This is a genomic window from Campylobacter concisus, from assembly GCF_002913225.1.
Taxonomy (GTDB): domain Bacteria; phylum Campylobacterota; class Campylobacteria; order Campylobacterales; family Campylobacteraceae; genus Campylobacter_A; species Campylobacter_A concisus_J.
The window spans coordinates 1-57,671 of the sequence record NZ_PPAW01000047.1 but is presented as its reverse complement, the minus strand read 5'-3'; the positions used below and the strand labels follow the sequence as shown (position 1 = coordinate 57,671).

The 57,671-nt window shown below is 38.9% G+C and carries 52 protein-coding genes; 17 read left to right on the top strand and 35 right to left on the bottom strand.

Annotation, left to right across the window (positions count from 1 at the left end; genetic code table 11):
• Positions 1–167 precede the first annotated feature (167 nt).
• From dapE to ileS, 15 genes are all read right to left on the bottom strand, one after another.
• The gene (dapE, locus tag CYP26_RS08100) at positions 168–1,259 is read right to left on the bottom strand and encodes a succinyl-diaminopimelate desuccinylase (protein WP_103631031.1); all 1,092 of its coding nucleotides are present in this window, start codon (positions 1,257–1,259) and stop codon (positions 168–170) included.
• Positions 1,259–3,169 carry an EAL domain-containing protein gene (locus tag CYP26_RS08095; protein ID WP_103631030.1) on the bottom strand — a complete coding sequence of 637 codons (1,911 nt, stop codon included), beginning with the start codon at positions 3,167–3,169 and terminating at the stop codon, positions 1,259–1,261. Before CYP26_RS08095 ends, dapE begins: the two co-directional genes overlap by 1 nt.
• Before the next feature lie 96 nt (positions 3,170–3,265).
• A complete protein-coding gene (locus CYP26_RS08090) occupies positions 3,266–5,470 on the bottom strand; it encodes an endonuclease MutS2 (protein WP_103631029.1) in 2,205 nt (734 codons plus the stop codon).
• Complete coding sequence (locus CYP26_RS08085) at positions 5,467–5,811, bottom strand: hypothetical protein (RefSeq protein WP_012140349.1); 345 nt, start codon at positions 5,809–5,811, stop codon at positions 5,467–5,469. The genes CYP26_RS08090 and CYP26_RS08085 overlap by 4 nt, the downstream gene beginning before the upstream one ends.
• Positions 5,805–6,122, bottom strand: a complete 318-nt coding sequence (locus CYP26_RS08080; protein ID WP_103569106.1) for a hypothetical protein — start codon at positions 6,120–6,122, stop codon at positions 5,805–5,807. Before CYP26_RS08080 ends, CYP26_RS08085 begins: the two co-directional genes overlap by 7 nt.
• Complete coding sequence (murC, locus tag CYP26_RS08075) at positions 6,122–7,429, bottom strand: UDP-N-acetylmuramate--L-alanine ligase (RefSeq protein ID WP_103569250.1); 1,308 nt, start codon at positions 7,427–7,429, stop codon at positions 6,122–6,124. Before murC ends, CYP26_RS08080 begins: the two co-directional genes overlap by 1 nt.
• 86 nt (positions 7,430–7,515) lie before the next feature.
• On the bottom strand, positions 7,516–7,869 hold the full coding sequence (locus tag CYP26_RS08070) for an MmcQ/YjbR family DNA-binding protein (RefSeq protein ID WP_103631028.1): 354 nt from the start codon (positions 7,867–7,869) through the stop codon (positions 7,516–7,518).
• Positions 7,869–8,120 carry a DNA-3-methyladenine glycosylase I gene (locus CYP26_RS10535; protein WP_258031460.1) on the bottom strand — a complete coding sequence of 84 codons (252 nt, stop codon included), beginning with the start codon at positions 8,118–8,120 and terminating at the stop codon, positions 7,869–7,871. Before CYP26_RS10535 ends, CYP26_RS08070 begins: the two co-directional genes overlap by 1 nt.
• A complete protein-coding gene (locus CYP26_RS10530; RefSeq protein WP_258031459.1) occupies positions 8,104–8,262 on the bottom strand; it encodes a hypothetical protein in 159 nt (52 codons plus the stop codon). The genes CYP26_RS10535 and CYP26_RS10530 overlap by 17 nt, the downstream gene beginning before the upstream one ends.
• Entirely contained in the window at positions 8,259–9,053 is a 795-nt protein-coding gene (locus tag CYP26_RS08060) for a carbon-nitrogen hydrolase family protein (RefSeq protein ID WP_103631057.1), read from the bottom strand. The genes CYP26_RS10530 and CYP26_RS08060 overlap by 4 nt, the downstream gene beginning before the upstream one ends.
• On the bottom strand, positions 9,046–9,237 hold the full coding sequence (gene xseB, locus CYP26_RS08055; protein WP_004317712.1) for an exodeoxyribonuclease VII small subunit: 192 nt from the start codon (positions 9,235–9,237) through the stop codon (positions 9,046–9,048). Before xseB ends, CYP26_RS08060 begins: the two co-directional genes overlap by 8 nt.
• 3 nt (positions 9,238–9,240) lie before the next feature.
• Positions 9,241–10,347 (bottom strand): homoserine O-acetyltransferase MetX, encoded by a 1,107-nt coding sequence (gene metX, locus CYP26_RS08050; RefSeq protein ID WP_103631027.1) that lies wholly within the window; start codon positions 10,345–10,347, stop codon positions 9,241–9,243.
• Positions 10,347–11,795, bottom strand: coding sequence for an IMP dehydrogenase (gene guaB, locus CYP26_RS08045; protein ID WP_009294929.1), 1,449 nt, complete (start codon positions 11,793–11,795; stop codon positions 10,347–10,349). The genes metX and guaB overlap by 1 nt, the downstream gene beginning before the upstream one ends.
• 4 nt (positions 11,796–11,799) lie before the next feature.
• Positions 11,800–13,158 (bottom strand): Asp-tRNA(Asn)/Glu-tRNA(Gln) amidotransferase subunit GatA, encoded by a 1,359-nt coding sequence (gene gatA / locus CYP26_RS08040; protein WP_103631026.1) that lies wholly within the window; start codon positions 13,156–13,158, stop codon positions 11,800–11,802.
• A 99-nt stretch (positions 13,159–13,257) separates the two neighbouring features.
• Positions 13,258–16,014 carry an isoleucine--tRNA ligase gene (ileS, locus tag CYP26_RS08035; protein ID WP_103631025.1) on the bottom strand — a complete coding sequence of 919 codons (2,757 nt, stop codon included), beginning with the start codon at positions 16,012–16,014 and terminating at the stop codon, positions 13,258–13,260.
• A 95-nt stretch (positions 16,015–16,109) separates the two neighbouring features.
• Here ileS and CYP26_RS08030 point away from each other — a divergent pair, with 95 nt between their 5' ends.
• Both CYP26_RS08030 and CYP26_RS08025 read left to right on the top strand, forming a co-directional pair.
• Positions 16,110–17,207 (top strand): CinA family protein, encoded by a 1,098-nt coding sequence (locus CYP26_RS08030; RefSeq protein ID WP_103631024.1) that lies wholly within the window; start codon positions 16,110–16,112, stop codon positions 17,205–17,207.
• Positions 17,208–17,330: 123 nt separating this feature from the next.
• Entirely contained in the window at positions 17,331–17,681 is a 351-nt protein-coding gene (locus tag CYP26_RS08025) for a hypothetical protein (RefSeq protein ID WP_258031458.1), read from the top strand.
• Between the two features lie 293 nt (positions 17,682–17,974).
• Here CYP26_RS08025 and CYP26_RS08020 read toward each other — a convergent pair whose 3' ends face one another.
• The 6 genes from CYP26_RS08020 to CYP26_RS07995 all read right to left on the bottom strand — a co-directional run bounded on the left by CYP26_RS08020 (position 17,975) and on the right by CYP26_RS07995 (position 26,655).
• Complete coding sequence (locus tag CYP26_RS08020) at positions 17,975–18,658, bottom strand: ABC transporter substrate-binding protein (RefSeq protein WP_103631023.1); 684 nt, start codon at positions 18,656–18,658, stop codon at positions 17,975–17,977.
• 543 nt (positions 18,659–19,201) lie between these two features.
• Positions 19,202–20,056, bottom strand: coding sequence for a TPM domain-containing protein (locus tag CYP26_RS08015; protein WP_103631022.1), 855 nt, complete (start codon positions 20,054–20,056; stop codon positions 19,202–19,204).
• The gene (locus CYP26_RS08010; protein ID WP_103631021.1) at positions 20,056–20,649 is read right to left on the bottom strand and encodes a LemA family protein; all 594 of its coding nucleotides are present in this window, start codon (positions 20,647–20,649) and stop codon (positions 20,056–20,058) included. The genes CYP26_RS08015 and CYP26_RS08010 overlap by 1 nt, the downstream gene beginning before the upstream one ends.
• A gap of 110 nt (positions 20,650–20,759) precedes the next feature.
• A complete protein-coding gene (locus tag CYP26_RS08005; protein ID WP_103631020.1) occupies positions 20,760–25,586 on the bottom strand; it encodes a retention module-containing protein in 4,827 nt (1,608 codons plus the stop codon).
• A gap of 292 nt (positions 25,587–25,878) precedes the next feature.
• Positions 25,879–26,286, bottom strand: coding sequence for a hypothetical protein (locus tag CYP26_RS08000; protein WP_103631019.1), 408 nt, complete (start codon positions 26,284–26,286; stop codon positions 25,879–25,881).
• Positions 26,287–26,655 carry an L-arabinose ABC transporter gene (locus tag CYP26_RS07995; RefSeq protein ID WP_181000887.1) on the bottom strand — a complete coding sequence of 123 codons (369 nt, stop codon included), beginning with the start codon at positions 26,653–26,655 and terminating at the stop codon, positions 26,287–26,289.
• 84 nt (positions 26,656–26,739) lie between these two features.
• Here CYP26_RS07995 and CYP26_RS07990 point away from each other — a divergent pair, with 84 nt between their 5' ends.
• Complete coding sequence (locus CYP26_RS07990) at positions 26,740–27,261, top strand: ATP/GTP-binding protein (RefSeq protein ID WP_103631018.1); 522 nt, start codon at positions 26,740–26,742, stop codon at positions 27,259–27,261.
• 17 nt (positions 27,262–27,278) lie between these two features.
• On the opposite strand, the gene CYP26_RS07985 is transcribed toward CYP26_RS07990, so the two are convergent.
• Both CYP26_RS07985 and dut read right to left on the bottom strand, forming a co-directional pair.
• Positions 27,279–28,019, bottom strand: a complete 741-nt coding sequence (locus CYP26_RS07985) for an EI24 domain-containing protein (RefSeq protein WP_103631017.1) — start codon at positions 28,017–28,019, stop codon at positions 27,279–27,281.
• A complete protein-coding gene (dut, locus tag CYP26_RS07980; RefSeq protein ID WP_103598002.1) occupies positions 28,016–28,711 on the bottom strand; it encodes a dUTPase in 696 nt (231 codons plus the stop codon). The genes CYP26_RS07985 and dut overlap by 4 nt, the downstream gene beginning before the upstream one ends.
• Before the next feature lie 129 nt (positions 28,712–28,840).
• On the opposite strand from dut, the gene CYP26_RS07975 reads away from it, so the two are divergent.
• On the top strand, positions 28,841–29,029 hold the full coding sequence (locus CYP26_RS07975; protein ID WP_002940779.1) for a hypothetical protein: 189 nt from the start codon (positions 28,841–28,843) through the stop codon (positions 29,027–29,029).
• On the opposite strand, the gene CYP26_RS07970 is transcribed toward CYP26_RS07975, so the two are convergent.
• A complete protein-coding gene (locus tag CYP26_RS07970) occupies positions 29,026–31,401 on the bottom strand; it encodes a putative bifunctional diguanylate cyclase/phosphodiesterase (protein WP_103631016.1) in 2,376 nt (791 codons plus the stop codon). The two genes, CYP26_RS07975 and CYP26_RS07970, sit on opposite strands and share 4 nt — an antisense overlap.
• A 64-nt stretch (positions 31,402–31,465) precedes the next feature.
• Between CYP26_RS07970 and CYP26_RS07965 the strand changes: the two genes are divergently transcribed.
• On the top strand, positions 31,466–32,005 hold the full coding sequence (locus CYP26_RS07965) for a hypothetical protein (protein WP_103631015.1): 540 nt from the start codon (positions 31,466–31,468) through the stop codon (positions 32,003–32,005).
• A 139-nt stretch (positions 32,006–32,144) separates the two neighbouring features.
• Here CYP26_RS07965 and CYP26_RS10525 read toward each other — a convergent pair whose 3' ends face one another.
• Positions 32,145–33,584, bottom strand: coding sequence for a putative bifunctional diguanylate cyclase/phosphodiesterase (locus CYP26_RS10525; RefSeq protein ID WP_258031457.1), 1,440 nt, complete (start codon positions 33,582–33,584; stop codon positions 32,145–32,147).
• 886 nt (positions 33,585–34,470) lie between these two features.
• A complete protein-coding gene (gene ciaB, locus CYP26_RS07955; RefSeq protein ID WP_103631013.1) occupies positions 34,471–36,315 on the bottom strand; it encodes an invasion protein CiaB in 1,845 nt (614 codons plus the stop codon).
• 90 nt (positions 36,316–36,405) lie between these two features.
• On the opposite strand from ciaB, the gene CYP26_RS07950 reads away from it, so the two are divergent.
• Both CYP26_RS07950 and CYP26_RS07945 read left to right on the top strand, forming a co-directional pair.
• A complete protein-coding gene (locus CYP26_RS07950) occupies positions 36,406–36,819 on the top strand; it encodes an acyl-CoA thioesterase (protein ID WP_103631012.1) in 414 nt (137 codons plus the stop codon).
• Between the two features lie 149 nt (positions 36,820–36,968).
• The gene (locus CYP26_RS07945; protein WP_103614824.1) at positions 36,969–37,607 is read left to right on the top strand and encodes a Crp/Fnr family transcriptional regulator; all 639 of its coding nucleotides are present in this window, start codon (positions 36,969–36,971) and stop codon (positions 37,605–37,607) included.
• Positions 37,608–37,609: 2 nt separating this feature from the next.
• Here the strand turns inward: CYP26_RS07945 and CYP26_RS07940 are convergent, their stop codons facing one another.
• The 8 genes from CYP26_RS07940 to CYP26_RS07905 form a co-directional block, all read right to left on the bottom strand.
• A complete protein-coding gene (locus CYP26_RS07940) occupies positions 37,610–38,716 on the bottom strand; it encodes an NnrS family protein (protein WP_103631055.1) in 1,107 nt (368 codons plus the stop codon).
• The gene (locus tag CYP26_RS07935) at positions 38,709–39,398 is read right to left on the bottom strand and encodes an ABC transporter ATP-binding protein (RefSeq protein ID WP_103631011.1); all 690 of its coding nucleotides are present in this window, start codon (positions 39,396–39,398) and stop codon (positions 38,709–38,711) included. The genes CYP26_RS07940 and CYP26_RS07935 overlap by 8 nt, the downstream gene beginning before the upstream one ends.
• Positions 39,398–40,195 carry an ABC transporter permease gene (locus CYP26_RS07930; RefSeq protein WP_103631010.1) on the bottom strand — a complete coding sequence of 266 codons (798 nt, stop codon included), beginning with the start codon at positions 40,193–40,195 and terminating at the stop codon, positions 39,398–39,400. Before CYP26_RS07930 ends, CYP26_RS07935 begins: the two co-directional genes overlap by 1 nt.
• Positions 40,192–41,157 carry an ABC transporter substrate-binding protein gene (locus tag CYP26_RS07925; protein WP_103631009.1) on the bottom strand — a complete coding sequence of 322 codons (966 nt, stop codon included), beginning with the start codon at positions 41,155–41,157 and terminating at the stop codon, positions 40,192–40,194. Before CYP26_RS07925 ends, CYP26_RS07930 begins: the two co-directional genes overlap by 4 nt.
• An 11-nt stretch (positions 41,158–41,168) precedes the next feature.
• Positions 41,169–42,959, bottom strand: coding sequence for a TonB-dependent receptor domain-containing protein (locus tag CYP26_RS07920; RefSeq protein ID WP_258031456.1), 1,791 nt, complete (start codon positions 42,957–42,959; stop codon positions 41,169–41,171).
• A 317-nt stretch (positions 42,960–43,276) separates the two neighbouring features.
• Positions 43,277–43,744, bottom strand: coding sequence for a molybdate transport repressor (locus CYP26_RS07915; protein WP_103631007.1), 468 nt, complete (start codon positions 43,742–43,744; stop codon positions 43,277–43,279).
• Positions 43,745–43,754: 10 nt separating this feature from the next.
• On the bottom strand, positions 43,755–44,189 hold the full coding sequence (locus CYP26_RS07910; RefSeq protein ID WP_103599562.1) for a molybdopterin synthase catalytic subunit: 435 nt from the start codon (positions 44,187–44,189) through the stop codon (positions 43,755–43,757).
• A 1-nt stretch (position 44,190) separates the two neighbouring features.
• A complete protein-coding gene (locus CYP26_RS07905; RefSeq protein ID WP_002941462.1) occupies positions 44,191–44,412 on the bottom strand; it encodes a MoaD/ThiS family protein in 222 nt (73 codons plus the stop codon).
• Positions 44,413–44,496: 84 nt separating this feature from the next.
• Here CYP26_RS07905 and nspC point away from each other — a divergent pair, with 84 nt between their 5' ends.
• A complete protein-coding gene (gene nspC, locus CYP26_RS07900; protein WP_103608528.1) occupies positions 44,497–45,636 on the top strand; it encodes a carboxynorspermidine decarboxylase in 1,140 nt (379 codons plus the stop codon).
• A 299-nt stretch (positions 45,637–45,935) separates the two neighbouring features.
• Here the strand turns inward: nspC and CYP26_RS07895 are convergent, their stop codons facing one another.
• A complete protein-coding gene (locus CYP26_RS07895) occupies positions 45,936–46,532 on the bottom strand; it encodes a DJ-1/PfpI family protein (protein WP_103608527.1) in 597 nt (198 codons plus the stop codon).
• 234 nt (positions 46,533–46,766) lie between these two features.
• On the opposite strand from CYP26_RS07895, the gene CYP26_RS07890 reads away from it, so the two are divergent.
• From CYP26_RS07890 to CYP26_RS07850, 9 genes are all read left to right on the top strand, one after another.
• A complete protein-coding gene (locus CYP26_RS07890) occupies positions 46,767–47,714 on the top strand; it encodes a formate dehydrogenase subunit gamma (protein ID WP_021092159.1) in 948 nt (315 codons plus the stop codon).
• A 146-nt stretch (positions 47,715–47,860) separates the two neighbouring features.
• Entirely contained in the window at positions 47,861–48,463 is a 603-nt protein-coding gene (yedF, locus tag CYP26_RS07885; protein ID WP_103570650.1) for a sulfurtransferase-like selenium metabolism protein YedF, read from the top strand.
• Complete coding sequence (gene selD, locus CYP26_RS07880; RefSeq protein ID WP_180999498.1) at positions 48,460–49,482, top strand: selenide, water dikinase SelD; 1,023 nt, start codon at positions 48,460–48,462, stop codon at positions 49,480–49,482. Before yedF ends, selD begins: the two co-directional genes overlap by 4 nt.
• A gap of 107 nt (positions 49,483–49,589) precedes the next feature.
• Entirely contained in the window at positions 49,590–50,219 is a 630-nt protein-coding gene (locus tag CYP26_RS07875) for an NAD(P)H-dependent oxidoreductase (RefSeq protein WP_103631006.1), read from the top strand.
• Positions 50,220–50,338: 119 nt separating this feature from the next.
• Complete coding sequence (locus CYP26_RS07870; protein WP_258031455.1) at positions 50,339–54,391, top strand: diguanylate cyclase domain-containing protein; 4,053 nt, start codon at positions 50,339–50,341, stop codon at positions 54,389–54,391.
• The gene (locus CYP26_RS07865) at positions 54,384–55,244 is read left to right on the top strand and encodes an ATP phosphoribosyltransferase regulatory subunit (protein WP_103631004.1); all 861 of its coding nucleotides are present in this window, start codon (positions 54,384–54,386) and stop codon (positions 55,242–55,244) included. The genes CYP26_RS07870 and CYP26_RS07865 overlap by 8 nt, the downstream gene beginning before the upstream one ends.
• A 2-nt stretch (positions 55,245–55,246) precedes the next feature.
• The gene (locus CYP26_RS07860) at positions 55,247–56,497 is read left to right on the top strand and encodes an adenylosuccinate synthase (RefSeq protein WP_103631003.1); all 1,251 of its coding nucleotides are present in this window, start codon (positions 55,247–55,249) and stop codon (positions 56,495–56,497) included.
• A complete protein-coding gene (locus CYP26_RS07855) occupies positions 56,494–56,916 on the top strand; it encodes a flagellar export protein FliJ (protein ID WP_021086090.1) in 423 nt (140 codons plus the stop codon). The genes CYP26_RS07860 and CYP26_RS07855 overlap by 4 nt, the downstream gene beginning before the upstream one ends.
• Positions 56,916–57,479: a MotE family protein gene (locus CYP26_RS07850; RefSeq protein WP_002941458.1), complete on the top strand. Its 564-nt coding sequence runs from the start codon at positions 56,916–56,918 to the stop codon at positions 57,477–57,479. The genes CYP26_RS07855 and CYP26_RS07850 overlap by 1 nt, the downstream gene beginning before the upstream one ends.
• Positions 57,480–57,671 lie beyond the last annotated feature (192 nt).

Genomic DNA, 57,671 nt, shown 5'->3' with positions numbered 1-57,671 from the left:
TTTAGCAGTGGTTGCGGTAATAAGCATGGTCTATATAATGAAGCAGTTTTGCTCTCAGGCAAAATGTAGCCATTTTTCTTAAAAGTTCGCCCTACAAAAACGCCAGCAAACAAGCCAACAAAACACTAGCAATGGCGTTTAAATTTAACTATTTAATAAAAAAGAGATTAATAAAAATTTTCTATGAGGTCTTTAAAAACTTCATAAAGTTTATTTATTTCATCAACGCTAACTCGTTCGTTTTTGGCGTGTATGCGGTCATTTATGACGCCAAATTCTATCGCATCTACGCCAAATTCAGCAAAATGCCTTGCATCGCTCGTACCGCCCTTTGTGTTTAAAAGTGGCGTAACACCAGTGATCTTTGTAACAGATGCCATTAAATTTTTTACGATCTTGCTATCTTTGTTCGTTAAAAATCTCTTCGAGCTTTGCTTTACACTTAGCTCGTAGCTAAGCCCATCTAAAACGCTTCTAAGATAGCTTTCGACGTCATTTGCGTCAGTTAAATTTGAGTTTCTAATGTTAAACATTATGCTAAGCTCGCTTGGCGTGACGTTGCAAACCTGCATGCCGCCACGAATGTCCGTCACTACGATCTTACTTGGGCTAAAAAACTCGCTCCCGCCGTCCATATCGTGATCAGCTATCTTGCTTAAAAGTGGGGCTATCAAATTTACTGGATTTACGCATTTTTCTGGATACGCCACGTGGCCTTGAACACCCTTTATCACGATCTTACCATTTATCGAGCCACGTCTGCCGACCTTTATGCTATCGCCAAATTTCTTATCACAAGTTGGCTCAGCCACGACGCAAAATTTGGGCAGATCCCCTATCTCTCGCAGATATTCAAGTGCCAAAGGTGTGCCATAAGTGCCATCGCCCTCTTCGTCACTTGTTAAGATGAGGCTTAACTTGCCATCAAATTTAGCCTCTTTAGCAGCACAAACAAAGGCAGCCACGCCACTTTTCATATCCTGAGCACCCCTTGCGTAGATATAGCCATCTTTTTCTAGTGGGGTAAATGGCTCGCTCTCCCAGCCATCTCCTGGAGGCACGACATCAACGTGTCCTGCAAAGGCTAGATGTTCGCCGTCTCCATAAATTTTAGAAAGTATGAGATTTTTTGTGCCATTTTTTTCTATAAATTTAGCCTCAAAATCAGGCAAAAATTTAGCGATAAACTCCAAGCTGCCTGCATCATCTGGCGTGATAGAACGAAAGCTTAAAAGCTCTTTTAAAAAGCCAACTACCACTAAAACGCCTTTTTAGAAGGAATTCCCAAGTAAAATCCCTGGAATTCGTCGATGCCTATCTCCTTACAGACGTTAAAGATTTCTTTAGAATGAACATACTCCGCGATCGTTTTTATGCCAAGATCCTTTGCAAATGCCACGATCGCGCTTGCGATAGCGTATGAGTCTTTATTGATATCGATATCTTTGATGATAGAGCCATCGATCTTCACGTAGTCTGGCTTGATCTTTATGATGTAAGAGAAATTTGAGTAGCCAGAGCCAAAGTCGTCGATCGCTATCATAGCGCCCATGCTCTTTGCACGCTCAACAAAGACTGAGACGCGCTCAGCGCTCTTTAGCTCCTCGTCTTCGACTATCTCAAAGACTATCCTGCCAGCGACATTGTGCTTGTTTAGTAAATTTAAAACAAGTGCGCTAACGTCGCCATCTATCATATCTCGGCTGCTTAAATTTATAGAAAGAACCAAATTTGGATCTTCAGTGAGGTGCTCAAAGCACTTTTTAATGAGCTGTTTTTCAAGGTCTGCGTAACGCTTGATACGCTTTGAGATATCCAAAAATACGCTTGGCGAGATGACATCGTCGCGGTCTAAAATTCTTATTAAGCATTCATATTTTATAGGGATCTTTTTCTCGTCAAATATCGGCTGAAAATACGGCACGATGTTATCGTTTATCGTAGCGTTTTGGATCAGCTTTGAGCGCTCGATCTGATTTGCGTATTCATCTTTTTGACTTAGCCCTTTAAAGTAGCAAACATAGTCTTTATCAAGCGTTTTGGCTGATTTTAGCGCGATGGTTGCCTTTCTTAAAGTCTGATCGCTATCAAGCGCAAAGCCTATGGTGTTGTGAATTTCTATATCATCGACCTCTACGCCATTTTCATCTTTTATGCTAAGCATCCTGCCTTTAAAGATATCTAGTAAATTTTCAGCTAGCTCCTCGTATCTGTCGATAAAGTCGTTATTATCTTCGACCAAAGCAAATCTGTCCGCCTCGATACAATAAGCCTTCATATTCTCATTTTTTGCAAATTCTTTGATGAGATTAGCCATCTGTTTTAAGATCTGATCGCAAACGTATTTGCCGTAGTAGTCGTTCATCTTGCCAAAATCATCGATATCCATAAGTATCACTTTTGGATATTTATACTCGCTCACATCTTTTATGAGTGCTGCCTTGTTAAAAAGCCCTGTCATCGGATCGATATATAGCTTCTCTTGTAGCTGGGCGATCTTAGTAGTGCTCTCTTCTTTTACTTTTAGATAGTCAAATTTGATGTTTAGATACTTAAATACAAACCAAAGACAGACCGCAAGCCCTAAAAATAGACCAATCGAGCTTAAGATCAAAGTGACAGCCATGTTTTTCATCAGCCACTGAAAATAAAATTCATCGCTAGTGCCAGTTATCCTTTGATCGATATGCGCTTTAAAGCCTAAAATATAGTCGTTCACGGCGACAAACATACATACTTTGGCGCTGTTTTCTGGCAAAATTTCAGCCCAAAAATAATCCTTTTGAAAATCATGCGAGTAGATGTCGCCACAGCTCTTGTCTTCGTAGTCTTTATTTACGAGGCTTTTGTTTGAAGAGGCCTCTATCTTAAAGCCGTTTTTGCCATTTTCTTTTAGCAAAAAGACATCGCCAACAGCGTTGTCGGTTATATAATTTTGAAAATCTATAATATTAAATTTACTTATATTTTTAAGATAATTTACATATTGAGATGTTAGATACTCGGTCTTTTTTTTGAGGCCAAAGTTGTTTGTAGAGAGCGCGTTATTGTATTTATATGAATAGACAGTTAAATTTTCAATTACAAAGAAAGCAAAAAGCAAAACCACGACCAAAGTGACGGTTTTAACCATACTAAAGTGCTTTTTTTGCGATTCGTCACCTGGCATAAAGTTTAAACTTCCTTTCTTAAATTTAAATTTTTCTACTGGATTATATCCAAGCTAAATAAAAATTTTCTTTCATTTTTTAATTAAAAATTTAGCTCAAAGTTTAACTATCTTAGCACCGTATCCGCCTTGATTTGCCGGTGCATCGTGGAATTCTTTCACGCTTGGATGCTCTTTTAAGAAATTTTTAACAGCAAAGGCGAGCTTGCCAGTGCCGATGCCGTGAAATACGCTAACCTCATCAAATCCCATAACAAGACTATCTGAGATAAATTTATCAAGCTTAGCTATCGCCTCGTCAGCTCTCATGCCGTGTAGATCAAGCGAAAGCGAGGCCGTTTTTGGCTTATCAACACTTAAACTTACTCCTCCTTTTTTAGGCAAGACCACTTCGTTGCCATTTTTTCTTAAAAGCTCTAGTGGCACACGTAAATTTATGCCATTTGACTCGATCATCGCATCATTTTTAGAGATGCTTAAAACCGTGCCTTTGATATTTTCATACTTCACTCTATCGCCTACTTTTAGGCTCTCACGCTCAGTTTTTTTAGGCTTAACGATGGCGGCTTTTTTCTCATTTGCCACGTTTAGCGCCCTTTGCTTGTCTTTAATGTCTTTGAAATTTATAACAGCTTTTGCCGCATTTATCGCTTCATAATACTCTTTTTCTAGGCGCGAAATAGTCGCATTTAGCCTGATCTCATTTTTCTCTTTTAGCTCTTTTTGCTCCTCAAGCAAGCGCTCCAGCCGCTCCTCTTTTGCCGTGACCTCTTTTATCCCCTCATCAAGCTTGGTTTGTAAATTTAGCGTCTTTGTGATGATCTCGTTTAAATTCTCTTTATCTTCGCCGTAAATTTTCTTTGCCTGCGCCACTAAATTTTGAGATATGCCGTATCTTGCCGCCGTTTCAAAGGCATAAGACTTGCCGATCGTGCCCTTTAAAAACTCAAATTTAGGCCTTTGAGCCGCTTCGTCGTAAAGTGCCGCCACTAGCTCAACCTCTGGATTTTTAGCTAATAGCATCGCAAGGCGCTTGTGGTGGGTCGTGATGATCATTTTGATATCTTGAGTGATGAGACGCTCTATCATGACGCCATACAAGCTCGCAGCCTCCTCAAAATCGGTGCCAAGCTCGATCTCGTCGATGCCGATGATGATTGATTTTTTAGTAAAAAGCCTTGCAAAATGCACCATCCTGCCAGCAAAGGTCGAGATGTCGTTTTTCACACTTTGCGGATCTTCTATGATCGCGTCAAATTCTTTAAAAGAGCCGATACTTGAGCGGTTTGCGTCGATACGCATAGGCAGCAGATACTTTGCAAGCAGCGTGGCTGAGATGATTGATTTTAAAAGCATCGACTTACCGCCAGCATTTACGCCAGTAATGAGAAGCACCTTTTTGCTAAAATCCACACTCACGCTTTTTGGGTTTTTTAGCGCTGGGTGGGCAAATTTCTCAAGCTTTATGACGTGCGAGCTGTTTGGCAAAACAAACTCATAGTCACGTGATCTAGCCAAATTTACACGAGCTTGATACGCGTCAAACTGATCAAAAGCGTTATTTATAAATTTCAAAAAAAGCAGGCTCTTGCTCATCTGCAGGCTAAATTTCTTGCAGTGCTCAAAAATGATCTCCTCTTTTCTATCAAGCAGCTCGCTTTGCTCCTTTTTTAGGCGCTCGGTGCTTGCAGGTGCGACGTAGAAGTAGCCGCCTGAGCTTCTAGCGATGACGGTGCCTTTTAGGGCGTGGTTAAAGCCGCCACGCACCAAAAGTGCCTCTTGCGAGTTGATGTAGTGCGTCTGGGTATCGACTAGATAGGGCGTGATGTGCTTTGAGTAGATGAGCTTTTTAAGTTCAGCGTCAATCTGACGTTTTTTCTCGCTAAAAGCCTGCTTTATCGCAGCAAATCTCTCATCCACGCTGTCGCTAAACTCGCCGTTTTCATCAAAGCTGTTTGCCATCTGGCTCATCGCTTCAGGGATTTCAACCTTTGCGATCCACTCGCCAAGCCTGCCTTCAAATTTTTGCTTTTTTAGATATGAAAAATACTTAATGATCTTTGCAAACTCGTAAATTTCACTGATGTGAAGCACTGCTTGCTTGCTAAGTCTCATAAGCGCGTCATCAAGCTCTTTTATCTCGTCAGGCGCCTTAAAATCATACTTTGAAAGCTCGCTGATGTTTTCAAAGTGGATTTTGCTGTCGCCTTGTAAAAATAGCGGTTTTTGCCTTGCTAAAAAGGAGTTAAATTTATCCAGATACTCGCCCAGATCTAGCTTTAAAAATATCTCTTCAGTCATTGCTCACAACTTTTTATAGGCACGATAACGCCTGATAGATCGCTAAATTCTCGTTTTGGCAAAAATGACGCCGTGCCAAATTCGTAGTTAAATTTCTCAGCGCTTACGTTGTATTCTCCACATTTTAGTGTTTTACCCTGTTTAAAATCGCTAACTAGCTTTGAGATGGCGTCCTCATTTTTTGATAAATTTTGCTCGTAAAAATAGACGCAAACAAGGATCGCTACAAGCACCGCGCTAACGAGCGCTTTTATGCTTTTGCTGATCTTTTCATCTTTTATCGCCCAGATAGCTCCAAAAAGTAGCATCACGCCGGCGATTATTATCAAATTTCTTACCATTTCACGCCTTTATACTTTGCGATGAGCTCTTTGTAAAGCTCAGCATGAGGCTTGATCTTTTCTAAAATTTCAGCCCTAACCTCGCTGATATCTTGCTTTTCAACCAGCAAGCAAACGGCTAGATATGTGGCATTTGGCAGCATCTCTTTTATCTGGGCGCTACTTAGCTTTTGTGACCTTGCAAGAGCTATCAAGATATCTTTTTTGCCTAAATTTATAAGGCTTGAAATTTCTTCTTCACTTAGCTCTTTTTCTTTTATCTCTTTTAAAATTTCATTTTCATCTTGAGGCTTGAAACTACTTAGATCCATTAATATCCGCCTCTTAACTGCACGCTGATATCGCCCGCTCCAAAGCCAACTACGATGCCGTCACTTAGGCGGTTTTTCACGCCAAATTCATCTGTAAATTCTATCCCCTCTTCAACCCTCTCGACCTTGTCTGTAAAGATCGGGTTATACTCGCTAAATTCGCTCTTCATATCAACTTCGATCGGATTTTCTCCAGCTGCATAAACTGGCAAGATGACAAGCTCATCAACGCCTTTAAAGCACTCTTTAAAGCCAGGTAAATTTGTGCTAAGTCTTGTGTAGCGGTGTGGCTGAAATATCGCTGTTACGCTGTTTATACCTAAAATTTTGGCGTATTCAAAGACTGATTTTAGTGTCGCTTTTATCTCTGTTGGATGGTGTGCATAGTCGTCGATTAGGACGAAATTTTTGTTTGCGCTAAGTATGTCAAAACGCTTTTTGATGCCTTTAAAATTTAATAAATTTTCTCTTATGTCTTTAAGCGGCGTCTCGTGCATCGCAGCAAGAATAGCCAAAGATGCGTCTATAGCGATGTGCTCGCCCATGCCAAAGGCTTCAAATTTGCCTAAATTTTTAAGGTTAAAGCTGGTGTATGGCTGATAATCTCTTACCACCATCGTAAGCTCAGTGATATCACTGCTTGGATAAAGTCTGATCGCATCAAGCTTAAGCGTGCTCAAAAACTCGTCCTCAGCGTTTATCACTCTAACTTTCGCGCGCTCCAAAAAGCCCTTATAGGCTGCGTAAAATTTAGCTAGATCGTAGTCGTAGTGCTCCATATGCTCTGGCTCTGCGTTTGTGACGATGGCTAGATATGGGTTTGAGTTTAGAAAGCTAGAATCGCTCTCATCAGCCTCAAATACGACGTTGTCGCTTTTGGCGTAGCGCATATTTGAGCCAAACTGCTTTGAGATGGCGCCGATGATGACTGAGCCTTCTATTAGGCTTGCTAACATCGCTGAAGTCGTACTCTTACCGTGCGCGCCAGCAACTGCGAAAACGCACTTATCTTCAAGCACATAAGGCAAAATTTCTTTTCTTGAAAAGCACTTTATGCCCTTTTTTCTGGCCTCGACTAGCTCGATGTTGTCCTCTTTTATCGCGGCCGAGTAGACCACGAAGTCTTGGTCTTTTATCGCCTCTTTGCAGTGTGGCGTGATGACCTCGATGCCTTCATCTTTTAGCTCAAGCGTCGTCTTGCTCTCTTTGATGTCGCTACCGCTTATCTTGTGGCCTTTTTCGTGTAAAAATCTAGCGATGGCCGAGATGCCGATGCCACCGATGCCTATGAAATGGACTTTTCTTATCTCGTTGTTTAGCTCTTGCAAATTTTATCCTTAAGTTTTTCGTGATTTTAACAAAAACTACTAAATTTAAGGCTGAAAAATGGCTTTTATTTGCTTAAGCTAAAGCTTTCATCTATCAGGTCAAAAACGGTTTTTTGTGAGATTTTGGAGTTTAAATTTACGCTTATCCAGTGCTTTTTATTCATGTGATATGCTTTAAAAATCTGCCTCTCATCAACTAGCACCATCGCTAGATCAGGGCTACATTTTAAATTTAAAACTTCTATCATCTCGTCACTTTCAAGACCAAGCTTGCTAGCGCTTATATCTAAAAGCAGCGCAAACCACTTCTCATTTTTCTTGTGACGAAAGGCACGAAAATTTGGATATTTTGGGAAAATTTGCTCACCTAAAATGTCAAATTTCTCTTTTATATATTTTTCAACTTCGCTTCGTTTCATTAAATTTTACCTTTGCAAAAGCACTCATTTTCGTGATCGTCTATGACGCCAACTCCTTGTAAAAACGAGTAGATGATGATAGCACCTACAAATTTAAAGCCATGCTTTTTCATATCTTTTGAGATATGCTCTGAGAGCTCGCTACTTGCTGGCATATCTTTGACACTTTTTATGTTATTTATGACGCGCTTGCCATTTGTAAATTTATAGATGTAGTTATAAAACGAGCCAAACTCAGCACAAAGTTCCAAAAAAGCCTTGGCATTTTTTTGGCAGAGAGTAAATTTTAAGGCGGTTTTTGATCGCTCTATCTTCTTTGACCGCCCTGCTCCGCTCGCAGCCCTGATAGCTCCTGCTAAATTCGCTCTTTTCAGCCCAGGCGCAGCGTTTCACTTCCTAAATTTTGCCTCTATCTGCATAAAGCCCCAGGTGCTTCTAGCCTCGCTAAGCTCCTTTTTACTAAGCTCATCGATCATCATCTCTTCATTTTTACCAAGTCTATTTTTGACCTCACCAAATGGGCTAATAAGCATCGAGTCGCCGTAAAAACTCCACTGCTCGTCCTCGCTCTTGTGGCTTCCCACGCGATTTACACGAAGCACATAGAGGTTGTTTGTAAAGGCTCTAACCTTTAAAAGCTCCTCCCAGCGCGCCTGAGAAAAAAACGTGCAAGCCGTTGGCACAAGCACAATATCGACCTTTTTAGCGCTCATATACGCCCAGCACACGTCAAAGTGCGCCTCGAAGCCAAACATGACGCCAACCTTAAATTTATCGTAGATAAAGATAGGTAAATTTAGCTCCTCGCTTGCGTTGCTAAAAAATTTTGCCTCGTTCCAGTGCGCATAAGGCATGAGGATCTGCTGGTCATATAGCTTTACTTGAGTTTGGCTAAATTTGGCTAGGCTCTTAAAAACCTCCTTGCCTTTTAAATTTATGATAGGTGCGATAATGTTTAGATCATACTTTTTTGCCATCGCAAATAGCGCCTCTTTTTTGCGCTCGCTCTGCTCTTTTATGAGGCTTTTTGGCATGCTGACAAGCTCTTTAAAGAAGCTATTTAGCACGTATTCGCCAAGCACAACCAGCCTTGCGTTTTCATCCGCGCAAATTTTAAGGTAATAATCAAGCCTAGCCTCGCTTAAAGGCTGCGTTGGTAGCTGAAGGGCGCAAATTTTACTCATCATCCACCTGCTTTATGCTAAGTTTTGCGTTTTCTAAAATTTCTCTTGCTTCATTTAAGAGCTTTTTGCCCTGCTCGTGCAGCTTTATGCTGTTTTCTAAGCTCACATCATCTTTATTTAGATCGTTTAAAATTTTATCCGCAAGGGCTAATTTCTCTTCAAAACTTTGCTCTTTTTGCTCCATTTTCTATCCTTTTAATATATTTTTTATATATCCATCAAATTTTTCTATCTCGACCAAAAAGGCGTCGTGGCCGTAGTTGCTATCTATCTCTATAAAATTTGTCCTATCTTCTCGCCCCATCTGGCAAAGTGCGTCATAAATTTCTCTCATGCAGCTTGGCGGAAAGAGTAGATCGCCCTTGAATGCGATTAGGTGTAAATTTGCTTTGATCGGTGCAAGGGCGTCTTTTAGGCTATCATAGTGCCTTGTGCAGTCAAAGATATTCATCATCTTTACGATATATAGGTAGCTTAGCGGGTCAAACCTCTTTGGGAAGTTGTAGCCGTTATACTCCATGTAGCGATCGACCTGAAAATGCCCAAAAAGATCGTAAAGGCCGTCAGTTTCTACGTAGTTTCGTCCAAATTTTTTATCCATGCTATCAGGGCTTAAAAAGCTGATGTGCCCTGCCATCCTGCCGTAAGCCATGCCTTTTAGCCCATTTTTTCTTATAAATTCTGCGTCGTATTCGCCTTTTTTGAAATTTTCATCATTTAAAATGGCTTCGATGGCGATTTTATTAAACGCTATCGCCCAAGGTTTGGTTTGGTAGGTGCTTGCAAGCATGACGATATCTTGGGCAAACTCTGGAAACTCGATAGCATAGCAAAGTGCCTGCATACCGCCAAGACTGCCGCCTATCACGGCTCTTGCCCTTGTGATGCCAAGCTCGCTAAATAGCCTCATCTGCGCCTTTACTACGTCGCTTATGGCAAGGACTGGGAAATTTAGCCGATACTCTTTGCCGCTACTTCGATCCACGCTTAATGGCGAGGTCGAGCCAAAGCACGAGCCTAAGATATTTACGCAAATAACGTAAAATTTATCCGTATCAACCGCCTTTTTGCTGCCTATTAGCCCGTCCCACCAGCCAGCTTTCTCATCGCCTGCGTATGTGCCAGCTGCGTGGTGTGAGCCAGTTAGGGCGTGGCAGATTACGATAACGTTGCTTTTATCAGCATTTAGCGTGCCGTAAGTCTCATAAATAAGCTTGAAATTTGATAGCATACGGCCACTCTCAAGATAGAGTGGCTCGTTAAATTTAATAGTTCTAGTTTGCAGGTCTAACACTAATTCACTTTGTAGTTTGGTGCCTCGTGAGTGATAACTACGTCGTGGACGTGGCTCTCTTTTAGTCCTGCGCTTGTTATCTCGACAAATTCGGCTCTTTCTTGAAGAGTTGGGATATCTTTTGCGCCGACATAACCCATAGCGCTTCTTAGGCCGCCTATTAGCTGATGTATCACATCTTTTATACTGCCAGCAAATGGCACACGGCCCTCGATGCCTTCAGGTACAAGCTTATCTTGAGCGGTGCCCTCTTGGAAGTAGCGGTCTGAGCTACCCTTTGTCATAGCGCCTATTGAGCCCATGCCACGATATACTTTATACTGGCGACCTTGGAATGTTATAAGCTCGCCTGGGCTCTCTTCGCAACCTGCTAGCAAGCTACCAGCCATAACGCACGCTGCCCCTGCTGCAAGGGCTTTTGCCACGTCGCCTGAATATTTTAAACCGCCGTCTGCGATAACTGGGATGCCATATTTTGCTGCTTCGCTTGCGCAGTCGTCAATCGCTGAAATTTGAGGCACACCAACACCAGCAACGATCCTTGTAGTACAAATCGAACCTGGTCCAATGCCCACTTTTATGCCGTCAGCTCCTGCTTCTGCTAGGTCTTTTACGGCTGCTGGGTTTGCGATATTGCCAGCTACGACATCAACTTTAAAATTTGCTTTTACCTCTTTTAAAGTATCGATGATGCCCTTTGAGTGGCCGTGAGCTGAGTCGATGACGATGACATCTACGCCAGCATCAACTAGCGCTTTAGCGCGGTCTATCTGACCCACGCCAATAGCCGCAGCCACGCGAAGTCTGCCGTAGCTATCTTTGTTTGCGTTTGGATACTCTTTACGTTTTTTTAGATCTTTTATAGTGATAAGGCCGTCAAGTCTGCCGTCTTTATCGACGATAGGTAGCTTCTCAACCCTATTTTGAGAGAAAATTTTCTCCGCATCATCAAGCGTGCAGCCCTTTGGTGCAGTGATAAGCGGTGCTTTTGTCATGCGGTCTTTTACCAAAGTGCTCATATTTGTCTCAAATCTCAAATCGCGGTTTGTTAAAATTCCTATTAGTTTGCGGTCTTTGTCGATGACTGGAACGCCTGAAATATGAAGATCTGACATAAGGCTTAGAGCTTCAGCCACGGTTGCTTCTGGATTTATAAAGATAGGATCGATGATGACGCCACTTTCGCTTTTTTTGACGCGTTTGACCTCTTTTGCTTGGCTTTCGACGTCCATATTTTTGTGGATGACGCCGATACCGCCGAGCCTTGCCATCATGATAGCAGTTCTATGCTCAGTCACCGTATCCATCGCAGCAGAGACGATCGGGATATTTAGAGTGACGTTTTTGCTGATCCTGGTTTTTACATCAACTTGCTTTGGCAAAATTTCAGAGTATTGCGGCACAAGAAGCACATCCTCAAATGTTAAAGCTCTCTTTACTATCTTCATATTTTTATCCTTTTATTAAATTTTCTAGGCTCTTAGCACCATTTATCAAGGTCTGTTCGTCCCACGCTTTTGCGATAAGCTGGGCGCTCACGTTTAAATTTTGATCATCTTTACCAACTGGCACAGAGATAGCTGGTAGGCCTGCTAAATTTACGCTGATCGTGTAGATATCGCTTAGATAGGCTTGAAGCGGATCGCTGTGTGCTCCAAATTTATAAGCTGTGCTTGGAGCAACTGGCATGAAGATGAGATCATTTTCTTCTAAAATTTTCTCGTACTGAGCTTTTATATGCGCTCTTGCTTTTTGCGCTTTGATGTAGTAAGCGTCGTAGTATCCGCTACTTAGCACAAATGTACCAAGCAAAATTCTCCTTTTTACCTCTTCGCCAAAGCCTTCTGAGCGTGAATTTACATATAGCTCTTTTAAATTTTTAGCATCTGCGCGTCTGCCGTATCTTACACCATCGTAGCGGCTTAAATTTGCGCTTGCCTCTGCGGTTGCTATGATGTAGTAGGCAGCAACGTCATATTTTGAGTCTTCAAAATTTGTGTAAGTTACGCTGTGTCCGTGTGATTTTAGCTTTTCGATCGCTAAATTTAAAGCAACTTTTGTCTGCTCGCTTGCGTTTTCTACGTAGTTTTTGATGACGCAAATTTTTAGCTTTTTGTTGCCATCTATCTTGTCGCTAACGCTCACAAACGGCACATCTGCGCTCGTGCTATCTTTTGGGTCGTGTCCAGCGATCGCGTCATATAAAATGGCTGCGTCTTCTACGTTTTGAGCGATAGGTCCTATCTGATCAAGGCTGCTTGAGTAGGCACCAAGGCCATATCTGCTCACTCTGCCATAAGTTGGCTTAAGTCCTACGCATCCACAAAATGCCGCTGGTTGGCGGATCGAGCCACCAGTATCGCTACCAAGTGCGGCTACTGCAAGGCCAGCTGCGACTGCTGCTGCTGAGCCACCGCTACTGCCACCTGGGACGTGAGCGTGATTTAGTGGGTTTAGTGTTTTGCCGTAAAATGAACTCTCAGTCGTGCTTCCCATCGCAAATTCGTCCATATTTGTGCGGCCAAATGGAGCTAAATTTTTGCCAAGTAGCTTCTCAATGACGGTTGCATTATATGGTGCTACGTAGCCTTGTAAAATTTTAGAAGCGCACGTGACACTCCAGCCTTTTACTTGGATGTTGTCTTTTATAGCGATAGGCACGCCCTCGCCTAGTTTTGCGATCTCTAAATTTGCTAGCTGCTCGACATAAGCGCCAAGCTCTTTTTCTTTTATGATCTTCGCCTCAAGCTCGGCTCTTAAATTTTTTATCTCTTCAGCTGAAAATTTCAAAGCTTCTTTTAAAGTTACCACTATTTTTATCCTTTAAATTTATTAACCAAAAATATGCCAAACAAGCTAACAACGACCACCGCAGCGATCGTTGCTATTATGATAGTTGCGCTTACTGGCTCACTTAGCACTTATGACCTCTTCGCATCTTGGGCATAGCGCATCTTCTTTGCTAGCGTTAAATTTCCAGCATCTTGGGCATTTGTGAAGGTTGCTTGCTATGATCTTAAATTTATCGCCCTCTAGCTCAAACTCGGCTAGTGGCTCACTATCGTCGTAAGGCCTAACTGAGCTTACCATATAAAGGTCAGCCACTTCGCGCTCGTCGTAGCCTGTGATGTTGTGGTTTGTGGTCTCTAGGCTTAGCTCTAGGGTTGATTTTATCTTTTTGTCCTTTTTAAGAACGTCCACGATCTCGTTAAATTTCTCCCTGCTGGCAAAAAGCAGCTCATCTTCAAAGCTAAGATCAAAAACGATCGGCTCATAAACTAAGTCAAACGCGTCTTTTGCATCGCCTTTGATGATCTTTGGAGCGTAGTCCATCACCTCATCAACGGTGTAAGTAAGCGTTGGAGCGATGAGTGGCAAAAGTGCCTTTGTAATGATCGCCATTGCGCTTTGAGCTGATCTTCTTCTTGGAGCGTCTTTTGCGTCGCAGTAGAGCCTATCTTTGCAAACGTCAAGATATACGCCGCTAAGATCAGCTGATAGGAAATTTAAAAGGATGTTAAAGCCCTTTGAAAAGTCGTAGTTTCTAAAGCAAGCGCTCGCCTCATCAAAGACCTTTTTAGCACGTGCTAATATCCATTTATCAAGGATGTTAAACTCTGTATTTAGGCTCTCAAGATCATTTACGTTTGCTAGTAAAAAGCGGATCGTATTGCGGATTTTGCGGTACTGCTCGCTTATTTGTTTTAATATATCTTCGCTTATTTTTAGGTCGCTTGAATAATCACTCATGCCAACCCAAAGGCGTAAAATTTCTACGCCGTGAGTCTTAGCTACGTCTTGTGGAGCGATGACGTTGCCCTTGCTCTTGCTCATCTTCTCGCCCTTAGCATCGACTGTAAAGCCGTGAGTTAGTATGCTCTCGTAAGGTGCGTGAGAATTTATAGCTGTGCTTACTAGAAGTGAGCTTTGAAACCAGCCACGGTGCTGATCTGAGCCTTCTAGATACATGCTTGCAGGGTATTTGCCAGCGTCGTAGTTGTCGCTTTGCAAGACCGCATGCCATGTCGAGCCGCTATCAAACCAAACATCAAGGATGTCCATCACTTTTTCTAAATTTTCAGCCTTGTATTTTGTGCCTTTTGGTAAAAGCTCGTCTATACTTAACGCCCACCACGCATCAGCGCCTTTTTCTTTAAAGATAGCCACGATATGGTCTAAAATTTCACTGTCAAATATAACTTCTTTTGTCGCTTTATCTCTGAAAAATGCGATCGGCACGCCCCAGTCACGCTGACGAGAGATGCACCAGTCTGGGCGATTTTCTATCATAGAGCCTATTCTTTTTATGCCCACACTTGGGTAAAATTTAACCTTTTCAAGCTCTTTTAGCGCTGTTTGTCTAAGCGTTTTTCCACCTAGTTTAGCCTCGTCCATAGCTATAAACCACTGCTTTGTGGCTCTATAAATGACAGGCTTGTGCGTTCTCCAGCAAAATGGATAAGAGTGTCTAAATTTAGATACGCTAAGCAAGCTTTTGCCAAGTAGCTCTAAAATTTTCTCATTTGCTTTAAAGATGTGCATACCTACAAACTCATCTACCACGTCACTTCTAAATAATCCGTGATGTTTTATGCTCTCATCGTAGCAGCCACCATCATCAACTGGCATCAAAATTTCACTAAAGCCATATTTCAAACAGACGTAGTAGTCGTCTTCGCCGTGTCCTGGAGCTGTATGAACAAGTCCAGTACCCCCATCCATCATGACGTGATCGCCCAGTAAAAATTTAGACTTTCTGCCGTTTAGTGGGTTTATCGCGTGAGTATTTTCAAGCAGGCTTGATTTAAACTCTTTTTTGATCTCACCCTTGCTTAGGCCGCTTTGCACAACGCTTTCAAGTAGTGGCTTTGCAAATATCAAATTTTCAGCCGTTAGCACATAAATTTCATCTGGCTTTAGGCTTATGGCTTGATTTGCTGGAAGCGTCCAAGGCGTGGTCGTCCAGATGACAGCGCTTGCCTCTTTTACGCCAAGCTTTTCTAGCGCGTCGCCATCAAGCTCAAATGCTACGTAAATAGAATAGTCCTCTTTCTCCTCGTACTCGACCTCAGCTTCAGCTAGCGCCGATCTAGCTGCCCAGCTCCAATAAACTGGCTTGCTTCTTTCAACCAAAAGCCCTTTTTTAGCGATCTCGCAAAGCGCTTTGTAGATGTCAGCCTCAAACTCAAATTTCATCGTCATGTATGGATTTTCAAAGTCGCCGATGATGCCAAGGCTTTTAAATTCATTTCGCTGAATGTCTATAAATTCTCTCGCATGCTGCCTGCAAAGCTCCCTGATCTCGACCTTGCTAAGCTCTTTTTTCTTATCGCCGAGCTTTACTTCGACTTGTTGCTCGATCGGCAAGCCGTGGCAGTCCCAGCCTGGCACGTAGCGGACATTTTCGCCGTAAAAATAATGCGTTTTTGTGATGATATCTTTTAAAATTTTATTTAACGCGTGGCCGATGTGTAGGTGGCCGTTTGCATACGGAGGGCCGTCGTGGATGTTGAAGTTTTTAACCGCATTTTGGCGATTTTTCTTCATTTTTTCATAAACCTTGCGCTCTTCGTACCATGATTTTAGTCTTTGTGGTTCATTTTGTGGGAGATTTCCGCGCATCGGGAAATTTGTCTCTGGGAGTAAAAGTGTCTCTTTGTAGTCCATTTTTTACCTTGATTTTAAAATTTGCTAATTTTACACCTGTGCTGGTTAAATCACACTGAAAAATAGTATAATGAGGCAAAAAAAGGAGCTTAAAAATGAGACAAAGTATCTTGATAATAGGCGAAGATCTTGAGATAAATAGAGAATTTCTAAACTACATTTTTCAAAGTTACGAGGGTCATTTTGGCGAGCTTGGAGTGGTTAGTTTTGCTCCGAAAAATAGCAAAGAGCTACCTTTTATCATCGAAAATTTATCAAAAGATTACGACTTTGTAAGCATTTTTGGCTCGGATGAAAATTTTGCCATCGCCGCAAAGATCGTAGCGACGCTAACTGGGGGCTCACTCGAGCTAAAAGATAGCACGACGCTTGCACTTAAAGATAGCTTAGACTACTCTAAAAATAGCTTCTTAGCCAGCCTAAATAAAGCCCAGATAAATCTCATAAAAGCTAATCCAAATGAAGAGTTGGGCGAGTTTTTAGTCGAGTACGAGCCTGATTTTAGCTACTTTCATCTAATAGACATCGACGCAGATAGCGCGAGGATCCTTATGCTACCACTTGCTAAAACTTATGAAGTTGATATCACTCTTGCGCAGATCCTGCCAAATTTGATACTAGTAAGGGCAAAAAGCAATAAATTTGGCCAGATCGAGAGCTTTTTACAAGGGGTAAAAACGCTATTTTCGCAAAAATTTATCCCACAAAAAGATGTGATCAAATTTATAGCAAAAAAGCTCATGCAAAAAGGGCTTAAAATTTCATTTGCTGAGTCTTGCACGGCTGGGCTTGCGGCGGCTAAATTTGCAAGATATGGCGGCATCTCAGCTAGCTTTGATGGCTCGTTAGTAACCTATGCAAATCACATAAAGCACGAGTGGCTGGGCGTTGAGGATGAAATTTTAGATACTTACGGAGCCGTGAGCGAGCCTTGTGTAAAAGCGATGATAAAAGGCACGCTAAGCACTACAAATGCGGACTTTGCGCTTGCTATTAGCGGTATAGCAGGACCTGGTGGGGGCACAGCTAGCAAGCCAGTTGGCACGGTATATGTCGCAGCTGGCGATAGAAATGGCAACATCGAGGTTGAGAGGCTACTTTTAAAAGGGGAGCGCAACTATGTTAGAGAGCAAAGCGTGCTAAGCGCCTATCTATGTTTGCTTCGTCTAAAAAGCGAGATATTTTTCGCGTAAAATTTTGCTTTTACTAAAAATTTATAAAAGGCTTACACTAAATTTAATGAGCTAAAATAAAATCCAGCGGTGATATTTACAATAAAATATCAAGAATAAAAAGCCAAATTTAGGAGGCTAAAGATGCTTAAAAAGATATTGTTACTCGCCATTAGTGCGTTATTTGCATTTGGCGCTGAGGCACAGGTGGGCGAGATAAAAGCAAGTGACTCGCCTTTTGGCTACGCTAGCATTGGTGCGGAGCAAAATTTTGGCGGATATGCCGGCAAAGAGAGTAAAGAAGTCGTCGTAAAAGATAGACAAGAGCTCGTAAAATACGCTCAAATGGGTGGTTACGTCATCTATGTGGATGGGCTCATAGACCTTAGCGAAGGCAAGATCCCGCAAAATGGCAATAGCGATGGGCTGGATAAATTTATAAGTGAGATTAGCGGTGGCGAGTTTGACACTTATACTAAATTTATGCGGGCTTAGAGCGCCTCATGCCGTGCAAATTTAGTAAGCTATAAATGTAACAAAGACACCATTTTTGAAAGCGGCAAATAGAGCTTTCTAAAAAAGGTAGCGTTTGTGAAAAGCTAACTAAGCCACCATTTGAGCCTCCATATAAATTTGAGCTCCTCAAAAGCTCAAACATCCAAAACTAGGCAAATAAAAACGCAGGCACTGGCAAACTAGCCATCATAAAATAATATCACCAAAGCCCCGAGCTAGCCAAACACTTGGGGCTAAATTTCTCAGCCTCAAAACCGACAAAAAGATAAATTTCACCCCTTTTTATAGGCATTTTCAACTCTTTTTTTATACTCTTTTGCACTTTCAAGTGCCCCTCTAAACTCGCCACTAACCGCCCTTAAAGCGTCATTTTTAAGCTCGATCTCATCTTTAAACGATCTGATCCTTGGCGTAAAAGCGACCTCATCCTCTCTAAAATCAGCCTCTTTTAGATCAAAGTTTAAATTTTTAACTTTTGCATTTAAAATGTGAAAGGTGCATTTTCTTGGTCCAAAGATGAAATTTCGCTCTTTTAACGGCTTTAAACTCCTTACCAAAATGCCGCCATAAAGTGCTGGCTCGCTCTTAAAAGAGATATCAAAACCAAAGTTGTGAAAGTAAATTTCGCCTGGCTCGCACGATCTTTTGTAGGTGTTTGTATCAAAGCAAGTGTAAATTTCAAGCTCACTAAATTTATACTCCACGCCGCTTACAACGAAGATCTTGCTTTGCATCAGCTCACACAAAAAGCCCTGAAATTTCGCGTCAAGATACGCCTTAAAACCTGCTATTTCAAGAAGCTCCTCTCTTTGGCTCTTATCTAAGCTTTTAAAGCCATCTCGCCTGAGTGCTTTAAATTTTTCTTTGTCAAAATGACTTTGCTCCAAAAACCCACTAAGCATTGCCGATAGATCAAATTTTGCAAAATGGCTTTTAAGTAGCTCGCCTGATAGCATTTTTGCTCCTAATTTTTTGGCATATTTTAAGAAATTTATCTTTTATATGCAAATGGCGAGTATAAAATACACAAAATGATCCTTTGTTCTACAAAGAAAAATGGCAAATTTTAAAATTTCGTGAGCGAGTAATTTCGGCTCTAAAATTTGAGCTAAGCGGCAAGCGAAGCCAAATTTTAGTAGTCAATTCTTGCGAGTGAGTGAAAGTTTAAAATTTGTAAATTAAAGTTTTTTAAAAATTTAAAGTTTTGTTTTTAAAAAAGGAGACAAGGGGACTTGAATTACGAAGCCGTCCCCTTATCTCCCTTTAGATCCCTCAATCCCCTCGCACGTTAGAGGGGCATGCTTTAGTGCTTCGCACTGCATGCGTTTTATTGAAATTCTAGTAAATTTTAAAATTTCGTGAGCGAGTAATTTCGGCTCTAAAATTTGAGCTAAGCGATGAGCGAAGCCAAATTTTAGTAGTCAATTCTTGCGAGTGAGTGAAGTTTTAAAATTTATAAAAACATAAAATTATTTTAAGAAAGCAAAAGCAGGTAAATTTCACCAGCTGCCGCTAGCTCCGCCTCCGCCAAAACCACCGCCGCCGCCACTAAAGCCGCCTCCTCTGCCGCTTGAGCGACCGCCGCCATTTGAGTCTGAACCACCTCGTCTAAAGCCCATTGGCAAAGAGCCACCTTGGCTATTTCTCTTAAAAACGTCTTTTAATATTAGAAAAAATACCGCAAATATAAAGGCAAAAACACCAAAAATGATAAGGTAGTTTTGCACGCCAAATCCCTGCTCAAGTGCGGTTGATACAAGTCCTGCAAAGCACGTGCTAAAGCCAGTTCGCATAAAAAATTTGCCAAAGATCACAGAGGCAAAACAAGAGAGCATGCCAACAAAAAAGGCAAACACGCCAAAAGGCAAGTCGCTAAGGCTAGTTTTGTTACTAAATTCCTCGCCGCTAGCCACTTTTATGATCGCCAAAACACCATCTTTCACGCCTTCGCTCATATTGCCGTTTTTAAACTCAGGTATCATCACGCTATTTATGATCTGGCTTGAGATGGCGTCAGTTAGCACCCCTTCAAGCCCGTATCCAACCTCGATGCAGACCTTTTTCTCATTTGGAGCAACCACTAAAAGCACGCCGTTACTATCTTCTTTTTGACCTAGTTTGTAGCCTCTAGCTATCTCTAAAGATAGCTCTTCGATACTCTTATTTTCAAGCGAATTTAAAGTCACTATGGCGATTTGCGTGGTGCTGTTTTGCTCGAAATTTTGCACTAAATTTAGAAGCTCATCTCTTTCGTTTTGTAAAAAGATATGAGCCTCATCATTGATCTGCTCATTGAAATTTAGAGCAAAACAAAAACAAAGCGCAAAGAGTAAAAGGCTAATGATTTTTTTCATTATTTCTCAAACGAAACTTTTGGGTTTTTCATATCTTCGCTGCTAACCTCGATGCCTTGCTTTGGCTTCATCTCTGGATGAAAGATACTAGCTATAAATTTACCAGGAAAGCTTCTAAGAGCTACGTTGTACTCTTTTACAGCCTCGATGTAGTCGCGTCTTGCTACGCTTATGCGGTTTTCTGTGCCTTCAAGCTGGCTTTGGAGTGAGAGGAAATTATGGTTTGCTTTTAGCTCTGGATAGCTCTCGCTAACCGCCATTAGCCTGCCAAGTGCGGAGCCTAGCTGACCTTGAGCTGCCATAAACTCTTTAACCTTTGCCTCGTCGCTAAGACTGCTTGCGTCGATGCTTACTTGCATGCTCTTGCTTCTTGCGTTTGCCACGTCTTCAAAGACCTTTTGCTCGTGAGCTGCGTAGCCTTTTACGGTTTCAACTAAATTTGGCACGAGATCGGCTCTTCTTTTGTATTGATTTAGCACCTGAGACCACTTCTCGTTGGTGTTTTCATCAAGCACCACAAACGAATTTGCGTATTTGAAAGCACCAAAAACAAGTGCGGCGATGACCACAACGATGGCTATTAAATTTTTCATGTCTTCTCCTTTAAAAGGGGTGATATTAGTAAAATAAGGCTTAAAAAATGATGTAAATTTGAAGTTAGGTAAGTGAAGTGAGTGCTTAGAGTGCACTCACTTTTTGGGGATTATAGGTCTGTTTGGACTTTATCGTCTATTTGTATATGGATAGTTTGTCCGCTTACTTGATCGACGCTTGAGTAGCCCTTAAAGCCACTATCTGCATGTATAGAAGGATCTTTTTCTAACTCCCACTTACCTTTGATATCCACTTTATTGGTTGCGTCACCTTTTATCTTAAGGATAGTGTTTAGATTATCAGTGATATCAAAGATTGCATTTGCATCAAATTTGATCTCAGAGTTGCCTTTAAGTTGGATATTTTCAAAGCTTTCAACTTTAGCATCAAGAAGATTAAGACGAGCCAAATGACTAAAATCAACTGTTTTTCCATCAACTATTAAAGTGTCACTATTGTTATCGCCACCTTTCATAGTTGTGTGCTCATTGTATTCAGCTGTAACTGCCTTAGGCAATATAGAGAGTTCACCAGTTGAAAGCTTTTTTAGACCGCCATCAGTTTCAAATGTAGCATCAACTTTTAGTTTGTATTCTGATATAGGGTTGATATCCAATGACTGCTCAAAGAAGCCTCTTGCTATATCATCAGTAGTTATAGTATGATCTTGATCCACATGTTTCATTTGTGAATGATCATTTGGATCAGTATACTGGATATTCACTTTATCACCGGCTCTTGCATCTTCATTAAGATAAATTTTAATAGGCGTTGTGTCCTGATCTTTAGAATTTTCATAAGTTTGCAACGCATTATCTCTGCTTGTATCTTCTGTAAATTGAATACCTCTTATAGCATCAATCTCAGCATGTGCTTTGACATTAATCTCATTGCCATTTTGATCTATTTTTGCTGTGCTCACTGAATTACCAAATGCATCAGTTAGAGTGACTTTCGCTTTTGTCTCTTGTCCTACTGCGATAGCTGCGTCAAGTACAAGTGGTTTGCCATTTTCAAGCGTGAAAGGGCGTGTGGTGAGATCGTCTTGATCTTGCAACTCTATCTTACCAAGCGCATCTTTGCTAATAACTTTGAAATTTTTAATTTTAGGCGTAGTATCACCAGGATTTGTGATCTCTACTTTTATGCTATCGCCGGCTATTATATTGCCAGGAAGAGATACATTTACTTTTGATTTATTACTACCTGACTCATCTCTTGTGATAATGCCATTATCATTTGCATCAGCTGCTATGCTTACACTTAGACCTTTGCTGCTTAATTGCTCTAGTTTTGCCTCTGCGTTAGCATTTGCCGTTTGATCATCTTGAGTAGTTATAGTTGCATCTACCTTTGTTTTCTCTCCTGGCTTCATAGGGACATTAAATACTTTAATAGTGTTGTCTTCTGTGATATCTTGTGGTATTTGTGGTATTCTACTATTTATATCTGTAGCAGTGATTTTACCATCTGCTGTTTTAGTTATTTTAAATTCTCTACTTTCTGGGGTACCAGTATTTGGATCAACATACTCAACTTTTACGTGATCACCTGTTACAACATTGTAAGGCACTTTTACACTTACTGTTGTAGTTTTTAGGTTGTGGTCTGATATAGCCTCATCTCTGCTTAGTTCATTGTTTCTGTTAGCATTATCTTCGTTGAAAATTACACTTAGCTCTTTATTGTTTATAGGCTCTAGTATCGCCTCTGCTGATTTAGATGCACCATTAGGTAACTCTACTTCAACCTTAGCAGGATTTTTAACGCTTACAGCGATACCATCTATCTTTAGTAAGTTACCGTCTTCTAAATGCACATTACCATCTTTGTCTTCTATCTTTAGAACATCACCAACCTTGCTAGTTACTTTATATGTAGTTGGTACACCATTTACTTTTACAACAAATGTATCATCTGTATGTAGGTCGCCACTTGGTAGAGATACGGTTGCAGATGTTTCTTTAACATTGCCATCTGAGTTTGCCTCATCTCTACTTAGCTTGCCATTTCTATCATTGTCTTCATCAATAAGCACATAGAATTTTGTGCCATTGCCATTGCCATCAGCATCAAGTGTGATATCACTACCAGCTTCTACCTTATCAACGCCTGTTGCATCGCTAACTGTTGCACTTACCTTGCTTGTTTTATCTTCCTCAAGCGGCACAGTATACTCAACAGCTTTATTGCCAACTACACCAACTACATTTGGACCATCTACTGTGATATTGCCATGAGCGTCTTTGTGGATAGTATGACTTGTAGTAGTTGGTGTGCCATTTTCTATGCTTGTAGTTATCTTTAGTATGTCACCATCTACAACATTGCTTGGTAGTTTTATGGTAGCCGTGGTTTTATCTAAAACACCATCTGAATTTGCTTCATCTCTATTTAGAATTCCATTAAAGTCTTTATCTTCTTTAAATATAACAGTCATATCATCGTGAAGATTTTCAAGAGTAGCGTGGTTTGTTACTATGGTTTTTGCAAAACCTTTAGCATCTGTAAATGTTGCCTGAGCCTCAGTGTTTTTACCTTCGCCTATTACTATGCCTGGTACTGTGATTTTATTATCACTATCAGCTGTTATAGTATCAGTGCCATCTGTTAGAGTAATGCTATTGCCATTTCTTGTGATAGTAAATTCTTTTTTTAAAGTTGTGTTGCCATCAGCTTTAACCTCAAGTATCATCTTGTCGTCAGTTATCACATTATTTGGCACTTTTACTTTTAGATCTGTCTTATGAAGATAATCATCTGTCTCATGAAGATCACCTTTTTCCTTATGAAGATAATGATCTTTCATACTCTCTTCTCTTGTGATAGATGTATTAGCATCAATGTCTTCACCAAAGAAAATTCCAGAGTCATCAAGCTCTGTTACGCTTACACTATTTGTTCCAGTAGCACTTTGAACATTGTCTTTATCGATGATAGTAGCTGAAATTTTAGTCTCAGCTCCTGTTAATGTACCAACGTGAGAAATTTGAAAGCCGTTGTCGCTTACTGCTACATTATTGTCATGCTCATCTGTTATCTTAACGCCTGAAGCATCTTTATGAACATTAAATTTAAGCGTTCTATCTTCAGTTGTGCCATCAAGCTGTGGCTCAGTGATCTTAACTTCGATCCTATCGCCATCTACTGCATTTTTAGGGATCTTGATTGTTGCAGTTGTGTTAAATTCATCACCATCAGCAGCTGAATCTTTTCTGCTCATAGTTTTTGAGTTATGCGCCTCATCAAAGATAACCTCAGGTGCTTTTACATGCTCTAAGCTAGCCGAAACTTCTGGCTCATTTATATATGTATCATGTCTGCCTGGTTTCATGTTTGTGATACTAGCTTTGATAGTGGTGTCTTGCCCGTGTCTTAGATCAAATCCTGGAACTTTAAACGAGTATTGGTTGAAGCTCTCTTTTGTCAATGGGAAATTTTGTCCGCCATTGCCAATCTCTGTTATACCAGTTATAACACCTTTATCGTCCATATGTATAGCGAATTTTCTATCATATGGTGCTTTTCCAGGCTCATTTATATGAAGTGTGAGTGTATCACCATTGTCTATTTTGTTTGGAAGTCTTATAAGAGCTGTTGTTTTATTTACCTCATGCTCGTCCATACTCTCTTGTCTTGAAATTTCATGAAGAGTATCTTGCTCTATAAATTTTATCTCCATGTTTCTACCGATAGGTATTACACTATCTTTGTCGGACTCTGCACTCTTTTGTGTGCCATCTGCAGCTACAACATGAGCGCTTGCATGGTTCCATACGTCAGGGAATACTGGAAGATCAGTATTTACCTTATGGTTATCAACATCTGCTTGCGTAAGAGGCACTTCTTTCGTTGTATCTTGTTTAGTTAGTGGATCAGTGTAAGTTATGACAACCTTATCGCCTGCTACAACATCTTTTGGAAGTGTAACTTCAACAGTTGTGCTTCTAAAGTTACCATCTTGGCTATTTTCAAAATCATCTATACCACCATCGTTTTTACCAGGATTATTTGTGTCTATATTTGCACCGATTCCAATATCTTCAGTAAATGTCAAAGTCGGTCTTACATCTGGCTCAACATTATCAGATGCTTCATTGCTTTTTATTGTATTTGGATCTGCGCTATCAGTAACATAAGCATCTACTTTTGAAATTTTACCCTCAGCAACTGGCATATCAGAGATGATTTTAGTAAAAGTATTATTTACTATATCAGTAGCATTGATAGTTATAGGTGATAAAGGCGTTACTGTGCCATCTGGTTTTGTTAGAGTAATATGAAGGATATCACCAGGGACAACATCCGTTACAGTTATTTTTACTGGACTTGTATTTAAATCATGAGAAGAGGCATTATTGTCAAAATTTTCTGTATAAGTTAAAAAACCATCGTTATTCTTATCTTCTGTAAATTCAACACTTACACTTGGTTTTGGAGGGATCAAGTCGCCACCATTAGCATTTCCATCACTATAACCACCTATTGGGCTATCGTATGAAGCAAAAGCTCTATTTGTATCGGTTAAATTTCTATAAGTTTCATTGATATTTGAGTAGTGACCGCCTTCAGCAAATCTAGCTTCGCCAAGGCTAACGCCATCTCCACCACCAGCAGCAGCATTACCACCAGCAGCAGTCTCTTCAAGTTTTGTTAGATCGCCACCATTTAAAATAGCATTTTGTAAAGCGCTTATATCAGCTAAGCCCTCAGCACCTATCGTATTTGGATTTAAAGAAAGCGTGTCACTGCCTAGTACAGTTAGCTCTTTGCCGTTATTTGCAACGATAGTTACTTTGTCGGCTGCATCGCTAGTTTTGACACTCTCGCCCATATAAACGATGTCACCAACTTTTAGCTCTCTCTCGTTTCCGTTTTGATCAACTGCGACTGCCTTACCTGTCAATGATTTTACTACGCCAGCTTCTTTAGCCATAAAACTCTCCTTAGTATTTTTTACGCGATTATATAATAAGACTATGCCTAGCGGCATTAAGTAAAATTTTGGTAAATTTAAGCTTATTTTTAGTTATTTAATATTCTTATATTCTGCTTTAATATTTTTATCTAATTTAACCTAAAAATAGTGTTTAGTGTAATTTTTATGTAAAAAATATTTAAGACATTCTATGTTACACATAGATATTTCGTTTCATAAAAGCGTTATTCTGAACGCCTTAAGAAAGAGCATCTTTTAAGCTAACACGAAAATATTATGCGATTTTTAGCTACTTTTGCCAAAAAATTTTCTTGCCAAAACCTAGAGTATTGCTCGTGAATTTAACCTTTTCAAGGCTTATAGACCAAATTTTTGGATCCATCGCTTTTGCGTAAAAAAATCTTTTAAAGTAAATTTCTCGCTCACTTTCGCTAGCCTCTCTCATCACCCCTTGAAACTGCACGCCCTCTATCTTGCCAACGATCTTTGTATCAAGAGCAATGGTGCCAGCAACGAGCTTTGAGTTTTTTAAAAATTTAACATGAGAGCTCTCATCACAGCTAGCTAGCAAAAGGCAAAAATTTACCTCATCAAAGGCGTAAAATGCGCTAAAAGCGTAAGGCTGACCCTCATCATCAACGACGCAGACACTTGCAAGGTGCATCTTTTTTAGAAATTTAACTATCCTCTCATCCATCTAAATTCCCCTAAAAATGTCAAGAATAGCTTGAAATTTAAAGATAACAACAAGCAAGATAACAACCCAGATCAAAAAGATAATGAGCTCGGTTAGGTTAAATTTATCATTTGCTACTTTTTTAAAAACAAGCATCGTTAAAAATGCTCCCAAAAAGCCACCGATTAGCGAAAAGTAGTGGATCGCATTTACTTTTACGAAGCTTGGCAAAAGCCCTTTAAAAAATAGTGAAAACATCAAAATGGCAAGCAAATTTGCAAGTATAAAGTAGTAGCCAACGACTGGCAAAACAGGCCATAGCCTAGCAAAAACAAAGCTTAAAACAGTGATAAACATCAGCAAAAAAACCCTAGTCCCAAAACAACACATCGCCCGTCCTTTTTTGACGCATTTTACAAAATTTTGCTTTATGAAATTAAAATTTTGCCGATTTAGCCTCAAAAGGATTTAAAAATGCAAACAAATTTTTACTCTCAAGGAAGCTACAACAACATGAGCTTTTCGATGAAGACTAGCTCAGGCGATGAGATAAGCTTTTCGATGTATGACAACAAAAATTTAGAGTTTTCAAGCCAGAAAAATGGCACTTCAAGCCAAAAAAGTCTAACTCTTACTCATGAATACGGCTACGAGTTTGCCTACAAAGGCAACGGCATAGACGAGCAGGACATTAAAGAGATCGAAGAAGCGATGAAGCAAATTCGCCCACAGGTTGATGAGTTTATGAAAAATGTCAAAGAGGGCGACAAGATCGCAGGTAGCAGCCAAAGCATAAGTGAGCTTTCAAACAAGATCAAGCAGATGTTGCCTGACGCAAAAGATCTGGATCACAAAAATTTCATAAATGACAATATGCTAAAAATGTTTGACGAACTTTTAGCTAAAAATGATGCAAATAAAAATCTACTAAATGCGACAAAAAGGTTATTTGATACCTTGCTTGATGAGAGCAAAAAAGTATCTTACTACGCTTAAATTTAGAGCTTTTGGCTCTAAATTTTTATAAGCGCCTCTCTTTGATAAAAGAGGTGCGACAAGACTATCACGAAATAAAGCTGAAAAAATAATCCCACAAGCGGCACAAGCGAGATGAGATAAAATAAAAGTGTAAAAGCAATAAATTTAACCCCGCCGCCTTCAAGCAACGCTAACTCAAATTTATCGCTATCAAGTGTGTTTGAGCCAACATCTATGAGTAAAAGTTTGTAGTAGATGTAAAAAAACGGTACGTTTATGATGAAGAAATTTAAGACTGGCACAAACAAAAGTGGCAGGCAAACGAGCAAGATTCCAAGAAATTTCATGATCTCAACCATCATCACCTTTAGCACTCTAGCCGTGCTAGCCTCGCTTTTAAGCACGTAGTTGTAGTGCCTTTTGTTTATCTCTTTAGCCACGACTGGTGTTAAAAAGCCAGCTACGATTAGGGCGATCACGATGCTAATGATGATCGTTAAAAAGGTGCTTAAGACGTAAAAAAGTATGCTAACTATCCACTTTGTAGCGCTAAAGCTTAAAATTTTAATAGCTATAAAAGATAGCGTCGAGTTTGACTCTAAAAAGGCGAAATTTTCGTTTTTAGCGCCGTCACTTAAAAAGTCAAATATCTCGCCACCTCCCCAGACGCTAAGCCAAGCTAGGCAAAGTAGGCTAAGACAAAGTGGCAAGATCGATAGCGTTATAAATTTGGCTGTAAAAAAGTCTTTAAAGCCAAGGCGAAGAAGATTTATCATTTTACCTTTTTGTACTCACGCTCAAGTGCGGCGTAAATTTCATCTATCTTACTAACGCCATTTGATAAAATTTCGCTCATCACTTCGTTATCTTCACGTCCGTTCCAAATTTTCTTATAACTTCCCTCTTTGTAGCCGTTATTTTGGCGAAAGCGATTTAGCACGTTTTTAGCGATATAGCACTCATAAAGCGAGTATAAATTTACGCCACATTTTAAAGACATTGAGAAATAAATTTTAAAGATATCAAAGATATCATAGTCAAAGCCGCTGCACTCATGTATAAGCATCTCAACGTCGTTCATGATCTCATAAATACTCTCATCTTCAACCTTTAATGGCTCTTTGCAATAGTCACTAAAGCCGCTTGACTGGCAGATATCCTCAGCCAAAGTCTCAACATCGCCAAGCTGCTTTGCCTTATAAATTTGTAGTGCTAGGCTCATTATAAAGTGCCAGATATCGACAACCTCGATACGTAAATTTTGCTCATCAGTCTTGGCATCTATGCTCTTCCAGTGCTTCCAAGCAAAGCTGTCAATAAGCTCAGCGCACTCCATATATATGCAGCGCCTCCAGCTTATGAGTTTATTTTTATTTGTATAGCCATTTTCCCAACCAAGCCCGTTTGTCTCGTCATTTAGGCTTTGTTGCATCTTTAACATCTCTAAAACAATAGTTCTTTCATCCATTTTTAAACCTTTTAAATTTTAAATGATTATAACAAAAAACAATTAATGCTCAAGCGACAAGCTTGACCCAAATCATCTTAATGCAAGCTTACAAGATGTAAAATCACCCAAAATTTCAAAGGAGAAAAGATGAGAGAGAAAGATCTAGTAGTTTGCAACGTTTGCGGACTAAAAAGCAGCGATGATAAAAATGCAGTTTTCATCCACGCTCACAAAAACGGCGAAGAGGTCGATATCTGCACAAGCTGTATCCCAAGCGTGATACATGGCTCAGGCATGGTCGTAAAATCAAACGAAGAGATAAAGGCTGAAATTTAAATATCAGCCACCATGTGAGAATTCTGCCTTAAAGAATTCTCAAACTCCTCCGCACTCATCGGACGAGATAAGAAATATCCTTGCATTTCATTACAATTAAGCTCTTTTAAAAGCTCTTTTATCTCGTGGCTTTCCACGCCTTTTGCTGTTACTTTTAGCTTCATTGATTTTGCTATATTTATGATAGCAGCGACTACTTGCATATCTTTTTTATTTATCACAGACTGAGCGACAAAGTCATTTGCTATCTTTATACGGTCGATCTTATACTTTCTGATATAGACAAACGACGTATATCCAGATCCAAAGTCATCTATACAAATATCTATGCTATTTTTCTCTAAAAGTGAGAAAATTTTATCAAGCGTCTCTTGGTCGTTTTTCCAGATATCTTCGCTAAATTCAAGCTCAAACTGCTTTGGATTTAGATGGTGTGAGTTTAAAGCAAGTATAAAGGCGCTTACAAATTTTTCAGATGTGCTTTGTATCTGATCTACATTTATACTTATCTTTGGTATCTTTATACCCTTTTGTCTCCACGATACGACTTGTTCTATTGATTTTAGGACAGCAAGAGTGCAAATTTCGTTTAAAATTTCACTATTTAAACTAGCTATCTCCATAAACTCGCCAGCCTCTTTTAAGCCAAATTCTTTTGAATGCCATCTCAAAAGTGCTTCTGCGCAAGATATCTTTTGATTTTCCATATCAACAATAGGCTGAAAGTAGATTTCAAAGTCCTCTTGCAAATTTGCTCCTTTAAGAGCTATTTCGATAGCTGAATTTCTATATGTTTCCCTATCTATATCTTTATTATAAACCATAGGGTTTAAAGCTGGATTATTCTTGGCATAATACATCGCCATATCAGCTCTTTTGATGATATCTCTAGGTTCAGTGATATTTTTTCTATTTACAACATAAATTCCTATGATACTTTTAAGATAAAAGTGATATTTATCTACTTGCATAGGCTTTTCTATCGTCTCTCGTAGCTCCAAGCCAAATTTCATACGCTTAGTGTGGCTATTTTCTTCCATATTTGAAAGTACGATAAACTCGTCAGCACCTATCCTCGCTATGAATTCTTGTCTATTGCACGCTTCACGTATGCGCTTTGCCACCATTTTTAAAATTTTATCGCCGATTCCGTGACCATAGGATGTGTTTATATTTTTAAAACGGCTTATATTTATATAATAAACTACAATCTCTTGTTCTTCTTCTATGGCTTTACACATCTCATCTAGCTTATTTAGTAAAGAGTCTCTATTATCAAAAGATGTGAGATAGTCCTTTTCAGATACATTTTCTAAGCTTAAATTCATGATCTCTAGCTCAACCATCTTATTACGCTTTTCTTTATTTTTTATATCATGTAAAAGACGTTCGGCCTCATATGCTTCATCACTTTCATTAGAAGCCCTACAATAATAACCCAAAACAGCGCCAATAACAATAATAACTAATGCTAGTAGATCAGATGTAGCATCTATATCACCTTTTATCAAAAGCAAAAAAGCCGAAGTAATTGGTATTAGTTTTGACACAATACCAACACCAACATTTTCCATATTTATATCTTTGTTTTTACCTTTTAGATAAAAACTTCCAACCATTAAAATAATAAAAGGAACAAGATACAGCGAATGAAATCTAACTTTAAAGTCATTAAATAAAAAACCATTATAAAAAACATATAAATTTAGTAGTGTAAAAATCACGCTTCCCACAATGAAATAAAAGCCACTATATTTAAGTCCAAAAGTAGTGCTTGTAAAAATTTCACTAAGCGTTATAAATAAAATTAGTAAATTTATAAAAAAAGCAAGACTAAAAACGATGTTGTTTATATTTTTTGAAAGTATAAATTCTTTGAGATAGCCAATATCCCCAACCATACAATAAGTAAGAATGCAAACTAATAAAAAAACATTAAAACTATCGGATAAAATCTGTTTCCATTTTCTTTTTGGAAGCGCCTTAATCTTATTAATAAAAAACATGCCAACAGCAGCTAGGAGTAAAAACATAGGGAGCAGATCAAAAAAATCAAGATAAGAAATTTGCTCTTTGCTTCTTAAAAGAAAGTCTTCATTGACACTCCTAATGGCGTCAATAATGGTCCAGATAAAGACTCCAAAGCATGCAGCAAGCCAGTGCATAGCTTTAAGCTTTGATCTGCTCATAGAGATGTAGATACCAAGAACTACAAAAACAAAGCCCAAAAATATCAACAAATTTTCAAAAATTTTATAGTTTAAAATGCCGGCAAACTGAGAAAATATAAAAAGAGCTATAACGGCATAGAAAATTTGTTTTTGTCTTACGATAAGTGACGAATTTGACGTAAAAAAAATGTTTCTCTCCATTGTTTATTCTGTTTCAAACCCTATTTTTAGTTATAATTTTACAATTTTTTCATTAAGGTTAATCATGAAATGTAATATCGTCTTATCTGGAGAAAATTTAATAGACTACCAAGCATTTAATCTATTTTTCTCAAAAAAGGCTAGAAAACAATATTTTATAAATGTTTTTATGATTTTTACGGAGGCCATTATAGCCGGCTTTGTCGCTGATATGCTTTTAAAAACCAAAATTTTTACCGTTATTGGCATCATTTTTGCTATTTTTTGGATCATTTTTTATCCAATTTTTTTAAAAAATAGACGAAGAGCGGCGCTAAAAAGCTTAGAAATTTCAGACTTTAAAAAAGAGATGATCTTTGAAGTAGATGAGAAAAATTTGGCATTTTATGAAAATGAGCCAAAAGAAAATGAAATTTTTGACATAAAAGATGTAAGTGAAATTTATGAGCTTAAAAATATCTTTATCATATTTATAAATGAAAAAATTCATCTTGTCTTGCCAAAAAATAAAGAAACCTCAGAGCTAGTAAAAACACTTATAAAAGAGAGTAAAAAAGAGCTACTGCTTTTTGAAAATTTAGACTACAAAAGTGTTATGAGCTAAAAACCCGTACAAATTCATAAAAAATTTTCTTAAAAAGTTATTAACCTCGTGAAAAACCTGTGAAAAACTTCTGTTTTTTAGACAGAAGTTTTAGGCACTTAAATATTAATCAAATCTAACTATAAAATTTAAATTTACATTAGTCCAATGTGCTTCTTATGAGCTCTTCAAAGTCTTTAGCGTTCATCGGCTTACCCCAGAAATAACCTTGTATCTCATCGCAGCCTAGCTCTCTTAAAATTTCAAGCTGAGTTTCATCTTCAACACCCTCAGCTATCGTCTTTAGCTCGATATTTTTAGCTAGCGTTATAACACTTTTTACAACGTCTCTATCGATCTCATTTATAGCGATGTTATCAACTAGCTCTTTTGCGATCTTTAGCCTATCTAGCGGATATTTTTTGATGTAGTTCATCGATGAAAAGCCAGTGCCAAAGTCATCGATCGAGATGCTCATGCCTTTATCTGAAAATTTCTTTAAGACTGTTTGCATGATCTCTTCGGCATTGACGAGGCTTGCCTCTGTAAGCTCGATATCAACGCACTTTGGATCCATGCCAAATTCTTCAACATAGCCAAAGATGTCCGATGCAAAATTTACATTATCAACCTGTTTTGGTGAGATATTGATGCCAACTTTTAGGCTGATACCATACTTTTTATTCCAGTAGCTCATCTGCCTTATGGCCTCTTTTGCCACCCATATTCCTATTGTATTTATGATAGAGCTTTGCTCGGCTACTGGGATAAATTTAGCCGGACTTACAAAGCCTTTTACCGGAGAGTTCCACCTTATAAGAGCCTCAGCACCTATTATCTTTTTACCATTTAGCAGATACTGCGGCTGGAAATTTAGGCTAAATTCCTCATCAAAATTCATAGAATTTAGCAAAATTTCTATGTAGTTTTTCTCCTGAATGATCTCTTTTATATCATCGTAAAAGACATATTTTGTATTGACATCTCTTTTGGCTGCATCAAGTGCGGCTCCAGCTTGCATGATAAGATCATCAGCTAAAATTTCGCTTGTTTGCGTTGAGCTAACGCCAACCTTTGCTCCAAGAGCTATCTTATAGTCGCCAACTGAGATTTGCTCGGCTATGATGTTTAGCAGATAGTATAAAAATTCTCTATAATGCCCCTCATTTTTTTGCTTTAAAACTATCATAAAGTCATCGCCGCCAAACCTTGAGACGATAGCGCCCTCTGGCAAGATCGCTTTTATATTTTTAGAAAATTTCAAAAGCACCTCATCGCCCACGTAGTGGCCGTATGAGTCATTTATAGCCTTAAAGTGGTTGATGTCGATGCAATAAATATCTATCTTTTCGCCAAGCGCTTTGGTCTTTATCATCTCTGATAGTTTGCTTAAAAATGACTGTCTATTTAAAAGCCCAGTGAGTGAGTCAAATTCGCTAAGCTGCCTTAAGCGTTCGTTTTTCTCTTCAAGCTCTTTTAAGCTATCTTGGATCTCTATATCTAGTTTTTTTATTATTGTTTTTTCTTCAAGAGATAGTCTTTTTATCCTTTGCGAATAAGATATGTTGTAAGTTATCGCAGAGTATATTAGTAAGGTCATAAGCAAAAATACAATCCACGATGAATATATCTGATCGGTCTTTGTAGCGCCTAATGTAATACAACAAAGAATAAACAAAAATGCGTTTTTTTCCAATAGAACTCTTTGGGAATCTCGCCTAAATAATCTTATTTTAATATTTGCTTCATTTTCTATCAAATGTAGGCTTGCTAAAAATATAATAAAAAATGCGATTTTAAATAAACTCTCATAATGAATATCTGCACCATCAAGACCAAAATAAGGTCTAATTGAGTAATATGCATCGCAACCGCATATAAACAAAATGGCTAGTAGATACAAAAATAAGCCTCTATGCCTTTTCCTTGATCTCAATAAAAAGAAAGTGGTAAAAACCGCACAAAGCAAAAGCGTATCTATGGATATATATGCAAGATTTAGTAAATATTTTTTATCAAAAGCCACATTAAAGCTCATATGAAAAACAGAGAACCAAAGAAAGCTTGAAACGATAAAAATAATAACTAAGGCATCAGCAATTAATTGCTGCCATGAAACTTTTTTAAGACTACTAGTAAAAAGTCCAACAAAAGATATAAAAAACATCAAAAACGGAACCAAAAATAAAATTTGCATAAATGTTCTACTAGAGACATTTTTACTAACAAAATTTAATCTATCGTAAAACATCAGCAACACATCAGCCGCTACCCAAAACCCAAGAGCAAGAAGAGCATATATCCAATACGAATTTAAAACCCAAGCTCTTTTTAATGCAATAAAAAAGAAGATAGCTATTGCCGCATCCACAGCAATAGAAGCGCCACTTAAAAGTAAATGATCTCCCAGATAAATAGCAGAAAAATAAGCAATAATCAGGGCAAATATAAATAAAAAAGAGCCGTTATGAAAATTTGTTATCCTATCAAGCACGGCCGCTCTCCGCTTCTTGGGCTAGCTTTTGCCACCTTTGCCACTCGCCGCTATCATCGACATCGTTGCCGATAGCCTCGTACCTAGCGTAGAAATGCTCAACAAATTTCTTACACTCTTCATCTTTTGGCAGATAGCTTAGCTCATCTTTTTGGCAAAATTTCTCCAAAAACGTGCTCGCATCAGCTTTTTTGGCGTATGTTTGCGCTAGATCGAAGTAGTTTTGTAAGCAAATTTCTTTAAATTTAGCGTAAGCTTGTTCGCTCATATCCACGCTTAGTTTGCCGTCAAATTTAAGCACTCCAGCCCTAAAAAGCAGGCTAAGATGTATGAGCCCCTCGCAGTAGTAAGCCCTCACCTCATCGACCTTTCGCCACGCGATAAGTCCGACCGCACGGGCTATTAGCTCGTGAAAGACGGCCATTTTGTACTCCGCCTCTTCGTGCAAGAAGAAATTTACTAACCCGCCAGTCGTCGCCTTGTACTCTTCTATAAATTTAAAGACGCCACTTTTATTCATGCTCATCTCAGTATCAAGCCCGATAAAGAGGATGTGCCCAAACTCATGGCCGATCGTTGAAATTTCATATACTTTTTTCCAAATTTTTGGCTTTAAAAATAAAATCTCTCTACCAAAATCCAAAAATTCCTTGCTAAAAATTTCAGCCCCAAGCTTCATAAAAGGCTTTGCCTTTGCGCCCTCATAGACGTGATTTACAAAGGCAAAAATTTTCTTGCCACATTTTGCGCTCACACTCTCGTCATTTGGCACGACTTGAGCGCTAAAAAGCCCGTTTAGCTCTGCCCCATAATAGATCATCGGCACGCTTATATAAAGCTGCGTTCTAGCGATATTTTCACTAACTGCCTTGTTTGTTGCGGCGTTATCAAATTTGATCTTTTCGCAAACGCTTTCGTAAGTTTTTGTCACTTTTTCTTTAAATTTAAGCTCATCAATGCCCTCGCTATTGACCAGCCTGATGTCCCACTCAAGCGCGACTGCGTGCGTGTAGGCGTCCTCGTAGTACTCTAGCGGATGGCCTGGCTGAAGCGCTCCTTTTACATCCATCCACGCTATCTCAGCCTCTTGCCAAGCGTTTATCACCTTTGCATTGTCCTCTTCGCAAAAGGCATTTTGCAGCTTTTCAAGGTATTTTACGTAGGATTTTTGCTCGTCGCTCTTAGCTAAATTTCTTAAAATTTCAAGGTTTTTTATAAATACTTTTTTAAGCTCTCTAACCTCATCTTTAAAGGTGAGCGCATAAGGCAAAAAGCTAAATTTCTCGCCCTCTTTACAAACTGCACCGTAAGTTCTATCAGCTCTTACGCCGTTAGCGTCACACTGAAATAAGGCGTTTTTAGTGATAAACTCATTTGCCTCGCCTAAATCTTTAAATTTAGCTTCAAACTCTTTGTTTGTAGTGTCTATTATCTTATCTTGCCACGAAATTTGCCACGCATTTAGACTAAGCCCAAGCTCGTGCATAGCCTCTACAAAAGCTTGATAAAAAGGCTCTAAAATTTGCTCATCTTTTGCTTTTTTTACAAGATCGGCGTGTAAATTTTCATATAAATTTCTAACGTAGCCGTAGATCAAATTTAGCACACGCTTTTGCTCGTCCTCGCCTAAATTTAGCTTTTTTAGCTCATTTTGAAGTGGATCAACTTTAAGATCAACTATCCTTCTTGCAAGGGCTAGTTTTTGGCTCGGCGTGCCAGCAAGGGCGCAAATCTTCAGAGCATCAGTTATGATCTTGTCATCTAAATTTTTATAAATAGTGTTTAGCTTGGATTTTTGCTCTTTTGTAAGTTCATTTAGTCTTTTAAAATCATTCATCTTTTCATCCCTTAAAGTTGCAGGATTTTAGCATAAAGCCATTAAAATTTGCTACAATTTACCAAAAATTTAAGATCTAAAAGGCAAAAAATGGATATTTTAAAGGACTTTGGCGAGCCTCGCATAAAGCAAGTTATGCTACCAAAAGATACAAACTCAGCTGGCAATATCTTTGGCGGCTGGATAATGAGTCAGATAGACCTTGCAGGTGCTCAGGCTGCTAGAGAAATTTCGCCTGAGCGAGTTGTGACGATTTCGATGAAAGAGATCATATTTAAGCAACCAGTCTTTGTTGGCGACGTGCTAAGCTGCTATGCAAAAATCATCGCAGTTGGCAAAACATCGATAACAACACAGATAGAAGTGACTGCACTTAGGCTAAATGACGGCGGTTTTAGAGAGAGCATACACGTCACAAGCGCCATTGCGACCTATGTTAGTGTGACAAAAGACGGACACAAAAAACCGATAGATGAGAAGCTAAAAGAGCTTCATGGCTTTTAAATTTGGTTGCAATTTATGCAGCCAAAACCCCCGAATTTATCACTATTTTTAAAAAAATTTGAAAAAAAGTAACACAAAAAAAGAGAAATTTCAACTTATTTAAATGCTTTATAAAGTAAAATCTGCCCTTACACTTTTTTGGGAGAAAGATGAAAAAATCACGCTTAGGGCTTTTACAAACGCATATTTTAGATATCTTAACACAAGATGAGCTAGAGAAATTTGAGTTTAAAGAGCTGCCAAAAACAAGCACGATCTACACAGAAGACATCGAGATAATTATCCTAAAAAGCGGCTCAGCAAAGCTCTCATTTTTTGAAGATGGCGAGGAATTTATCCTTTATCATTTAGAAAAAAACAACATCGCCATACTCGATGATAACTGCGCCTTTGAAGTGCTTGAAGATGCCCAAATTTATGTCATTAGACTGGATAAAATAGGTGAAATTTTACATAATCCAAAAGCTGCAAGCGAGATCCTAACAACCACGCTAAACACCATCATCGTGCAGCGCCAGATCACAAAGTCAATACTCTTTGAGGACGCAAAGGGCAGGATCGCAAATTTCTTGATCGAGCTAGCAAATGAGCAAGATCTAAAACAAAATGGCTACCGATATGTGTTTTTACCATTTTCTTTAAAGGTGCTCTCAAGCTTTGTTGGCCTCAAGCGCCAAAGCGCCTCAACAGCCTTTAATGAGCTTATCAAAGACGACATCATCAGAAAGATCACACCGCACGAATTTCTCATCATCGACCACGAAAAACTTGAAAGTTATACCAATTAATATCATTCAGGATCCTCAGAGAATTCATTATCTCTAAAAATTGCATAAAAATTTATGAGCCAAAAGACAAAAGCAAGTGCTATTAAAGTCGCTGGTAAATGAATATAAAATCCACTCCAAAAATATGCCAAAATTCCTCTGCTAACGCCAGCTAAAAAGACTAAAATAAATGCAATTTTGCTAAGGCGTAAAAACTCAAGCTCTTGTCCGCTGTGACGAAGTCCCGCAATATTAAAAATAAGCATAACACTAAAAATAACGGCATTTACGGCTATTAAGTGCATAAAATTTACTTCAAGACCTAGATTTAAAAGCCCACTTACTCCGATGCCTAAAAATCCAACCGCTAAAAATATCTGCATAAAGTAATAGTAAATCACAAAATTATGCCTCAAAAGTTGCTTATAGTGCCACTCTTTAAGCTTTGCAAGCACTGCACATCCGCAAGCAATGGCTACATAGTAGGTGCCTATACTCTTTTCAAAAAATATATTAAAAAGCAAAAACGCACAAGTCATACAAATAGCAATATTTTTATAGATAAAATTTGGCACAAAGATAGCCTCATCCATATCGTTTTCTCGCTTTAGCGCTTCTCTGCCAAGTACAACGCTAACGCGATATGAAATAAGCAAGATAGCGATAATATGAAGATAAATTTGCAAATTTAAAAATTTTTCGTTGTCACTTATTAGATAGTAAATTTCAAAGCCTAAAATGCCAAATAAAAAGCCAAGTACGCCAAATTGATCAAGATTTTTATCTCGCCAGATCATATAAAGACAAAGCATCACTAAATATGCCCAAAAAAGCGTAATAAAAAAATGTGCTAAAAATAAGCTAAAAAGTGCTGCTATAAAGCTAGTTGTAAAGAGTGAAAATAAAATGTAAGCGTGGACTTTTAGTGATGAGCTGAAATTTGTCCAGTCGGTTAGTCCAGTGAGTAAAAAACCAGCATAAGCAAGTGCCAAAAAAAGGTGTAAAAATATAAATTTATGCAAACTCACAAAATCAGTTGGTGTAAAAAATATAGCAGCCCCCAGCACAGCACAGGCAGCACTTGTAAGAAAAAATATCCTCATAGGATATGTAAAAAAGTTGTTAATCATAATAAATTTGCCCTTTAAAATTTTCATCTATTGTTTTGCTAATAAATGCAAAATCACGGTCTTTAAAAGCCTCGTCTAAAACAAGCTCTTTTTGTATGATCGCACCTTTATTTGCGAGAAAATAAATTCTATTTGACATCTTTACGGCCTCCATTCTGTCGTGTGTGACGAGTATTATGCTCATGCCCTCGCTCACTCTTTGGCTAACGATATCGATCAAAATTTCTTTCATATCATAATCAAGCCCCGAAAAAGGCTCGTCCATTAAAAGAAGGTCAGGTTTTGTCACGATCGCCCGCACGAAAGCGACCCTTTGGCGCATACCGCCACTTAGTTCATTTGGATATTTTAGTGCGTCTTTTTGACTAAGGCCAACCTTAGCAAAGAGCTTTAAAACGCTGTTTTGATCAGCTTTATCCATAACCAAAAGTACATTTTCAAGAGCATTTTTCCATGTAAGCAGACGATTTTCTTGAAAAAAATATGTCATTTTTTTAAATTTATTAAAAATTTCCCCTTTTCTAGGCTCATTTAGTCCGCTAATAAGGCGCAAAATGGTAGTTTTCCCACAACCTGATGGTCCAAAAAGCGTCACCACTTCGCCTTTTTCTACCTTTAAATTAAAATTTCTTACGACCTTATCTCTTAAAATTTCATACTCTACATTTTTAAGCTCAAGCATCATCTTCTCCAAGGCATCAGGGCTATTTTTAAAGGCTCAATGATGAGGTACTCAAAAAGCATGATAAGGGCGATACTTAAAAGAACATACGCCATTACCTCGGTTGTTTCAAGCATCGCCCTTGCATTTGCTATCTTTGCTCCCATGCCGTTATTTGCACCTAGTAGTTCGGCCATTATGACTATTTTTACACCCATTGCAACAGCTACGCTAACAGAGCTTATGATATAGCTTGTAAGATGTGGGATGTAGAGATGTTTTATCTTTTTTAAAAAGCCTAAATGATAGGCATCAAACATCTCTTTTAGCTCCTCATCTACACTGCTCATAGCAACTGCCGAGCTTGCAAAAGTAAGCGGTAAAACGGTGATAAAGATAGTAAAAATGGTGCTAAAATTTCCAAATCCAAACCAAAAAATAGCAAGCACTATCCAAATAATTGGTGGCATCGACAAAAGCAAGGTAATGACAGGTCTTAAAAAGGCCGCAAAGCTTTTAAAACTACCTGCTATTAGCCCTAAAAATATACCAAAAAATGTCGCCGTGCTAACCCCAACTAGTGATCTGCAAAGCGTTATATTTATCTCGCTATTTTTGTAGTCCTTTATGATTTCACAGACTTTAAAAAATACATCTTTTGGCGAAGGGAGCAGGAGTGGGGAGCTAAACTCGCTTCCCACTTGCCAAATAGCTAAGATCAAAAAAACTACGGCAAGTCCGCTAAATCCGCCCCAAAAATAGTCAATCATTTTTAAAAAGGCTGAGCGATCTTTTTTAACGCCGTCGATTAATATCATAAAAATAGACCTTTATCTGGCATCTTGCCACCTAGAAATTTTGGATTGAACTGATAAATTTCTTCAAAAAATGCCATGATTTCACTTTGTAGTTCATTTGCTTTTGTCACTGTTAAATTTGCCTTATCAAAAGCATTTGCAAGTGCCACTTCTGGAGCCGGCAAGTAGCTTGAACCTATCTTTGCTGCACTTTGCTTGTTCTCAAGTATCCATGAAAGTGCATTTTTAAGATCGCTATGAAGCGTATCAAATAGATTTAAGCTCTTCTCATAAAAGCTTTTTTCTACGATAATGCCAGCCATTGGGATTATCGGTTTTGTGCCAAAGCTCTCGCCCCAAATTTTTGGAAAATCAACTGAGTAATACACGCTAACGCCTGCTTTTTTGCCGCGCAAAATAGTCGCTTCGCCAAGAGGTTGTGGGACTAATAAAATATCAAAATCTTTTTGTAAAAATAAAAGCAGAGCCTCAGGCGGCGTTGCTGTGTAGGTGACGTCTATCTTGCTAACGTCTATGCCTCGCTTCTTGCAAAGTGCTCTTAAGACAAGATCAGGCATGTCGCCTCGAAATGGCATGATAAGCTTTTTACCTACAAAATCCTCTAAATTTTTGATCTTTTCGTCCTTGACCATAGCGTTCATTACGCCAAGGGTCAGTAAATTTAACATCGCAAAATCAAGCCCTTGATTTCTTAAATTTGCAGCGACATTTGATGGTGACATCGTGACTTTAATATCCCCACTAGCGACGCCTGCACGAAGCTGATCTGGTGTTTTCCAGATATTTAGGCTTACATCATAAGTTTTATTTAACTCTCCTTGCAGTGCAGCAACTGCCATTATGACACTTGGGATCGCTGGCGCGCCCCACATAGTAAAGCTCTCTTTTGCAAATAAATTTGGTGCAAAAGCGCTAACGCCTAAAGCTGTGCTAAGTCCTAAAAATTTTCTTCTATCTAACATCTTTTTCTCCTTTAAAAACTGCTGTGAAAGCTAATGAAAAATGTCCTGCCAGGGGCATGAACGACTACTGGATCAAGTGCTGCTACGTGATCACCGCTGATAAATTCTGCATAATCTTTATCAAATAAATTTGCTACGCCAAATCTTATGCCGACTTTGTTTTTAAACTCTACGCCACCATAAAGATCAAGCAAGCCAAAACCTTTTGCTGCTTCTTTTTTATCGATACCTAGACCATTTTGCTTGCTAAAATCACCTCTAGTTTGCTTTGAAACTAGCCTTAGTGCAGTGCCTAGGTTGTAGCTACCAAAGCTTGCATAGTCTTTGTAGTCAAATGCAAAATTTGCCTCAAAAGGCCTTATTTGATAAAGTGGCCTTCCATCGGTTTTGTTTTGCCCGTAGTTGTAGTAAAGTGAGCTTTTTAAGCCAAAGTGCCTTGCAAAGCTATATTCTGAGTTTAAATTTACACTATAAAGCGTTGCATCAACATTTCTTGAGATGACAGCATTTTTATTTAGTGGCATGGCGGCTTTTGAGTGGCGTCTATCAAAAATGATTAAATTTTTTACGCTATCAGCGATGAAATGCCCACTAAAGCTAAATGCATCTTTGTTTTGCAAGGAATTTAGGTATTCTTTATAAAACTGGCTACCAAATTTAAAGCCAAGAACTGCTCTATTGTGCCTTTCTGGCTCTAAATTTGGATTTGCTATCCAGCCATTATCGCCCGCACCATAAAGTGCGTTAAAACGCTCCATATTACTTGGCAGGCGAGATAAACTCTCAAGTTTTGCGAAATAGCTATCCTTATCGTTTAGTGTAAATTTATATTTCAAACTTGCGCTAAAAGCGTCTTTTTTGATCTTATCACTTACGTCTTCACCATAAATTTGACGAAGCAGTCCGCGAGTGGTGCTAATGGTTGGATTTGGTGCGAAATATTTAGTATCAAGCCCATTAAGCTTACTTCTTTGCTCTTCATATTTTAAGGCAAGAGAAGCTTCGTTTGCTTCATTAAATTTATAAGCAAGTGTATCAAAGAGCATAAATTTATCATTTCTAACATCAGCAAATCTGTATCCGTTAAATACCCAGTTGCTGCCTTGCTTTATGTATCTTTTGCCATCATGTTTATCTTTTTCAAAGCCAGCACCTATTTGATTATGAAAGCTTGCGAAATCAACATCATATTTTAAATTTGTCTCAAGCACATCTCTTTTTATCTCAACTTTTACATTTGGACTAGCATCCCTTAGATGAAAATTATCAGCTTTTCGCTCAATCTTTTTTAGGATAAATTCAAAATTTAGCGTATTTGAAAGGTCTTCTTCGCCCAGCCTGATATTTAGCTTGCCAACTTTTCTGGTTGTTTTAAAGGCGTCCATTGCATGTTCTGGCTGCTTGTCTTTATCGATATTATCTCTTAAAAACGTAAGTCTAAGCTCACTAAGCTCATTTGGCACGAAACCTAAAATAGCGCTTTGGCCCTGCCTGTTGTAGCCATAGTCCCATCTTTTGCCACTGCCATCTTTGTAGCTATTTGCTTTGGTGAAATTTGCGTTTAAAATGGTATAAAAATTTGTGCCACGATATTTAAAAAGTGATGAGTTGTAAAAGCTTTTGCCATACATTCCAGCTGAGATATGAAACATATCCGTTGAGCTATCAAGTAAATTTGTCACAAATGGATATTCGCTTCTTTGAGTGCGGTCAAATTGATTTTCCACAAAGGCACTTTGTGCAACATTTGGCGTTATAATTGGCGGTGGCGCAAATTCTTTAACAGGCTTTATAGTGTCCAAATTTGCTTCATTTGCTAAAAGCAGTGACGAAAAACTATTAGGCTTAAAACTTGCCTCATAAAAAACTCCTTTTAAAATACAATTATGATTTTTCTTATCGAAATTGTAAATAAAAATCTCTTATAAGATATTGATATAAATCATCATATATTTTTATAAAAAAATTATTGAATACAGAATTAATCAGCAGGTAAAAATAACATAATAAGGCAAAAATAATGTAAAATTTTGCTATATATTTTGATAATTATTATATAAAAATTTAAATTATAAATAATTAAGCAAAGGGTAAAAAATAATTAAAAATTTTTATCTAACTAAGCCCTATCTTTAAATTTAGCGAGCCTATCTCGAAGCTCTTTTGAAAGTGTAAATTGAGAAAGCTCATATCTGTCAAAAATGACGATCATATCATCGCCAAGTGCCTGAACTAAGCCAAAACACGCATCTCTATCTAGGCGATTTTTTCTAAATTTAACACTTAGCGCATCGACTTTTTTCTTATCGCCAAAACTTTTAATGGCGATCTCGTCGATATCTTTGAATAAAAATTTGATATTTTTTGAGCCTTTTGTGATGACAAATCCATCATCATCTATCTCAAAAAAGTTATTTTGCAAGATCTTCCTAACGCAAAAAAAGGTCGAAACGGCGCCAACGATGATGCCAAAAAGAGAGGGTGTGCCAAGATCAATATAAAGGTAGCCAACGATACTAAAGACAAAGAGCCCAAGCCCAAAGGCTAGCGCCCAAAAAACATCTTTTTTACTCTCTTTGGTTATCATTTTTGCCCTTTTATGCCAAAAGTCCGGCGCCATTTATTGCTTGGCTGCGCTCTTTGGCGTAAATTCTCTCGCCATTTATCACGTCATATTTCCAGATCGGCGCATTTGCCTTAAAGTCCTCGACAAACTCGTTTATAAGCCTTAGCGCGACCTTTCTTTGAGGGCTTACTACACCTGCTACATAAGAGCTTGTATGCACGGGCACATCGCCTTTTGAGTGAGCAAAGAGCACGTAGGCATTTTCTTTTTTGGCTCGCTCCTGCCAAGCATCTAGCCATTTTTTAAGGATCGGCTCATAGATATCAAAGCTAAGCGCCGAAATTCCGCCCTCTTCTCTTACTATGCCTACAAAAGTGATGAGCGCGCCGCAGTTTTTATCCTTAAACCTATCATACCACTCGTTTGTGATGCTTTGAACGTCCAAGCTTCCATTATAAATTTGCATTTTAGCCTCCACAAACTGGTGGCAAGATAGAAATTTTATCGCCTGATTTAAGAGCGAAATTTATATCGCTCACGATCTCGTCATTTACAGCCACAGCGCAGATATTTAGCCACTTTTTAAGCTCCTCTTTCTCGCTTAAAGCCGCTTTTACCTCGCCTAAATTTTTTGCTTCTACTTTTATACTCTCAAGCCCGATAGGCCCAAGAAATTCGATCTCTACCACATTTTATCCTTTGAAATTTTTGCTGATTTTACTTAAAAATAAATTTAGATATACTTATTTGAAAATTTACAAAAGAGAAAGCAAATGAACGAAATTTTAAAAAGCATAAAAACCCCAGCCTACGTCTGCGAAGAGGCAAAAGTACGTAAAAATTTAGAGCTCTTAAAGTATGTAAAAGAGCAAAGCGGAGCTAAAATTTTAGTGGCTCTTAAAGGCTTTGCATTTAGCGGCGTGATGGATATGGTAGGCTCATATCTTGATGGAGCGACTTGCAGTGGGCTTCACGAGGCTAAATTTGCGAGCGAGTACGTAAAAGGCGAGATCCACACGTATAGCCCAGCCTTTAAAGATGAGGATTTTGATGAAATTTTAAAAATTTCAAAACACATCACATTTAACTCTTTTGCGCAGTGGCAAAAATTTAAAGGCATTGCCCTACAAAACGACATCATCTGCGGCCTAAGGGTCAATCCAGAGGTCTCACTTGCGCCAACTGATAGCTACAACCCATGCGGTAAATTTAGCAGGCTTGGCATCACGAGAGCAAATTTTAAGCCAGAGCTTCTTGATGGCATCACTGGGCTTCATTTTCACGCGCTTTGTGAGGAGAGCACTAGCAGCTTGCAGGTCGTGCTGGAGGCGTTTGAGGAGAAATTTGGCGAGTTTATACCAAAGATGAAGTGGATAAATATGGGCGGCGGTCACCACATCACGAGAGCCGACTACGACGTGGAGCTGCTTATAAGGATCATTAGGCGCTTTCGCGAGAAATACGGCGTGGAGGTCTATCTGGAGCCAGGCGAAGCGGTGGGCTGGCAGACTGGCTTTTTGATAAGCAGCGTGCTTGACATCGTGCACAACGAAAAAGATATCGCCATCCTTGACACCTCAGCTGAGGCGCACATGCCAGATACTGTGCTCATGCCTTACCGCCCAGCCGTTAGAGGCGAGAGCAAAAATGGTAATTTTGCTTATAGATTTGGCGGCAATACCTGCCTAGCTGGCGATATAGTGGGGCTTGAAGCGGGCGATGCGGAGTATAAATTTGATAGTGAGCTAAAAATCGGCGACCGCGTCATATTTGAAGATCAAATTCACTACACCATCGTGAAAAATACGACATTTAACGGCATAAAACTGCCTGATCTTCTTCTTTTAAAAGAAAATGGCGAGATAAAGATGATCCGTGAATTTGGATACGAAGAGTATAGGCGCAGAAACTAGGCTGAGTTTTTGAAGGTAAATTTGGCTTTTTAAATTTAGGTCAAATTTATCTGGCTTGTAAATTTTGCCAAAATGGCTTTAAACTGCTTAAATTTAAAAATTTATCTTGAAGCTATTTTCGTTTTCAAAAATTAAACTTAATTAAATTTGGCAAATTTATAGCTAGGCTCCAAAATGATTTAAATTTATTATCTACAAATTTTATCTTGACACTTTTTGCTAAAGATATTTTGACTTACTATCCTTATTAAATTTAGCAAATTTCTGACTTTATCAAAAGGTCACAAGCCACCTTAAATTTAATACCCATAAATTTTGGCAAATTTATCTATCTTTGAGCTTTTTTGCCAGTTGTATTCGGTCTCGTTTGCGATCTTTTGGGCTAGCTCCTTGCCAAAATGATCACTGATAAAGCCAAGCGCCATATCCATACCAGCAGCCACGCCTGAAGCTGTGTAAAATTTATCTGCCCTCACCCATCTGGCACGCTCTTGCCATTTTACCGCCTCGCCGCAACTTTTTACCCACTCGAGCGACCTTTTATTTGAAGTAGCCTTTAAGCCGTCAAGCTCTCCAGTGCGAGCGATGAGCACTGAGCCAGTGCATACGCTTAGGCAAAATTGTGAAGCCAAAACGCACTCTTTAAGTCTTGAGATAAACTCACTATCATCTACAAGTATCCTCGTGCCCTGACCTCCAGGGAGTAGCAAAACACTCTCTTTTGGCGTCTTGCTAAGCTTTTTTGTTTTTATTTTAAAGCCTTGTTTGCTTCTTTTCATCCCGCCATCAAACGAAACGTAGCTTATCTTCACTTCAGGCACCCTTGCCAAAAACTCCAACGGACCCATGAGATCAAGCGTCTCGTACTCATCAAATATAAGGCAAAAAAGATGCATAGTGCGGTCCTTTTTCGGCTAAAATTTGGCTTTATTTTAGCTAAATTTTCAGATAAAAAACGATAAAAATTAACAAAACTTAAATGTTTTTTATAAAATTTTTAGTAATCTTTTTTGCTAAGGTTTGCTTGTGATTAGCTCTGATATAATAGCCGCAAAACGGCATAGCTGTGTGATTTTAGCATATTTAACCAAAGCTTAAATCATTTAAGCTTTAGCAAATAAAGGAATAAAATGACGAGAATTCTTACTCTACTTTTTACATTGTCCGTTGCGGCAATGGCCATTGAAGGACCAACTGGCGTCAATCAATTTGACAGCACCATTTGGGCAGCACAGAGGATAGAAAATATCAAGCCTTATGAGCATGGCTGGGGCCCGATATTTACTTTTATACAAGGCAACGACTACTTCGCGATAGCTGCACTTTCTATCATTTTAGCTGTTATCGGCGCGTTCGTGCTACACTTCTTGATCATCGGACCAAAACACTTTAGTCACGATGGCAAAAAAGTATTTGCGTTTTCACTGATCGAACGTATAGCTCACGGCTTAGCTGCGATCTCTTGGATCATCTTAGTGCCAACTGGCATCATCATCATGTGGGGTGCAGAGCTTGGTGGTGGCACATTTGTGCGTTTCTGTAGATACTTGCACGATATAGCGACTATTATATTTGCTATTTCTGTGCTTCCTATGTTATTTGCTTGGACTATCAGAATGCTTCCAGCTGTTTATGACATCAGATGGATGATGATAGTTGGTGGTTATCTATCAAAGAAGAAAAAACCAGTTCCTGCTGGTAAATTTAACGCTGGTCAAAAGGCATGGTACTGGATCGCTATCCCTGGTGGTATCGTGATGATCATCACTGGTGCGATCATGTATTTCATGGATATTAAAGAGCCAGCGGTTGCTAGTTGGTTTGGTATCTCTCAAATCGATCTTTTAAGATATAGCGTAGTTATCCACAACTGCCTTGGCATCGTCTGTGCGGTATTTTTCCTAGTTCATATCTATATGGCTGCGATCGCTATACATGGCGCTATCTGGTCAATGGTCACTGGATACAAAGAAGAAGAAGAGGTTTATGTACTTCACCACTACTGGTATCAAGAGCTTGTTAAAGAAAACAAGATCCCAGTATCTGACTACGAGAAATCTTACACAAATTTAAAATAATCAACCTTGACCTTGCGACTTACGCAGGGTCAAACTCTCTTTTATAGCAAATTTCACAGCACAAATCCTTTTAAAAAATTAATATTTTTTAGCTATAATCCAAAATCAGTTTCAAGGTTTGAAATACTAATCACAAAGGAAAAACAATGACAAGAACAATTGATTGCAGAAATTTAGAGTGCCCAAAACCAGTCATCATGACTAAAAACGCGCTTGAGGGCCTAAACGAGGGCGAAAGCCTAGAGATCATCGTAAATGCCCTAGCTCCAAAAGAAAATATCTCAAGATTTTTAAAAAATCAAAATATAGAATTTAGCCTAGAAAGCAACGGCAATGAGACTAAAATTTTAGCCATCAAGGGCAAAAGCGCACTTGAGCTTACAAATTTTGACGAATTTGTCTGCGATATAACACCAAAAAATGAAAAAGTGCTCTATCTAAACGAAGAGCGCGCAGGTAGCGGAGAAGTTGGCATAAATTTGCTATCAAAATTCCTAGGCGCGCTTCTTCAAGTAGAGAAAAAACCAAAGATAATCATATGCGTAAATAACGCTGTTAAGATGACAACAAACCGCGCACATCCAAGCTTTAAGCCGCTTAAAGATCTTGAAGCTGCTGGCGTTCAAATTTTAAGCTGCGGAAGCTGCTTGGAGGCTTATAAACTAGTGAGCGATCTTGCAGTTGGCGAAATTTCAAACGCTTATGAGATCATCGACATACTCTCAACTCACGAGCAAATCAAACTATGATCTATCACGACAAAAAGCTTACGCAGTTCGTTAAAGCCGCTGGTTGAGCTGCTAAGCTTGACCCGTCGGGTCTTCACAAAACGATTAGTAGTTTAAATTTATCTCATCCAAACCTGCTCTCAAGCATCGGCTCAAACGAAGATGCGAGCGTTTTTAAGCTTTCAGACGATCTTGCACTCGTTCAGACGCTTGACTTTATCACGCCAGTAGTCAATGACCCATTTATCTACGGTCAGATCGCTGCTGCAAATAGCCTAAGTGACGTCTTTGCAATGGGTGGCGAGGTGATAAACGCCCTAAATATCGTGGGCTTTGATAGCTGCAACCTTGCACCTGAAATTTTAGGCGAAATTTTACAAGGTGGAGCCGATAAAGTAAGAGAGTGTGGCGGCGTCATCGTTGGCGGACATACGATAGAGACGCAGCAGATGTATTATGGGCTAAGCGCGACTGGCAAGGTGAGCCCACAAAATTTCTGGGCGAACAACACAGCAGAAGTTGGTAACGTTTTGATCCTTACAAAGCCTCTTGGCAGCGGCATCTTAAGCACAGCGATCAAGGCCGATCTACTAAGCATGGAGCAGATAAATGAGGTCGCAGGCATCATGGCTCAGCTAAATTTCTATGCTCTAAAAGCACTAAGTGGCATCAAGGTTTATGCCGCTACCGATGTGACTGGATTTGGATTTTTAGGGCATTTAAGCGAGATGTTAAACGACAAGATCAGCTTTAACGTCTTTGAAAAAGATGTGCCAGTGATCGCAAGTGCGAAAGAGTTTGCCGATATGGGCATCATCCCAGAGGGAAGCTACAAAAACCGCGAATTTGCAAAGCACTTTGTGAGCAAAGAGGCTGATATCTTGCTATATGACGCGCAAACTTCTGGCGGTCTTTTGCTAGCTGTTAGTGAGAACGATGCGAGCCTAGCTCTAAAGCGCCTAAGAGAGGCTGGCTATGAGCGCTCAGCCATCATCGCAGAGGCGATACAAAAAGGCGAGTTTGATATATTTTTAAACTAACTCTAGGCTAAATTTAGCCTATTTCAAGGCCAGCTAAAGTCTGGCTAAATTTCTTTTAATTTACCTAGTCGCTTTATAATGTCAAGAAATTTAACAAAGGAGATATGATGAACTATCTTGAAATTTTAAAATTTCGTCACGCTTGCAAAATTTTTGACGAGAGCAAAAAGATCGGAGCTGGCGAATTTGACTTTATCTTGGAGGCTGGCAGGCTAAGCCCAAGCTCAACTGGGCTTGAGCAGTGGGACTTTTTGGTCGTGCAAAACAAAGAGCTTAGAGAGAAGATAAAAGCTGTTTCGTGGAACCAAGTGCAAATCACCTCTTGCTCGCATTTGGTTGTCATTTTAGCAAAGATCAAAGAGATAAAATTTGGCAGCAACTACGTTGATAAAATGATCGCTAGAAGGGCTGATAAAGACCCTGAAGCTATCGCTGCAAGGCAGAAATTTTATCACGACTTTTTGCTATCAAATTTCAAAAATGACGATGAGCTAACCTTTCAGTGGTCACACGAGCAGTGCATGATAGCTGCGACAAATATGATGAACGCAGCTGCAAGCCTTGGGATCGACAGCTGCCCGATCGAAGGCTTTGATAGACACGCTTTAAATGAAATTTTAGGTCTTGATGAGAGCGAGAAAAGAGTGGCTATCGTAGTGCCATTTGGCTACCGCCTAAACCCACAGCCTGAAAAATACCGCAGACAAAGATCTGAAGTAGTTACTTGGATCTACTAACTCACGGGGCAAAACGCCCTGTGTCTATTTAAATTTAAACAAAAAGGCATTTTATAAGCTAAAAAAAGTAAATTTGCGTTAAAATCATGGCTAGTTTTAAAAAGCGAGGCTTAAATTTAATGCAAAAAAATAGTGTTAAGTCGATTTTGCAGATTTTTAAGAGGTTCTATGTAAAGATAGCACTACTTCTTTTTGCCTTCATCTTTCTTGCACTCTTTGTCATATTTGCTGGCATAAACGACATAAAATATGAAATTTCAACGCTAAATTTAATCACTAAAAACAATATCACCAACGCATTTTCAGATGTAAAAGATAACATCTCCACAAAGGCAAGACTCATTGCAAACGGCATAGAGCCGTTTTATGAAAATACTATTATAAGTAAATTCTACGCCGCTTTTTACGTGATAGCAAAAGATAACTCTTTGCTTTACGAGCGTAAATTTGACAGCGCTTTTGACCTACACGACTACGATATCGCATGGTTTTCAGATATCAAAGAGGGCGAGTTTAGGCTTTCTGATAGATTTTATAAAAATAGACGATTTAAAGATATCTACATAGCTTATGGGCTAAAAAATGGCAATAAAATTCTTGTTCAACTAAGTCAAAATTTTTTAAAAAACAGAGTTGATACAAGTTATAACAAAAATTTTGGCGCATACGTCTTTTTGGTTGATAAAGACGGCAACCTCTCAAGAGATGAGTTTTATAAAAAATTTATAAAAGAGGACTTTAATAAATACATCTCACAAGGTGGCGAGTTTAAAAGTGACAAGATCATTTTTATGCTAAAGGATATGAATTTTTACAAAATCAGCTACCTAGAGGAGCAAAAACTATTTGTCATAACAGGCTCTAGCAGGCAGCTTCAGATCTTTATCCAGCTAGTTCTAGTCGTGCTTTCGTTCTTCTGCTTTGTAGCATTTAGCATACTTTGGCTACGCGACAACTCATATATGAAAGACAAAATTCTCTCTGCATTTACCAGGATCACTCTTTTTGCGACAGATAAAAGCAAGCCAACTGATGAGGACTTTGACGTAAAAGAATTTATCTTACTAAATAACAGCATCAAAAAACTATACGAAGATAGAGATAAAGCTTACGAGACGGCACAAAGCTACGAGAGTAGATTTGGCTATGTCTTTGAAAAGAGCTTTTTAAAGATCGTGGTCTTTGACGCTTATACTGGCGTCATCACGGACATTAGCAACGCTCTTTTAGAAAAACTAGGCTACAAAAAAGATGACGTAGCGGATCTAAATATAAAAGAACTTCTTGAAGATGAGTCTAAGAATTTAGCAGAAGATAGAAAAAATGCTATCAACAATAATCTATCATACGAGGCTAAGCTAAGGCGTAAAAATGGTGAAATAATCGATGTTTTAGTAACCCAAAGTAGCTTTGAGCTAGAAAACACAAGGCTAAATTTCATACTTATAAAGGATATCACTCAAGAAAAGATGACGCAAAAAAATGACGATATCATCAAAAGCTACGTCATTTTATCGCCAAATGTTATCGCTATCGCTTCAGCTAATGAGCCATTTTTGATCATACAAAGCACAAACAATGTCGAGAGAATTTTTAATGTCCAAAGCCAAAGTCTCATAAATTTAGAAGATATCATCGCAAGCGAGGACTTTGATAGCTTTAAAGCTGCCGTGTTAGCAAGCAAAAAAGCCTTTTTGCAAGCAAGCTTTAAAAATGAAGAGCTAAATTTCATAGCAAATATGACAAACGCTTATGGCAAGAAAATTCCATTTAAGATAAAGGCTAAATTTATCGATGCAGACGAGCAAAAGATCATCTACTCATTTACCGATCTTAGCGATATGCTAAAGCTTCAAGAGAGATTTGAAAAACAAAGCAAAGAGAGCAAGGCGCTGCTTTGGGCGAGTGAAGCAAATGTCTTTACTTGGGATAAAAGAAGCGACATGCTCAACATCTCAGACGAGCTAAGTAAAATTCTTGGCACGCAAAGCACTCTAAATTTCGAGCAGGCAAAGTCGGTCTTTGTCGATGAGTTTGATAGTTTTTATAGCTTTTTTGAGAGTATAAGAGACGCTCAAACTTACATTAAAGATATCAAACTTTATAGCATAGATAAAGAAATTCTACACTTTAGGCTAAGAGCAAAAGCACTTGAATACGATGAATTTGGCGAAGTAAGCTTGATAAAAGGCACACTAAAAGACCTTAGCCTAGAAGATAGCTTCTTTGTCTGTCAAGACCTACTTGCAAAAATTTTCTCATTTAGCAAAGAAGAGGTCATCTTGCTTGATGAGGAGCTAAAGGTCATTGATGCAAATGATACATTTTTTGAAAGTGCTGGCTCAAAAGATAGTGTATATCTAAAAGATATCACCTTTATAAAGCAAGGCTTAAGCGATATAAAACACCAGATCATAGATACTATAAACAGCGGTGGCTCATGGAGTGGCAAGGTTTGGAGTGAAAATAATAAAAATAAGAGCAAGCTTGAAGTCATAGAAATTTTACCACTCATCGATGCGAGCGAGAAAAGAACTGGTTACATCATGCTCGCAATGCTTGCAAATAACGAAGCTCAAAATGAGAAATATCTAGAATTTATCGCATATCACGATCCGCTCACAAAGCTACCAAATAGATTTTTACTCTACAACAAGCTAAATTCTCTCATACAAAAAAATGAACAAAAAATAGCTGTTATCTACCTTGATATAGATGATTTTAAGGGTATAAACGACAACTTTGGTCACCAAATAGGCGATAAATTTTTAGTAGCTATCTCTGAAAAAATAGGCGCTATGTTTAATGGCAAAAATATCTTTGCAAGGATAGGCGGAGATGAGTTTGTAGGCGTTATAAACTACGAAAATTTAGGTGAAGTCTATGAGATAGCGCAAAATATGCTAAGGCTAGCTTCAGATGAAGTAAAGATAGACGAGCTAAAACTAAAAGCAAGCGCTAGCGTAGGCATAGCCTTGGCTGATAGTGAGCTTGGGGCTGATGATGTGCTACAAAGAGCCGACTGGGCGATGTATCAAGCTAAGATAAGCGGCAAAAACAGAAGCTATACATTTGATGCGAAAAAAGATGTCTATTTTAAGAGCCAATACGAAGATGGCTCAAAAATTTTAAAAGCGCTTGATGCTGGCGAGATGTTTTTAGAATTTCAGCCAGAGATCAGCTTTAGCACGGGCGAGACTTTAAGTTTTGAAGCGCTTATTAGATGGAGAAAAGATGGCGAGATCATCTACCCAAGCGACTTTTTACCACTTATAAGGACAAGTAGCGCATCGAGCAATATTGCTTTATTTACGATAAAAGAGGCGCTTTTAGCTAGAAAAATGTGGCTAGAAAATGGCATAAACGCAAAGGTTCGCGTAAATTTAAGCGTTAAAAAGCTCTTTACGCAGGAGTTTTGGCATAAATTTAAAGCGATCTTTGATGAGGATAAAAGCCTTGATCCAACTGGACTTATCATCGACGTTATCGACGCTGCAACAGCTACAAATTTAGAAGTTTTAGAAATTTATGTTAGAAAGTATAAAGAGCTTGGCATACACTTCTCGCTTGATGACTTTGCCTCATACTCAAGCTCGATCGAAGCTCTTGGCATGCTAAAGACAAACCGCTTTAATATAGATAATAAATTTTGCAAGCATATCTTTAACTCAAAAGAGGCACTTGAGAGCATAAATATGATAAGGTTTGTGGCTGATAAATTTGGACTAAATGCGACTATAAAAAATATCGATGACAAAAGAACGCTTGAGTTTTTACTTGGTCTTGGTTTTGATAAATTTCAAGGTAACATTTTCTCATTGGCGCTTTTGGCAAAAGATGCTGCTTCGTTTAAATTTGAGAGACCATATCTGCACATAAAAGACTATAAAAATAGCGAGAATTTCGAGCTTTTCAAAGGCTTAGTCGTGCTAAAAGAGCTTGCAAATGAAGTGATAGCAAATTTAAATCAAGACGACAAACTAACACAAAGCCTAAAGCAAAAGATAGAAGATGAGATAAAAAATATAGGCAAATTTAATCAAGAAATTTCTATAAATTTAAGCAAACTAGCAAGTAGTAGTGACAGCGGCGAACTCTATAATCTAGCCGTGTCCATCATCAAAGAGTGCGATATAAATTTAGGTTTTAGTAAGGAGATAAGAGTTGAGTGATGTAAATGTTTATGAGCACGAGATCCCAAACGGAAGCAAACTTTACTTTGCAAAAAGTGCAAAGCTAAAGAGAAAAATCGAGCAAAAAGCGAGTGAAATTTTAGAAGATGAAGGTTTTAGCGAGATCGTAACGCCGTTTTTTTCGTATCATCAACATCTAAGCGTAGATGCGACAAACCTTCTGCGCTTTAGCGACAGTCTAAACCACGAGATAAGCCTAAGGGCTGATAGCACGGTTGATACCGTTAGGATCGTGCTTAGAAGACTTAAAGCAAATGAGCCAAAGAGGTGGTTTTACATCCAGCCAGTCTTTCGCTACCCAAGCCAAGAAATTTATCAAATAGGCGCTGAGCTTATCGGCGAAAACGACATTTTAAAGAGCATAAACATAGTAGCAAAGCTTTTTAGCGAGCTTGAGATCGGCGCTTGTTTGCAGCTTAGCAACATGCAAATCCCAAGGATAATTTGCGAAATTTTAAACTTAGAGATAGAAATTTTTGAAAACTCATGGCTAGAAAAGATCTTAGCCCAAAATGTGCCATGGCTTAGCAAACTAGCCCTTTTAAAGGACACTAGCGAGCTTGATGAGATAGTAAATTTAGTCCCTGATAAGCTAAAAGAGGCGCTAAAAAATTTACAAAGTGTAGCCAAATCACTAGAATATAAAAATTTAAGAATAGTTCCGCTATATTACTCAAAAATGAGATATTATGATAGTTTATTTTTTAGATTTTTAAAAGACAACGCCATCTTAGCAAGTGGTGGAAACTATGAAATAGACGATATTTCAAGCAGCGGTTTCGCTGTTTATACTGATGCATTGATAGAAGAAAAAATTAATTTAAGGAAGTAAGAATGAGAAAGGCTGATTTAGTAGTTGGTGTTCAATGGGGTGATGAGGGCAAAGGCAAGATAGTTGATATGCTAGGACTAAACTATGACATGATTTGTCGCTCTCAAGGTGGCCACAATGCTGGTCATACGATCTGGGTCGATGGCGTAAGATACGCACTTCACCTTGTCCCAAGCGGAATTTTGCACAAAAATATCGTAAATATCATCGGCAACGGCGTCGTTGTCTCTCCAGAGGTGCTCATCACTGAGATGGCGCAATTTGACAACTTAGAGGGCAGACTTTATATAAGCGACAAAGCACACTTAAATTTAAGCTACCACAGCCAAGTCGATCAAGCAAAAGAGCGCTTAAAAGGTGAAAAAGCGATCGGAACGACTGGAAAAGGCATCGGACCAACATACGCAGACAAGATAAGCAGAAGCGGCCACAGAGTTGGCGAGCTACTTGAGCCAGAGCGTTTGTGCGATGCTTTGATGCATGATTTTGAAACAAACAAACCCGTATTTGACGCTCTTGGCGTAAAGATACCTGAAGAAAATGAGCTACTTGAAGAGCTAAAAAGATATAAAGAGGTGCTTGCTCCATTTATCGCAAACACTACAAATTTAGTTTGGAAAGCGCTTGATGAAGATAAAAAAGTCCTACTTGAAGGCGCTCAGGGCACACTTTTAGACATAGATCACGGCACATATCCTTATGTAACTAGCTCAAATACCATAAGCGCTGGCGCTTGCACAGGCCTTGGACTAAATCCAAAAGAGATAGGCAAGGTAATAGGCGTCATCAAGGCATATACAACTCGCGTAGGACACGGACCTTTCCCAACTGAAGACAAAGGCACGAACGGCGATAAGATGTGCGAGATCGGTAAAGAATTTGGCACAACAACAGGTCGTCGCAGACGTTGTGGCTGGTTTGACGCAGTAAGCGTAAAATACGCTTCAAGGCTTGATGGCGTCGATACTTATGCGCTTATGAAACTTGACGTGCTTGATGGCTTTGAAGTGGTAAAAATTTGCAAAGCGTATCAATATAACGGCGAGACGATAGACTACGTGCCAACAGATCTTGAAAATGCAACGCCTATTTATGAAGAGCTTGCAGGCTGGGACAGCGTAAAAGGCATCAGCAGATATGAAGACTTGCCAGCAAACGCAAGAGCATATATCGAGCGTATCGAGGAGCTAACTGGCGTGAAGGTTGGCTATATCTCAACAAGCCCTGAAAGAAGCGATACGATCATTAGATGAAAAGTAAATTTACCTCCGTCGTCCGCGTCAAAAAGCAGGAGATGGATAAGGTAGAGGCTAAGCTCGTCGTTGCTAGGCTAAATGTAAGAAATGCTGAAGAAAAAATAGCACTCTTAAGGGCCAAGCTCAACGAATTTAGCCTGCCAAAAAGTGGCAACATAGGCGAGCTAAGAGAGAATTTAGAGCTCATAAATATAGCAAGAGCCGAACTAAGTGCCTGCAAAGAGAGCTTAGAGATAGCAAAAAAAGAGGTCTTGCACTACGAGCACAAATATAAAAATGCAAATTTAGAGTATGAAAAGATGAAATATCTAGAAAAAGAAGAATTTAAAAAAGAGATAAAACGCATACAAAAGGCTGAAGCGCTTGCTCTTGATGAGTTTGCGGTTATGAAATTTGCAGCCAAAAGCGAGGCGTGATGAGAGCTGTTTTACTCTTTTTTATGGTCATAAATTTTGCATTTTGCTTTGAAGTGCCGGTTGATTGCACTCAGATCTTTGAAGCTAGAAAAGAGGAAATTTCAAAGGAGCTTGAGGTCATCGACGAGCAGCGCCAAGCCCTAGAGGTCTTTCGAGCAAGCTCGGCTGCGGCTTATGAAGAAAACAACAAAAAGCTCGCCAAAAAAGAGGCTGATCTAAATGCGACGATGAAAGTGATCGAGCAAAAACGCAAAGAGATCGACGAAGTTGTAGCTAAAAATGAGAAAATTTTAAAAGAGCTTCGCACGATGACTACCGATAAAGTCAATGAATCCTATGCCAAAATGAAAGATGGTGCAGCAGCCGAAGTGCTCTCACAAATGCCAAGATCAAATGCAGCCACCATACTTTATGCCCTTGATGCCAAAAAGATCTCAACCATAATGGCAAAAATGGATCCAAAGGTTGCTTCTGAAGTGACAGCCCTACTTCAAAAAGGCCCCCCATTTATCGATGAAAAAGGCGATATGCCAGCTCCAGCTGGAAGCATAAATATGCAGTAAATTTAACTTACTGCTGCTCTATAAAAGCCAAATTTAACTACTCGTTCGCACATCTCCCATATTTTGCGCCTGCCCTTGTTGGCTTTAGCGTGCAAAAAGATGAGTTTTGGTTTAAAGAGCTTAGCGGCGTTAGTCTAAGCGCGGATGTAGTGATAAATACCAAAAACGAGAGCCGTAAATTTAGTGGTGACC

What these genes read in the sequence shown, in the direction of transcription:
- CYP26_RS08095 (WP_103631030.1), bottom strand. Translation starts at nt 3,169, where the DNA reads ATGCCAGGTGACGAATCGCAAAAAAAGCACTTTAGTATGGTTAAAACC.
- CYP26_RS08090 (WP_103631029.1), bottom strand. Translation starts at nt 5,470, where the DNA reads ATGACTGAAGAGATATTTTTAAAGCTAGATCTGGGCGAGTATCTGGAT.
- CYP26_RS08085 (WP_012140349.1), bottom strand. Translation starts at nt 5,811, where the DNA reads ATGGTAAGAAATTTGATAATAATCGCCGGCGTGATGCTACTTTTTGGA.
- CYP26_RS08080 (WP_103569106.1), bottom strand. Translation starts at nt 6,122, where the DNA reads ATGGATCTAAGTAGTTTCAAGCCTCAAGATGAAAATGAAATTTTAAAA.
- CYP26_RS08070 (WP_103631028.1), bottom strand. Translation starts at nt 7,869, where the DNA reads ATGAAACGAAGCGAAGTTGAAAAATATATAAAAGAGAAATTTGACATT.
- CYP26_RS08060 (WP_103631057.1), bottom strand. Translation starts at nt 9,053, where the DNA reads ATGAGTAAAATTTGCGCCCTTCAGCTACCAACGCAGCCTTTAAGCGAG.
- xseB (WP_004317712.1), bottom strand. Translation starts at nt 9,237, where the DNA reads ATGGAGCAAAAAGAGCAAAGTTTTGAAGAGAAATTAGCCCTTGCGGAT.
- guaB (WP_009294929.1), bottom strand. Translation starts at nt 11,795, where the DNA reads ATGAAGATAGTAAAGAGAGCTTTAACATTTGAGGATGTGCTTCTTGTG.
- ileS (WP_103631025.1), bottom strand. Translation starts at nt 16,014, where the DNA reads ATGGACTACAAAGAGACACTTTTACTCCCAGAGACAAATTTCCCGATG.
- CYP26_RS08030 (WP_103631024.1), top strand. Translation starts at nt 16,110, where the DNA reads ATGAGACAAAGTATCTTGATAATAGGCGAAGATCTTGAGATAAATAGA.
- CYP26_RS08025 (WP_258031458.1), top strand. Translation starts at nt 17,331, where the DNA reads ATGCTTAAAAAGATATTGTTACTCGCCATTAGTGCGTTATTTGCATTT.
- CYP26_RS08020 (WP_103631023.1), bottom strand. Translation starts at nt 18,658, where the DNA reads ATGCTATCAGGCGAGCTACTTAAAAGCCATTTTGCAAAATTTGATCTA.
- CYP26_RS08015 (WP_103631022.1), bottom strand. Translation starts at nt 20,056, where the DNA reads ATGAAAAAAATCATTAGCCTTTTACTCTTTGCGCTTTGTTTTTGTTTT.
- CYP26_RS08010 (WP_103631021.1), bottom strand. Translation starts at nt 20,649, where the DNA reads ATGAAAAATTTAATAGCCATCGTTGTGGTCATCGCCGCACTTGTTTTT.
- CYP26_RS08005 (WP_103631020.1), bottom strand. Translation starts at nt 25,586, where the DNA reads ATGGCTAAAGAAGCTGGCGTAGTAAAATCATTGACAGGTAAGGCAGTC.
- CYP26_RS08000 (WP_103631019.1), bottom strand. Translation starts at nt 26,286, where the DNA reads ATGGATGAGAGGATAGTTAAATTTCTAAAAAAGATGCACCTTGCAAGT.
- CYP26_RS07995 (WP_181000887.1), bottom strand. Translation starts at nt 26,655, where the DNA reads ATGTGTTGTTTTGGGACTAGGGTTTTTTTGCTGATGTTTATCACTGTT.
- CYP26_RS07990 (WP_103631018.1), top strand. Translation starts at nt 26,740, where the DNA reads ATGCAAACAAATTTTTACTCTCAAGGAAGCTACAACAACATGAGCTTT.
- CYP26_RS07985 (WP_103631017.1), bottom strand. Translation starts at nt 28,019, where the DNA reads ATGATAAATCTTCTTCGCCTTGGCTTTAAAGACTTTTTTACAGCCAAA.
- dut (WP_103598002.1), bottom strand. Translation starts at nt 28,711, where the DNA reads ATGGATGAAAGAACTATTGTTTTAGAGATGTTAAAGATGCAACAAAGC.
- CYP26_RS07975 (WP_002940779.1), top strand. Translation starts at nt 28,841, where the DNA reads ATGAGAGAGAAAGATCTAGTAGTTTGCAACGTTTGCGGACTAAAAAGC.
- CYP26_RS07970 (WP_103631016.1), bottom strand. Translation starts at nt 31,401, where the DNA reads ATGGAGAGAAACATTTTTTTTACGTCAAATTCGTCACTTATCGTAAGA.
- CYP26_RS07965 (WP_103631015.1), top strand. Translation starts at nt 31,466, where the DNA reads ATGAAATGTAATATCGTCTTATCTGGAGAAAATTTAATAGACTACCAA.
- CYP26_RS10525 (WP_258031457.1), bottom strand. Translation starts at nt 33,584, where the DNA reads ATGACCTTACTAATATACTCTGCGATAACTTACAACATATCTTATTCG.
- ciaB (WP_103631013.1), bottom strand. Translation starts at nt 36,315, where the DNA reads ATGAATGATTTTAAAAGACTAAATGAACTTACAAAAGAGCAAAAATCC.
- CYP26_RS07950 (WP_103631012.1), top strand. Translation starts at nt 36,406, where the DNA reads ATGGATATTTTAAAGGACTTTGGCGAGCCTCGCATAAAGCAAGTTATG.
- CYP26_RS07945 (WP_103614824.1), top strand. Translation starts at nt 36,969, where the DNA reads ATGAAAAAATCACGCTTAGGGCTTTTACAAACGCATATTTTAGATATC.
- CYP26_RS07940 (WP_103631055.1), bottom strand. Translation starts at nt 38,716, where the DNA reads ATGATTAACAACTTTTTTACATATCCTATGAGGATATTTTTTCTTACA.
- CYP26_RS07935 (WP_103631011.1), bottom strand. Translation starts at nt 39,398, where the DNA reads ATGCTTGAGCTTAAAAATGTAGAGTATGAAATTTTAAGAGATAAGGTC.
- CYP26_RS07930 (WP_103631010.1), bottom strand. Translation starts at nt 40,195, where the DNA reads ATGATATTAATCGACGGCGTTAAAAAAGATCGCTCAGCCTTTTTAAAA.
- CYP26_RS07925 (WP_103631009.1), bottom strand. Translation starts at nt 41,157, where the DNA reads ATGTTAGATAGAAGAAAATTTTTAGGACTTAGCACAGCTTTAGGCGTT.
- CYP26_RS07915 (WP_103631007.1), bottom strand. Translation starts at nt 43,744, where the DNA reads ATGATAACCAAAGAGAGTAAAAAAGATGTTTTTTGGGCGCTAGCCTTT.
- CYP26_RS07910 (WP_103599562.1), bottom strand. Translation starts at nt 44,189, where the DNA reads ATGCAAATTTATAATGGAAGCTTGGACGTTCAAAGCATCACAAACGAG.
- nspC (WP_103608528.1), top strand. Translation starts at nt 44,497, where the DNA reads ATGAACGAAATTTTAAAAAGCATAAAAACCCCAGCCTACGTCTGCGAA.
- CYP26_RS07895 (WP_103608527.1), bottom strand. Translation starts at nt 46,532, where the DNA reads ATGCATCTTTTTTGCCTTATATTTGATGAGTACGAGACGCTTGATCTC.
- CYP26_RS07890 (WP_021092159.1), top strand. Translation starts at nt 46,767, where the DNA reads ATGACGAGAATTCTTACTCTACTTTTTACATTGTCCGTTGCGGCAATG.
- yedF (WP_103570650.1), top strand. Translation starts at nt 47,861, where the DNA reads ATGACAAGAACAATTGATTGCAGAAATTTAGAGTGCCCAAAACCAGTC.
- CYP26_RS07875 (WP_103631006.1), top strand. Translation starts at nt 49,590, where the DNA reads ATGAACTATCTTGAAATTTTAAAATTTCGTCACGCTTGCAAAATTTTT.
- CYP26_RS07870 (WP_258031455.1), top strand. Translation starts at nt 50,339, where the DNA reads ATGCAAAAAAATAGTGTTAAGTCGATTTTGCAGATTTTTAAGAGGTTC.
- CYP26_RS07860 (WP_103631003.1), top strand. Translation starts at nt 55,247, where the DNA reads ATGAGAAAGGCTGATTTAGTAGTTGGTGTTCAATGGGGTGATGAGGGC.
- CYP26_RS07855 (WP_021086090.1), top strand. Translation starts at nt 56,494, where the DNA reads ATGAAAAGTAAATTTACCTCCGTCGTCCGCGTCAAAAAGCAGGAGATG.
- CYP26_RS07850 (WP_002941458.1), top strand. Translation starts at nt 56,916, where the DNA reads ATGAGAGCTGTTTTACTCTTTTTTATGGTCATAAATTTTGCATTTTGC.